Origin of the sequence: Peribacillus sp. NJ4, assembly GCF_030348345.1 — a bacterium.
Taxonomy (GTDB): domain Bacteria; phylum Bacillota; class Bacilli; order Bacillales; family DSM-1321; genus Peribacillus.
In genome coordinates, this window is the sequence record NZ_JAUCFQ010000001.1 from 2,905,901 (window position 1) to 2,962,939 (window position 57,039).

At 36.1% G+C, this 57,039-nt stretch carries 67 protein-coding genes, 1 other RNA gene and 3 pseudogenes (1 of these 71 running past the window's edge); 24 read left to right on the top strand and 47 right to left on the bottom strand.

Annotation, left to right across the window (positions count from 1 at the left end):
• The 4 genes and pseudogenes from QUF94_RS14430 to QUF94_RS14445 form a co-directional block, all read right to left on the bottom strand.
• Positions 1-194, bottom strand: the start of a protein-coding gene (locus QUF94_RS14430) for a Zn-dependent hydrolase (RefSeq protein WP_289316461.1). The gene continues 1,039 nt to the left of window position 1, outside the view; only the first 194 of its 1,233 coding nucleotides appear in the window; it begins with the start codon at positions 192-194; the stop codon falls past the left edge of the window.
• Between the two features lie 104 nt (positions 195-298).
• Positions 299-559 (bottom strand): annotated as a pseudogene (locus tag QUF94_RS14435) (amidohydrolase family protein); the annotation flags it as partial.
• A 2-nt stretch (positions 560-561) separates the two neighbouring features.
• A pseudogene (locus tag QUF94_RS29075) lies at positions 562-762 on the bottom strand (amidohydrolase); the annotation flags it as partial.
• A 331-nt stretch (positions 763-1,093) separates the two neighbouring features.
• Positions 1,094-1,978 carry a hypothetical protein gene (locus tag QUF94_RS14445; RefSeq protein ID WP_289316463.1) on the bottom strand — a complete coding sequence of 295 codons (885 nt, stop codon included), beginning with the start codon at positions 1,976-1,978 and terminating at the stop codon, positions 1,094-1,096.
• 215 nt (positions 1,979-2,193) lie between these two features.
• On the opposite strand from QUF94_RS14445, the gene QUF94_RS14450 reads away from it, so the two are divergent.
• The 3 genes from QUF94_RS14450 to QUF94_RS14460 all read left to right on the top strand — a co-directional run bounded on the left by QUF94_RS14450 (position 2,194) and on the right by QUF94_RS14460 (position 6,406).
• Complete coding sequence (locus QUF94_RS14450) at positions 2,194-2,925, top strand: hypothetical protein (RefSeq protein WP_289316464.1); 732 nt, start codon at positions 2,194-2,196, stop codon at positions 2,923-2,925.
• Positions 2,926-3,627: 702 nt separating this feature from the next.
• Positions 3,628-4,581, top strand: coding sequence for an arginase (gene rocF / locus QUF94_RS14455; protein ID WP_289316465.1), 954 nt, complete (start codon positions 3,628-3,630; stop codon positions 4,579-4,581).
• Between the two features lie 388 nt (positions 4,582-4,969).
• Entirely contained in the window at positions 4,970-6,406 is a 1,437-nt protein-coding gene (locus QUF94_RS14460) for an amino acid permease (protein WP_289316466.1), read from the top strand.
• A 412-nt stretch (positions 6,407-6,818) separates the two neighbouring features.
• On the opposite strand, the gene QUF94_RS14465 is transcribed toward QUF94_RS14460, so the two are convergent.
• Together QUF94_RS14465 and QUF94_RS14470 are read right to left on the bottom strand one after the other, a co-directional pair.
• The gene (locus tag QUF94_RS14465; protein ID WP_289316467.1) at positions 6,819-7,085 is read right to left on the bottom strand and encodes a hypothetical protein; all 267 of its coding nucleotides are present in this window, start codon (positions 7,083-7,085) and stop codon (positions 6,819-6,821) included.
• 224 nt (positions 7,086-7,309) lie between these two features.
• Complete coding sequence (locus QUF94_RS14470) at positions 7,310-7,444, bottom strand: hypothetical protein (RefSeq protein WP_289316468.1); 135 nt, start codon at positions 7,442-7,444, stop codon at positions 7,310-7,312.
• Between the two features lie 43 nt (positions 7,445-7,487).
• On the opposite strand from QUF94_RS14470, the gene QUF94_RS14475 reads away from it, so the two are divergent.
• Both QUF94_RS14475 and QUF94_RS14480 read left to right on the top strand, forming a co-directional pair.
• A complete protein-coding gene (locus QUF94_RS14475; RefSeq protein WP_289316469.1) occupies positions 7,488-8,819 on the top strand; it encodes an oligosaccharide flippase family protein in 1,332 nt (443 codons plus the stop codon).
• A 260-nt stretch (positions 8,820-9,079) separates the two neighbouring features.
• The gene (locus tag QUF94_RS14480; protein ID WP_289316470.1) at positions 9,080-9,271 is read left to right on the top strand and encodes a DUF3934 family protein; all 192 of its coding nucleotides are present in this window, start codon (positions 9,080-9,082) and stop codon (positions 9,269-9,271) included.
• Positions 9,272-9,475: 204 nt separating this feature from the next.
• On the opposite strand, the gene QUF94_RS14485 is transcribed toward QUF94_RS14480, so the two are convergent.
• The gene (locus tag QUF94_RS14485) at positions 9,476-9,841 is read right to left on the bottom strand and encodes a DUF948 domain-containing protein (RefSeq protein ID WP_289316471.1); all 366 of its coding nucleotides are present in this window, start codon (positions 9,839-9,841) and stop codon (positions 9,476-9,478) included.
• Positions 9,842-9,937: 96 nt separating this feature from the next.
• Entirely contained in the window at positions 9,938-10,324 is a 387-nt protein-coding gene (locus QUF94_RS14490; RefSeq protein WP_289316472.1) for a DUF948 domain-containing protein, read from the bottom strand.
• Between the two features lie 475 nt (positions 10,325-10,799).
• On the opposite strand from QUF94_RS14490, the gene QUF94_RS14495 reads away from it, so the two are divergent.
• Positions 10,800-11,114: a hypothetical protein gene (locus tag QUF94_RS14495; protein WP_289316473.1), complete on the top strand. Its 315-nt coding sequence runs from the start codon at positions 10,800-10,802 to the stop codon at positions 11,112-11,114.
• Positions 11,115-11,220: 106 nt separating this feature from the next.
• Here the strand turns inward: QUF94_RS14495 and QUF94_RS14500 are convergent, their stop codons facing one another.
• Positions 11,221-11,898, bottom strand: coding sequence for a hypothetical protein (locus tag QUF94_RS14500; protein WP_289316474.1), 678 nt, complete (start codon positions 11,896-11,898; stop codon positions 11,221-11,223).
• A 305-nt stretch (positions 11,899-12,203) separates the two neighbouring features.
• Here QUF94_RS14500 and QUF94_RS14505 point away from each other — a divergent pair, with 305 nt between their 5' ends.
• A complete protein-coding gene (locus QUF94_RS14505) occupies positions 12,204-12,410 on the top strand; it encodes a YqaE/Pmp3 family membrane protein (protein WP_289318383.1) in 207 nt (68 codons plus the stop codon).
• Positions 12,411-12,495: 85 nt separating this feature from the next.
• Here the strand turns inward: QUF94_RS14505 and QUF94_RS14510 are convergent, their stop codons facing one another.
• Complete coding sequence (locus QUF94_RS14510; RefSeq protein ID WP_289316475.1) at positions 12,496-15,066, bottom strand: helicase-related protein; 2,571 nt, start codon at positions 15,064-15,066, stop codon at positions 12,496-12,498.
• Positions 15,067-15,666: 600 nt separating this feature from the next.
• On the opposite strand from QUF94_RS14510, the gene QUF94_RS14515 reads away from it, so the two are divergent.
• On the top strand, positions 15,667-16,626 hold the full coding sequence (locus QUF94_RS14515) for a sensor domain-containing diguanylate cyclase (RefSeq protein WP_289316476.1): 960 nt from the start codon (positions 15,667-15,669) through the stop codon (positions 16,624-16,626).
• 284 nt (positions 16,627-16,910) lie between these two features.
• On the opposite strand, the gene QUF94_RS14520 is transcribed toward QUF94_RS14515, so the two are convergent.
• Both QUF94_RS14520 and QUF94_RS14525 read right to left on the bottom strand, forming a co-directional pair.
• The gene (locus QUF94_RS14520; RefSeq protein WP_289316477.1) at positions 16,911-17,090 is read right to left on the bottom strand and encodes a hypothetical protein; all 180 of its coding nucleotides are present in this window, start codon (positions 17,088-17,090) and stop codon (positions 16,911-16,913) included.
• Complete coding sequence (locus QUF94_RS14525; RefSeq protein ID WP_289316478.1) at positions 17,091-17,852, bottom strand: type II toxin-antitoxin system SpoIISA family toxin; 762 nt, start codon at positions 17,850-17,852, stop codon at positions 17,091-17,093.
• A gap of 285 nt (positions 17,853-18,137) precedes the next feature.
• Between QUF94_RS14525 and QUF94_RS14530 the strand changes: the two genes are divergently transcribed.
• Positions 18,138-19,226, top strand: coding sequence for an MBL fold metallo-hydrolase (locus QUF94_RS14530; RefSeq protein ID WP_289316479.1), 1,089 nt, complete (start codon positions 18,138-18,140; stop codon positions 19,224-19,226).
• A gap of 36 nt (positions 19,227-19,262) precedes the next feature.
• Here the strand turns inward: QUF94_RS14530 and QUF94_RS14535 are convergent, their stop codons facing one another.
• Positions 19,263-20,216, bottom strand: a complete 954-nt coding sequence (locus QUF94_RS14535) for a DMT family transporter (RefSeq protein ID WP_289316480.1) — start codon at positions 20,214-20,216, stop codon at positions 19,263-19,265.
• 251 nt (positions 20,217-20,467) lie between these two features.
• On the opposite strand from QUF94_RS14535, the gene QUF94_RS14540 reads away from it, so the two are divergent.
• Positions 20,468-20,794, top strand: a complete 327-nt coding sequence (locus QUF94_RS14540; RefSeq protein ID WP_289316481.1) for a YnfA family protein — start codon at positions 20,468-20,470, stop codon at positions 20,792-20,794.
• A gap of 348 nt (positions 20,795-21,142) precedes the next feature.
• On the opposite strand, the pseudogene QUF94_RS14545 reads toward QUF94_RS14540, so the two are convergent.
• The 4 genes and pseudogenes from QUF94_RS14545 to ssrS all read right to left on the bottom strand — a co-directional run.
• Positions 21,143-21,427: pseudogene (locus QUF94_RS14545) on the bottom strand (family 43 glycosylhydrolase); the annotation flags it as partial.
• A gap of 613 nt (positions 21,428-22,040) precedes the next feature.
• The gene (locus QUF94_RS14550; RefSeq protein ID WP_289316482.1) at positions 22,041-22,229 is read right to left on the bottom strand and encodes a hypothetical protein; all 189 of its coding nucleotides are present in this window, start codon (positions 22,227-22,229) and stop codon (positions 22,041-22,043) included.
• Positions 22,230-22,536: 307 nt separating this feature from the next.
• The gene (locus QUF94_RS14555; protein WP_289316483.1) at positions 22,537-23,904 is read right to left on the bottom strand and encodes an MFS transporter; all 1,368 of its coding nucleotides are present in this window, start codon (positions 23,902-23,904) and stop codon (positions 22,537-22,539) included.
• A gap of 319 nt (positions 23,905-24,223) precedes the next feature.
• A non-coding RNA gene (ssrS, locus tag QUF94_RS14560) (6S RNA) lies at positions 24,224-24,411 on the bottom strand.
• Between the two features lie 342 nt (positions 24,412-24,753).
• Between ssrS and QUF94_RS14565 the strand changes: the two genes are divergently transcribed.
• Complete coding sequence (locus QUF94_RS14565; protein WP_289316484.1) at positions 24,754-24,960, top strand: twin-arginine translocase TatA/TatE family subunit; 207 nt, start codon at positions 24,754-24,756, stop codon at positions 24,958-24,960.
• 342 nt (positions 24,961-25,302) lie between these two features.
• Here the strand turns inward: QUF94_RS14565 and QUF94_RS14570 are convergent, their stop codons facing one another.
• Entirely contained in the window at positions 25,303-26,601 is a 1,299-nt protein-coding gene (locus tag QUF94_RS14570; RefSeq protein ID WP_289316485.1) for a globin-coupled sensor protein, read from the bottom strand.
• A gap of 486 nt (positions 26,602-27,087) precedes the next feature.
• Positions 27,088-28,494, bottom strand: coding sequence for a branched-chain amino acid transporter BcaP (bcaP, locus tag QUF94_RS14575; RefSeq protein WP_289316486.1), 1,407 nt, complete (start codon positions 28,492-28,494; stop codon positions 27,088-27,090).
• Positions 28,495-29,039: 545 nt separating this feature from the next.
• On the opposite strand from bcaP, the gene QUF94_RS14580 reads away from it, so the two are divergent.
• On the top strand, positions 29,040-30,101 hold the full coding sequence (locus tag QUF94_RS14580; RefSeq protein WP_289316487.1) for a DUF3900 domain-containing protein: 1,062 nt from the start codon (positions 29,040-29,042) through the stop codon (positions 30,099-30,101).
• Positions 30,102-30,677: 576 nt separating this feature from the next.
• Here the strand turns inward: QUF94_RS14580 and QUF94_RS14585 are convergent.
• Together QUF94_RS14585 and QUF94_RS14590 are read right to left on the bottom strand one after the other, a co-directional pair.
• Complete coding sequence (locus QUF94_RS14585) at positions 30,678-30,845, bottom strand: hypothetical protein (protein ID WP_289316488.1); 168 nt, start codon at positions 30,843-30,845, stop codon at positions 30,678-30,680.
• Between the two features lie 670 nt (positions 30,846-31,515).
• The gene (locus QUF94_RS14590; RefSeq protein WP_289316489.1) at positions 31,516-31,779 is read right to left on the bottom strand and encodes a hypothetical protein; all 264 of its coding nucleotides are present in this window, start codon (positions 31,777-31,779) and stop codon (positions 31,516-31,518) included.
• Between the two features lie 255 nt (positions 31,780-32,034).
• Here QUF94_RS14590 and QUF94_RS14595 point away from each other — a divergent pair, with 255 nt between their 5' ends.
• Positions 32,035-32,262, top strand: coding sequence for a helix-turn-helix domain-containing protein (locus QUF94_RS14595; RefSeq protein ID WP_289316490.1), 228 nt, complete (start codon positions 32,035-32,037; stop codon positions 32,260-32,262).
• A gap of 215 nt (positions 32,263-32,477) precedes the next feature.
• Here the strand turns inward: QUF94_RS14595 and QUF94_RS14600 are convergent, their stop codons facing one another.
• Positions 32,478-32,687: a hypothetical protein gene (locus QUF94_RS14600; protein ID WP_252280902.1), complete on the bottom strand. Its 210-nt coding sequence runs from the start codon at positions 32,685-32,687 to the stop codon at positions 32,478-32,480.
• Positions 32,688-32,994: 307 nt separating this feature from the next.
• Positions 32,995-33,843 (bottom strand): pyridoxamine kinase, encoded by an 849-nt coding sequence (locus QUF94_RS14605; protein WP_289316491.1) that lies wholly within the window; start codon positions 33,841-33,843, stop codon positions 32,995-32,997.
• Between the two features lie 209 nt (positions 33,844-34,052).
• Here QUF94_RS14605 and QUF94_RS14610 point away from each other — a divergent pair, with 209 nt between their 5' ends.
• The gene (locus QUF94_RS14610; RefSeq protein WP_096340597.1) at positions 34,053-34,592 is read left to right on the top strand and encodes an ECF transporter S component; all 540 of its coding nucleotides are present in this window, start codon (positions 34,053-34,055) and stop codon (positions 34,590-34,592) included.
• Between the two features lie 139 nt (positions 34,593-34,731).
• Here the strand turns inward: QUF94_RS14610 and QUF94_RS14615 are convergent, their stop codons facing one another.
• From QUF94_RS14615 to QUF94_RS14635, 5 genes are all read right to left on the bottom strand, one after another.
• Positions 34,732-34,989: a hypothetical protein gene (locus tag QUF94_RS14615; RefSeq protein WP_095396088.1), complete on the bottom strand. Its 258-nt coding sequence runs from the start codon at positions 34,987-34,989 to the stop codon at positions 34,732-34,734.
• A 337-nt stretch (positions 34,990-35,326) separates the two neighbouring features.
• A complete protein-coding gene (locus QUF94_RS14620; RefSeq protein WP_286676225.1) occupies positions 35,327-35,449 on the bottom strand; it encodes a hypothetical protein in 123 nt (40 codons plus the stop codon).
• Between the two features lie 4 nt (positions 35,450-35,453).
• Positions 35,454-35,798, bottom strand: coding sequence for a YolD-like family protein (locus QUF94_RS14625; RefSeq protein WP_289316492.1), 345 nt, complete (start codon positions 35,796-35,798; stop codon positions 35,454-35,456).
• Between the two features lie 85 nt (positions 35,799-35,883).
• A complete protein-coding gene (locus QUF94_RS14630; protein ID WP_095396085.1) occupies positions 35,884-36,141 on the bottom strand; it encodes a hypothetical protein in 258 nt (85 codons plus the stop codon).
• Position 36,142: 1 nt separating this feature from the next.
• The gene (locus QUF94_RS14635) at positions 36,143-36,598 is read right to left on the bottom strand and encodes an endonuclease domain-containing protein (RefSeq protein ID WP_289316493.1); all 456 of its coding nucleotides are present in this window, start codon (positions 36,596-36,598) and stop codon (positions 36,143-36,145) included.
• Positions 36,599-36,898: 300 nt separating this feature from the next.
• Here QUF94_RS14635 and QUF94_RS14640 point away from each other — a divergent pair, with 300 nt between their 5' ends.
• The 7 genes from QUF94_RS14640 to QUF94_RS14670 all read left to right on the top strand — a co-directional run bounded on the left by QUF94_RS14640 (position 36,899) and on the right by QUF94_RS14670 (position 40,870).
• Positions 36,899-37,213, top strand: coding sequence for a hypothetical protein (locus tag QUF94_RS14640; protein WP_289316494.1), 315 nt, complete (start codon positions 36,899-36,901; stop codon positions 37,211-37,213).
• Positions 37,213-37,980, top strand: a complete 768-nt coding sequence (locus QUF94_RS14645; RefSeq protein WP_289316495.1) for an FtsK/SpoIIIE domain-containing protein — start codon at positions 37,213-37,215, stop codon at positions 37,978-37,980. Before QUF94_RS14640 ends, QUF94_RS14645 begins: the two co-directional genes overlap by 1 nt.
• Positions 37,980-38,369 carry a cell division protein FtsK gene (locus QUF94_RS14650; protein WP_289316496.1) on the top strand — a complete coding sequence of 130 codons (390 nt, stop codon included), beginning with the start codon at positions 37,980-37,982 and terminating at the stop codon, positions 38,367-38,369. The genes QUF94_RS14645 and QUF94_RS14650 overlap by 1 nt, the downstream gene beginning before the upstream one ends.
• Complete coding sequence (locus tag QUF94_RS14655; RefSeq protein WP_289316497.1) at positions 38,353-39,033, top strand: replication-relaxation family protein; 681 nt, start codon at positions 38,353-38,355, stop codon at positions 39,031-39,033. Before QUF94_RS14650 ends, QUF94_RS14655 begins: the two co-directional genes overlap by 17 nt.
• A 180-nt stretch (positions 39,034-39,213) precedes the next feature.
• Positions 39,214-39,456 (top strand): hypothetical protein, encoded by a 243-nt coding sequence (locus tag QUF94_RS14660; RefSeq protein ID WP_289316498.1) that lies wholly within the window; start codon positions 39,214-39,216, stop codon positions 39,454-39,456.
• Between the two features lie 693 nt (positions 39,457-40,149).
• The gene (locus tag QUF94_RS14665; RefSeq protein WP_289316499.1) at positions 40,150-40,635 is read left to right on the top strand and encodes a TIR domain-containing protein; all 486 of its coding nucleotides are present in this window, start codon (positions 40,150-40,152) and stop codon (positions 40,633-40,635) included.
• A gap of 31 nt (positions 40,636-40,666) precedes the next feature.
• The gene (locus QUF94_RS14670) at positions 40,667-40,870 is read left to right on the top strand and encodes a hypothetical protein (protein ID WP_289316500.1); all 204 of its coding nucleotides are present in this window, start codon (positions 40,667-40,669) and stop codon (positions 40,868-40,870) included.
• A 64-nt stretch (positions 40,871-40,934) separates the two neighbouring features.
• Here the strand turns inward: QUF94_RS14670 and QUF94_RS14675 are convergent, their stop codons facing one another.
• From QUF94_RS14675 to QUF94_RS14690, 4 genes are all read right to left on the bottom strand, one after another.
• A complete protein-coding gene (locus QUF94_RS14675) occupies positions 40,935-41,597 on the bottom strand; it encodes an N-acetylmuramoyl-L-alanine amidase (protein WP_289316501.1) in 663 nt (220 codons plus the stop codon).
• Positions 41,598-41,618: 21 nt separating this feature from the next.
• Entirely contained in the window at positions 41,619-41,846 is a 228-nt protein-coding gene (locus tag QUF94_RS14680; protein WP_289316502.1) for a BhlA/UviB family holin-like peptide, read from the bottom strand.
• Between the two features lie 105 nt (positions 41,847-41,951).
• Complete coding sequence (locus tag QUF94_RS14685; RefSeq protein ID WP_289316503.1) at positions 41,952-42,407, bottom strand: hypothetical protein; 456 nt, start codon at positions 42,405-42,407, stop codon at positions 41,952-41,954.
• A gap of 268 nt (positions 42,408-42,675) precedes the next feature.
• Positions 42,676-43,554, bottom strand: a complete 879-nt coding sequence (locus QUF94_RS14690) for a YitT family protein (protein ID WP_289318384.1) — start codon at positions 43,552-43,554, stop codon at positions 42,676-42,678.
• 191 nt (positions 43,555-43,745) lie between these two features.
• Here QUF94_RS14690 and QUF94_RS14695 point away from each other — a divergent pair, with 191 nt between their 5' ends.
• The gene (locus QUF94_RS14695) at positions 43,746-44,033 is read left to right on the top strand and encodes a hypothetical protein (RefSeq protein WP_289316504.1); all 288 of its coding nucleotides are present in this window, start codon (positions 43,746-43,748) and stop codon (positions 44,031-44,033) included.
• Positions 44,034-44,196: 163 nt separating this feature from the next.
• Here the strand turns inward: QUF94_RS14695 and QUF94_RS14700 are convergent, their stop codons facing one another.
• From QUF94_RS14700 to QUF94_RS14730, 8 genes are all read right to left on the bottom strand, one after another.
• Positions 44,197-45,072, bottom strand: a complete 876-nt coding sequence (locus tag QUF94_RS14700) for an HNH endonuclease (RefSeq protein WP_289316505.1) — start codon at positions 45,070-45,072, stop codon at positions 44,197-44,199.
• Between the two features lie 306 nt (positions 45,073-45,378).
• Entirely contained in the window at positions 45,379-45,879 is a 501-nt protein-coding gene (locus QUF94_RS14705; protein WP_289316506.1) for a terminase large subunit domain-containing protein, read from the bottom strand.
• Positions 45,876-46,367, bottom strand: a complete 492-nt coding sequence (locus QUF94_RS14710; RefSeq protein ID WP_289316507.1) for a phage terminase small subunit P27 family — start codon at positions 46,365-46,367, stop codon at positions 45,876-45,878. The genes QUF94_RS14705 and QUF94_RS14710 overlap by 4 nt, the downstream gene beginning before the upstream one ends.
• Before the next feature lie 104 nt (positions 46,368-46,471).
• Complete coding sequence (locus QUF94_RS28810; protein ID WP_353957784.1) at positions 46,472-46,720, bottom strand: HNH endonuclease signature motif containing protein; 249 nt, start codon at positions 46,718-46,720, stop codon at positions 46,472-46,474.
• 29 nt (positions 46,721-46,749) lie between these two features.
• Positions 46,750-46,926 carry a hypothetical protein gene (locus tag QUF94_RS14715; protein ID WP_289316508.1) on the bottom strand — a complete coding sequence of 59 codons (177 nt, stop codon included), beginning with the start codon at positions 46,924-46,926 and terminating at the stop codon, positions 46,750-46,752.
• A gap of 3 nt (positions 46,927-46,929) precedes the next feature.
• Entirely contained in the window at positions 46,930-47,061 is a 132-nt protein-coding gene (locus QUF94_RS14720; protein ID WP_289316509.1) for a hypothetical protein, read from the bottom strand.
• A gap of 68 nt (positions 47,062-47,129) precedes the next feature.
• A complete protein-coding gene (locus tag QUF94_RS14725) occupies positions 47,130-47,915 on the bottom strand; it encodes a hypothetical protein (protein ID WP_289316510.1) in 786 nt (261 codons plus the stop codon).
• Positions 47,916-48,057: 142 nt separating this feature from the next.
• A complete protein-coding gene (locus QUF94_RS14730) occupies positions 48,058-48,378 on the bottom strand; it encodes a hypothetical protein (RefSeq protein WP_289316511.1) in 321 nt (106 codons plus the stop codon).
• A gap of 149 nt (positions 48,379-48,527) precedes the next feature.
• Between QUF94_RS14730 and QUF94_RS14735 the strand changes: the two genes are divergently transcribed.
• The gene (locus QUF94_RS14735; protein WP_289316512.1) at positions 48,528-49,190 is read left to right on the top strand and encodes a hypothetical protein; all 663 of its coding nucleotides are present in this window, start codon (positions 48,528-48,530) and stop codon (positions 49,188-49,190) included.
• A 260-nt stretch (positions 49,191-49,450) separates the two neighbouring features.
• Here QUF94_RS14735 and QUF94_RS14740 read toward each other — a convergent pair whose 3' ends face one another.
• The 4 genes from QUF94_RS14740 to QUF94_RS14755 all read right to left on the bottom strand — a co-directional run bounded on the left by QUF94_RS14740 (position 49,451) and on the right by QUF94_RS14755 (position 52,439).
• Positions 49,451-49,723: a hypothetical protein gene (locus QUF94_RS14740; RefSeq protein WP_289316513.1), complete on the bottom strand. Its 273-nt coding sequence runs from the start codon at positions 49,721-49,723 to the stop codon at positions 49,451-49,453.
• 215 nt (positions 49,724-49,938) lie between these two features.
• Complete coding sequence (locus QUF94_RS14745; RefSeq protein ID WP_289316514.1) at positions 49,939-50,499, bottom strand: DUF6037 family protein; 561 nt, start codon at positions 50,497-50,499, stop codon at positions 49,939-49,941.
• A gap of 268 nt (positions 50,500-50,767) precedes the next feature.
• Positions 50,768-51,862, bottom strand: a complete 1,095-nt coding sequence (locus QUF94_RS14750; protein WP_289316515.1) for an HNH endonuclease — start codon at positions 51,860-51,862, stop codon at positions 50,768-50,770.
• 142 nt (positions 51,863-52,004) lie between these two features.
• Positions 52,005-52,439, bottom strand: a complete 435-nt coding sequence (locus QUF94_RS14755; RefSeq protein WP_289318385.1) for a YkvA family protein — start codon at positions 52,437-52,439, stop codon at positions 52,005-52,007.
• 168 nt (positions 52,440-52,607) lie between these two features.
• On the opposite strand from QUF94_RS14755, the gene QUF94_RS14760 reads away from it, so the two are divergent.
• On the top strand, positions 52,608-52,877 hold the full coding sequence (locus tag QUF94_RS14760; protein WP_289316516.1) for a hypothetical protein: 270 nt from the start codon (positions 52,608-52,610) through the stop codon (positions 52,875-52,877).
• 211 nt (positions 52,878-53,088) lie between these two features.
• Here the strand turns inward: QUF94_RS14760 and QUF94_RS14765 are convergent, their stop codons facing one another.
• The 3 genes from QUF94_RS14765 to QUF94_RS14775 all read right to left on the bottom strand — a co-directional run bounded on the left by QUF94_RS14765 (position 53,089) and on the right by QUF94_RS14775 (position 56,957).
• Positions 53,089-55,323, bottom strand: coding sequence for a transglycosylase domain-containing protein (locus tag QUF94_RS14765; protein WP_289316517.1), 2,235 nt, complete (start codon positions 55,321-55,323; stop codon positions 53,089-53,091).
• A gap of 80 nt (positions 55,324-55,403) precedes the next feature.
• Positions 55,404-55,640 (bottom strand): hypothetical protein, encoded by a 237-nt coding sequence (locus tag QUF94_RS14770; RefSeq protein ID WP_289316518.1) that lies wholly within the window; start codon positions 55,638-55,640, stop codon positions 55,404-55,406.
• 933 nt (positions 55,641-56,573) lie between these two features.
• A complete protein-coding gene (locus tag QUF94_RS14775; protein WP_289316519.1) occupies positions 56,574-56,957 on the bottom strand; it encodes a VOC family protein in 384 nt (127 codons plus the stop codon).
• Between the last annotated feature and the right edge of the window lie 82 nt (positions 56,958-57,039).

Consider the following 57,039-nt stretch of genomic DNA (forward strand, 5'->3'; position numbering starts at 1 on the left):
TTCCCCATATCATCAACCTTAATGGTCATCCCCAATTCTTTACAACAAGCGCAAAAGTAATCACGGACTAATCGATCTTCTTCGGAAAGGGATAACCGTGTGACTCCGTTGTTTTCTGTGCGTCCATAATCCGCGAATTTCTCGAGTGTACGACTCAGCCTCTCACCATTAATTAATAATTTTTGCTTTTTCATAGCGAAAATCCCCCTTTTAGATAACCTGCTAAAAATTCAACATTTGTTCGCTTAATCCAAAAAAATCATAGTGAAAGTCTTGGTTGTTTACTAGATACTCTAGATTATATTTCCACTAATGATTCCCTATGATAGAGAATCTCTCCATTCAGAATCGTTGATTCAACCTTTAAATCCTTAATATTTTGAGGATCAACCTTCAAAATACTATCATTCAATACTACTAGATCTGCCAGCTTCCCTTCCTCTATGCTGACTTTGACATCCTCATCGAAACTCGCAAACGCGCCATTCCAAGTGTATAGTTTAATGGCTTTCATTACGCTAATCGATTGAACCGTCCCTATTTTCGTACCAGACCTGCTTTATGAGAATCTATAAACCCAGGAAGTAATGACTTTCCCTGCAAATCAATCACATTTGTTTCTTCTCCGATAAAAACCTTGATTTCCTGATTCGTTCCGACTGCCGAGATTCTATTTCCTTTAATTGCCAAGGATTCTGCAACTGAATTTTTTTGATCAGCTGTTATGACCTCGCCGTTTATGAACACGATATCAGCTTTCAAACACTCACACCTTCCTTATTGTTTACCCTCATTACTCGTATCATTTCCTTTTCTTTTGCTGTCTCCCACTTTCACTTATTGGAATATTCCGTTTTTAATAGATTCATTATATCCACCCCAGATTATGAATTCATTAGACAAATAGTCAAAAGTTTTATCGTTTTTTTATACCTTTCATATGATTATGTCTATCCTCTTATGACTTTTAGTCCCCATTTACTCACGTTTTTTAGATTAGGAATGATAGAATTTAGGGGGAATTTCACCAATCAAAAAAAGGATAGGTGCAGCCGCTGATATGCTTACCTATCCTTTCCATTTTTCAATTATTTTACAACCCATTCAATCTCCCAATAATGCCAATCGTCAAATACTGTTTATTGGCATTAAATTCCCATAGCCAATATCGAAGGGATAATTCACTTTTATCCACTTCTTCAATAAAAGTTTTTATCCCAATCAATGCTGCCCCATAACCCACGTTTGAAGCTAAGGCAAAGATGGCATTCAGCCCTTCATTAATGGTATCCATATACTCGGGTTCCATTTTTAAGATATCAGTCCATGTAATATAGAATCCATTTTGCTTGATACATTTAGATATAGAGTGATTCAACGTACATACTATCTCATCCCTAAGATCTAAAAATCCATTCTTTATCTCTTCTGCGTCTCTTTTCTGATATTGTTTACCATAATCAGAAAGCAGTTCCTTAGTCCAATTATAAAAAAGTTGGGTATAAATGGCGGAGGTTGCCACGATATCAAAACCATTATGATAATCAGCAAAAATACTGTCAGAAAGCTGACTTAACCGATTCTCGGTATCCTTTATATACTGAATGATTCCCTCTGCCTTTTCACCACGCTTCAGCATGGAAGATAGGTGGTGATCAAACCCCATTTTGTCGAGGCCTGTTACATCGATTTCAACAAGTTGAATTTTTTCCCGAGTCCGTTCAGGCAAATTCTCAGTACCCTTTTCCATGCTTTCCATATCAATATCAAATAAATATATGGAGTTGCATTTAGTTGCCAGATACTCAATATCCAAATCATCGCAATTGCCTGCACCAACTATCGCCACTTTATCAACATTCTCTCTTTTCGAAAAGGCGGCATCGAATAACCCTGTAACTTTTAAACGATGCTGTTTCCACCTCATCTTTCTGAATTCTTCTCGATTATGATTGATTTCTCTTTGAAAGGTTTCCAAGTAAATCTCTCCCTTTAGGGTACTATCCATTTAATTATTGTAACAAAGTATCCCGATATTGTAGAGGGCAGGTCATTTTGATTTCGCAGTTGGATAAGGTTCGCTCCTTAAATTAAAGCCAGATTTCTAAATTTCAATAGTTAAATAAGCTAGGCAAATGTTAGACTAAATATGGGAAATATTGAAAGAAAGCAGAGATAACAGGAGGGTGTTCCTTGAGCAAAACAAAAAAGATTTTACTGACTTTACTAGGTGTTTTTTTAATTATCTTGACCGGTGTCGTGATACTTGTGTTTTCATTCACACAGAGCATGAAAGCAGATCTTGATGAAGAAAAGAAGGTTAAACATCAAGCTGAACGATACTTAGAGAAAAACTTTGAAGATGGAACGGAAATATATGATGTCCTATACGATAATATGGGTAACTGGGGCTATTTTGACTATGCAGCTAAAGTGAAACATAAAAAATATGGTACTCAATTTTTAGTTTTCTTTAATGAGGAAACAGGGGAAATGGAGGACACATTCATATCTGATAAATGGCAAGATGATGCTGAAAAAGAAATAAGGCCTTATATAGAAACTGAACTGGGGGACGTATTGATATCCAAGGATATGGGAGATATTGCTGAAAGTGATGATTGGGAAGAGATTCAAGAAGAAATAGGTGATTCGAATCAATTACTCTTGGTTTTTGATGAGAGGATCGGCAAAGAATTAAAGATTGATCCAAATAAAGCAGCTAGCTATAAAGATTACGAAGTTGCCCCAACCATTCGGATTACCCTTTCACGTAAAAAACAGGATGCAGATGAAGACCGATTTACTGAAATTATCACTGCCCTAAAAAAAGATGGGGTGCTTAAACATGGAAATATGATTGTAGAATATATCAGCACCAATGGTGTGCTTCTCGAAGATGAGGAATGGAGTAAATCATTTTAAAACCTTCAGATTGTTTTAAAAAAAGGTAAAGAGCAACATTCATAGCCTGCTGCTCTTTACCTTTTTTTGTTTCTGGAAACACCCCCTAAGTTTCAATATGGCTTTTTTCTATACCAAACTATCCTATTTTTTTGTCGCAAATATCTTTGATTTTCCAATCGTCTTTTTTTCATGCTATTGCCCACCAGACAAAAACCATACTGGAAATGTCCAAAATACATTGAATTTGCCGACAGTTTTGGGCTAAATGTGATAATGTTTCTCTTCCCGTGTAACCTCAGTTTGGCGAACAGCCCTCCGTTTTTCTGGTCAGAAAAAAATTTTTTTATATGAAAATAACAATCCTTCCATGTTTTATATAAGAAACTGCCCCATTTCCTGAATAAATGTATCTAGTAAATTATATTTCATACCTACTGAATCATCCTTGGCGAAAATTTCTGATTGGTAGCGCTATTACTTCCATTCCTGGGATAAAAATCTTTACAATTCCAGGTTTTATAAGTATTTATCGCAGTTTTCTTAATTCCCCTTATACCCTACATGGTAATATTCTATATTCATGAATCATCAAAAATAGGAATTTTTACCCAAGACTTTTACCCTTTTCCCAATCGTATAAATATTCAAAAAAATGTCGAGTTGAGTCATCTATCCTTTTACCCTTATACTAGGGAAGAAAAATCGAAGGAGGAATTATACATGAAGAAGGAAATTTCAATTATTGGTGTTCCAATGGACCTTGGTCAAACTAGAAGAGGAGTGGATATGGGGCCTAGTGCCATTAGATATGCAGGATTGAGTGAAAGACTTGAAAACATTGGCTATACTGTCCGTGATGAAGGTGATATTAAAGTAGAAATACAAGAAAGAGCACAAAGTGATAGCGACACAAATTTAAAGAATCTGCAGGATGTAGCAGAAGGTAATGAAAAATTGAGTCAAAAAGTGGATGAAGTCATCCAATCAAATCGGTTTCCTTTAGTATTAGGGGGAGATCACAGCATAGCTATCGGCACATTAGCTGGTTTAGCGAAGCATTCTGATAACTTAGGGGTAATTTGGTATGATGCACATGGCGACTTAAACACAGCTGAAACTTCCCCATCAGGAAATATACATGGTATGTCCCTAGCAGTAAGTTTGGGCCTTGGCCACCCTGCATTGACTAACATTGGCGGATATTCTCCAAAAATCAAACCAGAGAATGTTGTCATTATTGGTGCCCGTTCCTTAGACCAAGGTGAGAAAGAGTTAATCAAGGAAAAAGGAATTAAAGTTTTTACCATGCATGAGATTGATAGAATGGGTATGACAAGAGTGATGGAAGAATCGATTGCTTATCTAAAAGAACGTACGGATCTTGTACATTTATCACTTGATCTTGATGGTCTTGATCCAGATGATGCACCAGGGGTAGGAACGCCTGTAATGGGAGGCATTAGTTACCGTGAAAGTCATCTTGCCATGGAAATGCTGGCTGAAGCTAACATCATTACATCTGCAGAGTTTGTAGAGATAAACCCAATATTGGACGAGCATAATAAAACGGCTGAAGTTGCTGTCGCATTAATGGGCTCATTACTTGGGGAAAAATTACTTTATGGAGCGGAAGATCACCTTATCAATCCTGGTTTACTGGCTGAAGTAAAATAGTCGAACTCTATTGAGATGACAGTGATTGATAGAATTATAGAGAGAGTTCTTTACATGGATGCTCCATTGGAATAAGTCCATAATTCATCAGGGTGCTTCTCTCCCCATTGGCGGATGATCGACATGATTCAATTTACATCCCTAGTTTCCTGACGCTTGGCTTCCTTTTCTTTATTAAGCGACGCTATCGAAATTAATTCTGCATAGGTACCTATGTTTATTGACTCATGTTTATTGCAGAAGTAATCTCTTTTCCGGGGGAATTCGACAACACCTGAGATTCAAAACCGAAGCTTTTAGAATTGTGAATGAAAAAACACACAAATTCCCTAAAAACGTCCAAACATAAATGAAACCGTTTGCACCCATCAGGTAAAGGAGTTTTTCAATGAAAACAACAGAAAATCAACCAAATGAATTAAAACGGAGCATGAAAGCAAGACATTTATTTATGATTTCAATAGGGGGATGTATTGGTACGGGCTTTTTCATTGGATCAGGCTATACCATCCATGAAGCAGGGGCCATCGGTGCTATCCTCTCCTACATAGTCGGCGGCTTCATTATGTACTTAACGATGCTTTGTTTAGGTGAACTATCAGTTGCCATGCCTGTTTCCGGTTCGTTTCAGACATATGCGACAAAATTCATCGGTCCTGGAACCGGCTTTGCAATAGGATGGCTTTACTGGTTAGGTTGGGCCGTTACAGTTGCCTTGGAGTTTCTGGCAGCAGGACAGCTTATGCAAAGATGGTTTCCTGAGTCACCAGTATGGATGTGGTGTGCAATCTTTGCTTTTCTCATATTTTCACTAAACGCCTTATCAGCAAAGGCATTTGGAGAATCGGAGTTTGTTTTTTCAAGCATAAAAGTATTGGCCATCATTCTGTTCATCATAGTTGGCGGTGCTGCTATGTTTGGTCTTATTGATATGAAAGGTGGACAAGAAGCTCCATTTTTCTCCAACTTTTTCAGTGAAGGTCTTTTCCCTAATGGGATATCAGCCCTACTAATCACAATGATTACAGTGAACTTTTCATTCCAAGGAACGGAATTAATCGGAATTGCCGCTGGTGAAAGTGAAAACCCGGAAAAGGTCATACCTAAATCCATCAAACAAACCGTTTGGAGAACCCTTTTCTTCTTTGTTCTTTCTGTCTCTGTACTCTCAGCGATGATTCCAAGGGAAAAAGCTGGAATTGCTGAAAGTCCATTCGTTGTTGTACTAGATAGCATCGGAGTTCCGTATGCAGCTGACATCATGAACTTTATCATTCTTACAGCACTGTTGTCAGTGGCAAACTCCGGTCTTTATGCTGCGACACGTATGCTCTACTCGCTCTCCAGGGAAGGAATGGCAAGTCCGAAGCTCGGTTTGGTAAATAAGAGAGGGATTCCGCTTAATGCCTTGCTTATCACCCTGGCAATTGCCGGTTTGTCTTTACTTTCAAGTGTAGTAGCTGCAAAAACAGTGTTTGTCTTTCTTCTCTCCCTTGCAGGATTAGGGGCACAAATTGGCTGGATTGCCATATCGGCTTGTCTTCTTGCTTTTAGGAGATCATATACCCGCCAAGGAGGAAAGGTAGAAAATCTGAAATTCAAAGTACCGCTATACCCGTTCATTCCAATTCTTGCTTTAACAACAAACTGCATCGTCATGATCAGTCTGGCGTTTGTTCCTGAGCAGCGGATGGCCCTTTATTGCGGGGGAGCATTCTTCCTTGGTTGTTATGCGGTTTATCACTTTAAAGTGAAGAAAAACAAGAAAGCAGAAACTCCAACACAGGAAGTCCAATTAAATGCCGGTAAAAAAATGGTCATTTAATTTTATCCAGATTGCTGCGGAAAAGAGTAAAACGATGAAAAGCATTCGCTTTTCATCCTTCGATTCCGATAGAAAGTATGCAACACTACATTAAAGAAGAAATACCCTGGATGTTTTCACACCCAGGGTATTTTTTATACTTAACCACTATTAATCTCGGTATTTCAATTTTCCCAACCTAATCACCTGTGTAGCAATCGAATGATAGTCATCAATCATTCCTATCAGTTCCCCATTCTATACCCTTCTGCTCAAAAAAAATTATTATAACCCCGTCCATGATTAAAAGCATATAATAGGAAGTTACATTTCAGTTTTAACGCATGGATAATTCAGCTCGAATTAAGCTATAGAATGAATCTTATGACATTTAACAAGCATCACAAAAATAAAATCATCGATTAAGATGATTTTATTTTTGTGCATATTCTTTTAATCTAGGAAGGATTGGCTCTAAAATTTCCTTGGCTATGTAATCCGTATCCAATCCGATGAAGCGTTCACTTTCCAATTCGACCGATCTCGCCTTTTCCGGGTCATTACAAAAAATAAACGATATGATACCGTTCTCTTCGGTCATATCTACATACTTAAATGTAATGTCATGTTTCGTAAGACAACTTTCAAACGCAATGCACAATTCATCTATATTTGATTGACTAATAGATGTGAATTTCATATTGATCACCCCTCTGCTAAAGGATAGCAAAATAAAGCATGAATTACAAAGTGAAAATCAAAGCAGCAGCTAATGTTTCATGATCATGATTCATCTGACACAATTGCCAAAAGGGAACCTGACTTATCTTCTTTTTATCAGTGTAAAAACCTAAAATCAAGAAATGAATACAAACCATGACATGAATGATGTCTTCTGATGATGATCCCCATAAGAAATTTCATTCAACCAATCGATTTCATCCAATTTCCCATCCTTGTTTGATTTAATTTTCCATCTTCCATAATCAGTATATCCATAGCCATATCTGCATGATGTACCCCCGCAATATGGACTTCCTTATGAATATTCCATGGCATGTCTCATATCTTTATACAAACACCTTGTTAGGAGTGGGCCAACATGAAGTCTTTTTATAAGGGAACGCTCATTTTGATTGTCGCAGCGTTTTTTGGTGAATGTATCGAATTTTTAGTGAACATGATCCTAGCCAGGGAATTACAGGAAGAGGGCATGGGGCTTTATATGTCCATATTGCCAATTTTCTTTTTAATATATGTGATTGCCAGCCTTGAATTACATATTTCCATTTCAAAATTCGTCGCAGAAAATAAACAGACCATGCATTATAATCTTATCATTCATGCACTTAAAATGGCTGCTGTCGTCGTGTTGGTCATGTGTGTGGTCATGCCTTTCATACTTTCCTTCTCATCCATAATGGACAAATATCATCCCTATATTAAATGGCTGCTCATCACACTAATCCCAATCGTTGCATTTTCATCGATTGCAAGAGGTTATTTCATGGGTGTCCAGCAAATGGGGAAGATTGCTTTATCCAACTTTTTGAAAGATATCATTCAATTTGGTTTGCTTTTCCTCATCTTTAACTTATTTCATTTTAACCAGGAAAAGTCACTTTTGATGGCCTTTTTTGTTTTAATTGGCAGTGAGTTCCTCGTTTTTCTATACTTGATCAACCTTTTGATTCTTCAAATGCGAATCATGAAACGCGGTACGAACTCGCGAACGACCGGTAAACATGCACGGCAAAAGTTATTGGCGGTTTCGCTGCCCACCATGGGGTTAAGGATCTTTCATGCCATAACAAATGCCATTCAACCTTTTTTGATCCATACGGCCCTTCTCTCGGCAGGATTCGGTGCGGTCGTGGCAACAGAGCATTTTGGGATGCTCACTGGGGTTGCGATGACAATCGGCTTCTTTCCGGCCTTTATCGCGCATTCCTTAATGATCATGCTCATTCCGAATGTTTCGAATGCTTACAAGAAACAGGATAAGGAAAAATTGAGGGTTTTATTGCAAAAATCGATGTCTTTTACCGTATTGTATGGAGTTCCAGCCGTGATCTTCATTTATTTCTTTGCGGAACCTTTGACCTCCCTCTTTTTTTCTTCAACATCTGCCGCATACTATTTAAAATTATTATGTCCTTATTTCCTTTTTCACTTTTTTGTCATTCCAATGCAAGCCTACCTCATCGGCCTGGGCTTAGTGAAAGATGCCTTCATCCATACAGTTTGGTCCCATATCGTTGCATTTTTAATGATGTATATCCTTGGGTCTCAAGCTTCTCTTAATATGGGAGGCATCATTTTAGGAATGAATACGGGCGCTGTATTATTGACTTTCATGCACTACTTGACCATTTGCAAAAAAATTGGGATTAGCATTTTACTGACGAAATCGAGATCCATATCGATAAAGTGAAGCAAGGACCATGTTCATCCCCCTGATGCACAAAGTTACTTTATTTCACTTTCATTTTTATTTTGAGGAAACACAGCAAACCAATTATATACAAGTTCCATCCAGCAAATCCCTTGCTGTTGTTGGTTTGTAAGATTGGATTAAAAATTTTGAGCCTTTCCCTGTACATATCACCTTGGTTCCTGTATATTTCAACATACTTGGGTAATAATCAAGTAAAATGGTTTATACTAACCATACAATAGTAATGGAGTGATTTCATGAGTAAAGCTAAGGCTAAGAGTGGAACGGGTAAAGGTACGGGCACAGGTACGGGCAAGAAGGGCTGGAATCGTTGGAAAACGGGTGCCAACAAGAAAAAAAGCGCAAAACCATATGTAAGTAAAGGCGTCAAACATTCCAATGAATCAAAAACTTCAGGCCAACCTGCAGGTGACAAGTCCGAAAAATAATAACTTGTTCTGAATCCGAAAATTAATATTTGTTCCATATTCTCATACAGGGTGTTAAGGAATCTGTATGAGAGAGATGGGTCTAATAGATATAATATTCACGGGCGATATCCATATATGCTAAGAATGCGGCTATTATTATACATACCATCAAAAAAGACACTCCCAATCCCGGTAGTGTCTTTCACTTTTTTTATGTTCTTTTTATCTAAATTGGCTTTTGGGTTTGATAGCATTGATTTTTTTCGGGGTAAACTCTGTCCGGAAGCCGTTAGTGGCTTTTTTAACAGAGTCTGTAACTGAATGTATCGCTTCACCAACATCCTGAGCAGAATCCAATAAAGGTTCAACCGTTTTCATTTTAGTTTTTACATCGTCGGTGATTTCATTTGCGGTTTGCAACAGTTGTTTCGATTCTCCGGATAAATCGTGGATGGCATTTCTCACTTCAACCAATGTTTGATTGGCTTCTCCTATAGTGGCCATTCCTTTTTGAAGTGTACTGATCAAAAAAACGACCAACCAAATGAAGGCTAAAGCAATTGCAGCCACACTATATTGAATAATCATGTTAAAGCTCCCCCTTTAAATTTAAAAGTAGAAACGATTAATCCAAATATGTTAGTGGATCCCGGGGTGCATGTTTTTTTAAAATGACCAATAGCACTATTTGATTTTGATTTGTATGCCCTCAGCTTCTGTTTGAGTTGAAGGAGCTGTCGGAGTGGATAAATCATTTTTTTGGCGGCCATCCAAGCTGGCTTCTTTCATGGAATTGGTCACATTATGAATCATTTCCCCAACATCTTGGGCGGATTCTAGTAAAGGATCGACATTTTCCATCTTCCCTTTTACATCTGCTGTAACTTCATTCGCAGAGCGGATCAATTGTTTGGACTCCTGCGTCAATCCATGTACTGCGTTTCTAACCTCTTCCAGTGTCTTATTTGTTTCTTCGAGCGTCCCCATTCCTTTACGCAGCGTCTGGTTGACATTATATATCAAATACACGACAGCTCCGGAGACACTGGCCACACTTAATTTCATGAACATTTCATTTCTCCACTCCCTTCATTATGCATTGGTCCTTCCATTCATTCGCTAAAGTCCGTCCCTTGTCAGGTCACTTTTACAGAACCGACGAATAAGTAATTCTTTTTTCCTTCCATCATCCATCCTTCTATATCCTATAAGATGATTTATAGTAAGGATGAGACCGTATAGGGGGAGAATCATCAGTCTGTTTTCGTAAATGTCCGGATATTTGTTCTTATTTAGAACAGGCGTAGGAAGAGGTCCCTTTTTCCCCCATCATGCTTCACCCCTACTTACCCATTCTTTTTTTAATCTTTTAAAGGGTGACGATATACACATATATTCTAACGAGGTATATGTTGGAATTATAATTAATCATATTGATGTCCTCACTTACAAAAGTATTTAAAAAATGAAATTTTTTAAAATACCAAAATCATACATTGAAATCCGCCCTTTTTAGGCACACTACTATTAAAAACAGGAGGATCCCATGACACCTCGGAACGTTTCAGCTAAAAATGATTCAGAAGAGAAAGATACTCTTGCTTCACCTGATAAGGAAAGTGAACTAGGCAAACTCAACCGATTATTAGGTGCGGTCATGAGATATTTATCAGATGATGAGCAAGAAGAAATCGATATAGAATATCTTCTTGAAAACACAGAAGGGTTGCGGGATTGGTGGAGCCAATATAGGGAGCTTGATCGAAAAAGGGTCGAAGAAGAAATAAAAAATTCCCTGACAGATCTATCCCTTGAAGAACTTGAAACCATCCGTGAACAAATCCGCACAAAGGAAAAATAAAAAAATCCCTGCATGGGGATTAACTTCAGGGAATTCTTCTTTCATTTTATATACATTATTGAATATAAAGTTCATGCCGTTCATGAAGCACCAGGAACCTTCTGATTCAAATACCGTTCAATGAACTTAGTTTTAGTTGATCGATCATTGAATCCACTAATGCTTGCAATGGATTTAAAATTGCTCTTCCTGTCTGAAACTCATATCTCTTGGCTGCGTCAACCATTGATAGTTGAGCAACCGACAGCAGTTTATTTTCGTTATTAAAGTCATGCAGGAACTTCACGATTTCCTGGCTATATTTCTCACCCAATCCCTGCATAATGTATTCAAAGGTATTGTCGATGATGATAACTTGAAAATCCACACCCCCATATTTTTCAGAATGGGCATTTAAACGTTTGACTGTTCCTTCAACTGTAGCAGGGTTCGTGAATAATATGACTTGCGGCTGCTGCAATTGGCAAATCTGCTCAAAATACGGTTCATCGATTTTAATGATAGGCATGGGTAAGGATAGTTGTTCTTCGTTTAAAAAGGTGATGTAGTTCGTACAGGTTATCAGGATGGCATCCACTTTACAATTAGCAATCCATTCAACTTTTTCTTTAACCGTTTTTTGAGCATCCGAATACTTAAACTTTTTATCCGTTGCCACCCGGTGCATCATTCCTGGATCTACAAAATGAAGCCATTCAATATCAAATTTCGAGAATGCTTTTTCTATGTATTCTATATTTGTGTAGTGTGCATGCAAACAGCCTATCTTTTTTCTCATAAACATCCCGCTTCCACTTTTGGTTTTCTGATTATTCTAACATAAAAAACGGCGTTATTTTGCCCACTACCGGCCAAAACGATAATTTCTAATTCTTAGCCATCCCACTCCTGCTATAATTGGATGAAAAATATAACCTTTAAACAGAATGCCACTCGGTTGGGTATGAATCGGGACTTCAAGCATATATTTATCAAGGCGATACCAACGCAAGTATTAGTGTTTGAATATAAGGATCATCTAAATGAATATCATGTAAATAATCAAAAAGGAAATGGTCAGATGAAATTTTTAAATGGAGAGTGTTCATTATTCTATATTTAATCGCGATTATTTTCCCTCCCTTAGCCGTATTATTAGTGGGTAAACCTATTCAGGCTGTGCTTAACTTGATCCTCACACTATTTTTCTATGTTCCCGGTTTAATTCATGCCATCTTAGTGGTGCATGATAAACAAGCTGATAAACGAATGAAGCGGCAAGCAGCACTTATTGCTAAATCGAAACGAAATGACTAAGTGAATATATACAACCACTTTTAACCCAAATAACGTACACCAAAGGTGTACGTTATTTGGGTTATTTAACATCAGAAAGAATTCGTTACTTGAATCTGTGCGACTTCCTAGGCCCTTTATGGTAACATGCATCACATATCTGAAAACGTGAGTCATTCGGCAACCTTTTTCCACAGCGCTTGCATTTTTTTTGATAATTCAACATTTCATCTTTTAACTGATCATGAACGCCATCACTGATTTCTTCACGGATACGCTCCCAATAAACAGCTTCGGTCCTCTTGCCCATCCGATACAAGAATAATAAATGAAGCCCTATCGCTTTATAAGAAAGCTCCAATTCCTCCAGGTTTCTAGTCTTGATGATCGGTTCAGGAAGATCACTGCCCTCGGCAATCGCTTCGACCGTTTCCAGCCACTGCCTGATCAGACTTGGTTCCTTGGCTGAAAAAGGAATATGCAGGAAACCATATAAATCCATTAAGGAAAAACGCACTTCGATTTCAGTATCCCGTATCAGCTCGTAAAGCTCCCTTTCTTCCGATAGAGACGCCTTTTTCGTGCCTTTAGGAGGCTCGAACCTTTCCCACATTTCGAAAAATGTTCCCATGTTCCGGTAATATTTTTGAAAACGTTCAAATACAGCAGAGGTTGGGGCAATGGTGAAGGTTTGAACTGGTTCATCCATTTGTTCCAGCAACTTATTCATGATTTTAACCTCTGCTGTAAATGCTACCTTGCCAGTGTCGTAAATACCTTTTCTACCCGCCCGCCCTGCGATCTGTTTGATTTCTTGAGAAGTCAATCTTCTTCTTCGTGTCCCATCGAATTTTTCATTTTCAAGAAACACGATGCGGCGGATTGGCAAGTTCAATCCCATCCCAATCGCATCTGTGGCAACGACAACTGATGTTTCACCGCGATTGAATAACTCTATTTGCCGTTTTCTATTTTCTGGAGGCATACTGCCGTATATCATGCTGACATTATGCCCACTCTCTTTTAGACGGGACGCGGTTTCCAGTACCTGCCTTCTCGAAAAACAAATGAGGGCATCCCCTTTTTTGGTATACTTCAATCCAAATTCCCTTTGTTCTACCTCAAGCGGTATTTCCCGTCTGTATTCGTGGAGTTCTAAATCTGCCTCATTCAGAAGGTTTAGAAGCATCATTTTGATATTCTTGCTTCCGATGATATGGACCTCTTTCGCATTTGCTTGCGTGATTGCCCGAAACCACGAAAAGCCTCGATCTTTATCGGCTATCATTTGGGCTTCATCTATAACGATTACTTCATGGTAGTCCTTTTCATGAAACATTTCAACGGTGCTCGAGACATGATTGGCACCCGCAACTGCCTTTTCTTCTTCACCGGTTTTTAATGAGCAAGGAACACCATCCGCATTTAATTTATCAAACACTTCGAGGGCCAGCAGTCTTAGGGGAGCTAGATACAAACCGCTCTCCGCTTCCTTCATTTTTTGTAGGGCCTTATGAGTCTTCCCGGTATTAGTCTCTCCGATATGCAAAACATACCTAACCTTTTTCCCTAATGATGGAGTATAGGCCTTACCTATGATGTCATCAATCATCCTTTGCTCTTCAGCCCGCTTTTTTGCTTCCTCTGCCAATACTTCAGCTTTTCTTCTTTCTCTGTTCGCCTCGTCCTTTTCAAATATTTCTTCGTGCAATGTTTCATCAAAAGGTATACCTTCGAGGTTCAGTAAATCAGAAAGGTATTCTTCCTGAAGTTCATCAAAACAGGCCTGTGACAAATCAGTCAATTCATCCCGTAGTATACCTTGAAGGGCTTCAACCTTCAGTCTCTCACCATATGACTCCAAAAAATCATGATGCAGTGCTACAGGTAAATGGATCAAGTATTTTTTTGTTGCTAATTTTATAATGAAATCCGAAACTAACCTTTCATACCGGTAAAAATAATTTTCATATTCATAATGTTTTTTTCCCCAATCGAGTAACGTGTGAATATCCCCTGTCAGCTCTTCCAAAAAGTCGGTGACCATTAGGTATTCGTTAGGTTGAAATCCCCCTTCTTCAACCAATTGTTCTTCAAGCAAGTATGGATCGACATATTGGAATTTAGGCTTATTATTAAGATCCGCTGCCAAAATTCCCGCAATATGATACCTGACATGTAAATATAAAAGAAGTGAGTTTTTTTCAAAAAATGTATTGGCCTCTTCTTGTAGCCTTACGCGTATCTTCCAACGCTGCTTAGCTATCCGCTGTTCTTCTTGTCGTTTAAAGAAGTTTTCCCTCGCATTTTTATATCTCTTCTCCCAATCATCTGGATTTTCAGCAAAGGATTTTTTAATCCACGACAAGGCATCAAATGGGCGATACTTCTTTAATTCATTCCGGAACATGCTATTGATCAGCTTATGATCTGAGCCTTCCGTAACAAATCCCCTTTCGCTAAGAAACACCTTTTTTTCCTTTCTCGGCACATCGTTTGATGCTTTATTTAACCAAACATTAATCCAAATTTGCTCAATAAAAGACATCCTGTCAGATAAATATGTTGCATATGAAGGCATTGACTCTTGATTCTCCAAATAAAAATCCATATCCTGGATTATTTTTTCCTTTGTATTCTCTATAGCAATAGGATATATACTTTCTAATTTTCCCATAATAATCCCCTTTTGAATTATCCGTTATGTACTTATTCTTACCTATTATCCTCTCCAAAACATTGTTTTAAATGAGCGAGATACATTCGTTTTATCTATATAATCCATGTGTTTCGTTAATCATGATAAAGAGCAGAAATGCCAAGCTGCATGACCTCCGGACGCGCTCGGGTTAATTCCAAGTATGTACGTTTAAGGTACTCTTACCATTTCACGTACAGTATAATAGATATTAGATAGACTGATTATCGACTTTAAGAAAGTGAAGTCTATCCCGCATTCAGAAAAAATCCACGATTTAGCTATGGTCATCAGACGAATGAAAATTAATGATATTAAAAGAAAGCCGATTTTAAGGTAAAGGGCAATTTTTAACTGACTGACATTCATACTGAACCAAGAAAAATGGAAAACAGCCCATTACACGATCGGCTACTTCTCGATTACAAAGTAAAACGAATCCCACCTCTTAATTGAGTTTAGTGGAAATCCGGACGACTGTCACGGTATTCAGATTCCGCTTTCGTGTCTTTCTAGTTCAATATGAGAAATAACTTCCGGAAACCTAAAAAGACTATAGATAAAAGAGGAGCCTTTAAAATGATTCAGCAAGATATCAATTATTATAAAAATTTGGACTCAATCGCTAAAGAAGTGTTAACACTATTAGCTCAAAGCATTGATGTGAATACATTCTTCCTTTCGATATTGAATCCCATACAGAGTTTTATAATCAAATCCTTCAATAGAAATGCAAAGTTAATTTGTGAAGGTGACATCATTCCTTATAATATGGTTTATTGCAAATTAGTTGTTGAGAATGGCTTGGAACCACTCGTTATCCCGAATTTAAAGGAACATGATTTGACTAGTGGACACCCTGCGACGAGGTTTATTGGGAACGGTTGTTTTATGGGGGCCCCCCTTATAAATGAGGGTGAAATCATTGGTACATTATGTGCATTCGACATTAAACCCTATGATTTTAAAGAGTATGATCTGATACTCATTAAGTCTTTGGCAGCTTTGATTAGTCAAACCATCATTCTTGAAAATGGAATTATCAGGGATCCTTTGACAGGTCTTTATAATAGGCACTTCATCTATAATTATTTTGATTATCAAAAGGATAAACAAAACGATGAAATGGCCATTCTTTACATCGATCTTGACCATTTTAAATTTTTCAATGATTCCTTTGGTCATGATGCTGGTGACGAGGTTATTAAACAGGCAGCTGGATGTCTTTTGCAAACCGTACCCGGTGACAGTCATGTGGCTAGAATCGGTGGAGATGAATTCATTGTATTATTACATCCATCTCATTGTGAGAATTTAATGAAAAGCACACAGCAAAGCGCTGAATTATTATTGAACCATTTATCCACCATGCCCATTCAAATTAATGGAAATGATCATTTTGTATCGGCTAGCATAGGGATAAGCTTTTATCCTCATAATGGTACGGAAATGGAGTCACTTTTGACAAAAGCGGATCGTACGATGTATAAGGCTAAAGAATCTGGTCGTAAGAATATTCAGTACTACCACCCGCTATGATTTTCCGAAAATTCAAAAAAACCAGTTCTCCTTAAGAGACTGGCTTTCTTTCACCTTAAAAAAATCCAACGTTTAGCTTTCAACCTTTGCAAAAGCTTGAGCAGATCAGCATTTCCCTTATGTATCCGTTTCTCGGATGGTGAAGCGGAGGGGGCCGGGATGTTGACTCTCTCGGGTTTTTTGTTCATATTCTGAAAGACCCTTCCTATTCTTTAATTTTGAATAGTATATGCGGGTTTTCCATTAAATATCATCAGGCAAAGGAAAAACCCCTGCCCCGTTTCTTATAAAACATTTTTTAACCGGCTGAAGCGATCAGCTTTTTCTTTTTGTTTCAGGATAATGCGTTCGTTCTGTTTCATCACCTTTTTAGTATGGGGACTTAATCCTACATCGGGTATTTTCACCTGTGGTTTGATTACGGCAACTGACACTTCGCTGCCAGCTTTATCATAAATGCTCATTTATCCTTCACCACCTGGGTTATGTTTTATGACCATATCGAACATCATGATTAATAATGCTATTAATAAACAATCGACTTCTGAAACGAAGCTTTCTGATTTCACGTCAAGGATATAGGGTTCCATCAAAATGCTTACAGGCTGCAGAGCCATTTTCTCTTCATCATTATAATACGTATCTTCTCTTTCCAATGTAGCACGAATGGTACTGCCATTCAAGTTCGGATGCCCATTTATCACCAATTGCTTGTCCTGTTCCGTTTTGAAAGGAAGAATTTTCACGTCCATCCCTTCCTTTGCTGCATAAGCTTGAAGGAGAATGCTCAAATAAGCCAAGTATTCCTTATTCGTTTGATAATACTCAGGAATCCCTTCTTTCTTTAGGAGATGAAACATATTCTTGACCTTTTCCCTATTATCCGTTAAAAGTTTGTCACTTTCCGCAACAGCTCTTGTTGCATAGGACAGTTCGTTATCGCCAATTTTGGATATATACATGCTCAAGAACACAAACATATCAATCAGGATAAATACGATAGCCATAATCAAAAAATTTTTCCACTCATTAAATATACTCATCGGATAGAAATTCCAATAAATCAATGCTCCCAGTATAAAAATGACATACCAGGTTTTTCGAATCGCTTCAATCCTTTTCGTTACCTTGTCTTTATATTTCCAAGAAAGAATGACATAAGCCAATAAAGCAAAAAATACTACCCATACAAAGACTCTGAAAAACATTAACAATCGATTTATCACCCTACCCTTCATCCTGCTGCTACATTTCTTATTCCGTACTCTATATTATTCATTATATATACCTCTATTCCCTGCCTAGGGCGTGCGAAACTTAACCACTGTCGATGAGTTTTCACTTGACTCCCAAAGTGAGTTTCGAGTTAATGAATCATCGGTTCACATCTATAGACCTGAAGGGTAAATCCATATCATTTCCATTGAGGGACATCGCATTAAATAACCTTATATATTCTGTGATATGATAAGTTAACGAAAAGGTCTGATTAATACGGGAGGAACATATTCATGCTGAAAATTATTAAGATCATCATTTCTTTTTTTATATTATTGTTAATTTTCCTTAACCTCTATCCTCCGCTAGGGAGGCGGACAAACAAAGAAAAAGTGAGAAGATTCACTACAAAAGAGAATTTTGCCAAGGGTAAATTCCTCAATCAGATTCCTGCTGGTCAAGCGATGAGCCTTAAACATACTGGTTCCATTTTAAGGGATTACATAAAAGGCAATCCAAAAAGGAGGCCCGACCATCCAATCGTAATAGGAGCAAAAGAACCTGCATCATCTGTGAATTCCAATAAAATCACCTGGTTTGGTCATTCTGCATTCATGTTGGAGTTGGATGGTAAAACCATTTTAGTGGATCCAATGTTTGGAAAAGCCCCCACTCCCTTTCCTTGGTTTGGAAACAAGCGCTTTAGCGGGGAGTTGCCTATCGATTTGGATTTGCTGCCTCCTATCGATGCCGTCTTACTCTCACATGACCACTACGATCATTTGGATTATTTCTCAATAAAGAAGTTAAAAGATAAGGTCGGTCAGTTCATTGTTCCACTCGGTGTCGGTGGACATCTTGAAAGGTGGGGCGTGAAAAAAGAACTGATTCAGGAACATAATTGGTGGGATGAAGTTTCATTCAAAGAGTTGCAATTTGTTTGTACGCCTGCAAGGCATTTTTCTGGAAGAAGTTTAAGCGATGGCAATACGACACTTTGGTGTTCTTGGGTAATTAATGGCAAACAAGAAAAGGTATTTTTTAGCGGCGACAGTGGATATGGTGGCCACTTTAAAGAAATCGGCGAAAAATACGGTCCTTTTGATTTAACTTTAATGGAATGCGGCCAATATGATGAGCGTTGGTCAACCATCCATATGATGCCTGAAGAAACTGTTCAAGCACACATCGATGTAGAAGGAAAACTGATGATCCCCATTCATTGGGCAGGTTTCACATTGTCTTTTCATGACTGGACAGACCCGATAGAACGGGTAACAAAAGCGGCCAATGATCATGCCGTACAGGTCTGCACACCTCAACTAGGCGAGCCAGTAATGATTGGGACAGCAGATTTCCCTCAAACAAAATGGTGGAAATAAAAATGGTCCTTCCCGAATGGGATGGACCATTTTTATTCATTTCGCACTTTGTCCCCCTTTATATTCAAGATTCACTTTTATCGAATGCTCTTTCTTCCCGCCAAAATAATTCGTGCCTATTACACCTAAAATGATTAGTATCGACCCCAATATATCGTAGATCGTAATCTTTTCATCAAGAATGAGAGCTCCTGCAGCAATCGTGACAACTGTGGAAAGATTTGCAAATACGCTCATTTGGGACGCTTTGATCTTTGATAAAATCGTATTGGATAATAACGAAGTGACCAATGAAGCCAATATTCCCAGATACAAAATGGAACTGATGAATTCCATACTCGACCATGGTGTAAAAAATCCCGGCATCGTTCCTTGTTTTAGATGGGTGAAAAGTGCGGCCACGTTAAAAATGACAAATCCTGTTCCCATCATGAAAAAGGACATTTCACCAGGTGTAAAATCCTTGGCAAGTGAACGGGTCATCGTTGTATAACATGCGGTTACAATACAGGATAGCAAGATCAACACCATCCCAAGCATGTCAGAAAAATTGATCGTACTCCCTTTCACCACGAAAATAAAAATGACCCCAATTACAGACAAGATAATCGAAAGCTTTTGATATAAAGATGTTTTCTCCTTCAGGAAATATCCAGCTATCATCAATGTTAGAATTGGAGTGACTGCAGATAGAATTCCAGCATCTGTGGATTGTGAATACTTAAGTCCGAAAGTTTGAAAGGCAAAGAAAAGAGTTGGGAATAACAAGGATAGCGGGACCAGATTTTTAACCGACTCCCAGGAATAGTTCACTTTAATGACTTTAACGGCGACAAGGAATAAAATGATGACGAAAGAAACGGTGAATCGGAACGCCAAAGTATCAAGCGGATTCGATTCTGCAATGGCCATTTTGGTGAATAAGAAAGATAGGCCGACAATACTTGCATGAAAGATGGCTAACATGTATGCAAAAGTTCGGGATTTCATGGATGCAACTCCTTAACTAGATTACTATATTTCCTTTTTAGGTATAGTACCCTTTGCATCTGTATTGCAACCCAAGTTAGAGTTAAAAGATAAAGTTGGCATAAATTCCTCCTTTGAATTAAAATGCTGCAGTTAACGTTCATGCGGTTTTCACTTTTTTTCAAAAGATATAGATTAAGAACACCGTTAAGTATGATCATGTACAGTTTCAAATATGGTAAAATTTCAACGAGGAAGCGAGGTATACATATATGTTAGTTACTACAGTAATATTCCTTATGGCAGGACTGGCGGAAATTGGTGGTGGCTACCTTATTTGGCTTTGGTTAAGGGAGGGTAAATCCATTTATCTTGGTTTAGCCGGAGGTTTCGGGTTGGTATTATACGGTATCATTGCAACTTTCCAAACGTTCCCTACTTTTGGACGTGTATATGCTGCATATGGCGGGGTTTTCATTGTTTTATCGGTTTTATGGGGTTGGGGCATTGATAAGAAAACTCCTGATTTATATGATTGGATTGGAGCAGTAATCTGTTTAGCTGGGGTTTCAATCATGTTATGGGGACCTAGACAGTAAAAAAATTAAAGGGCCTTATGCCCTTTAATCAGACTGTATACAAACTCAAAGAAAAGCGAGTTAGCCTGCAGTTTTTTTAATTTAAAAAACGTTCCAGCTTTTCAGAACCCCGTTCCCTTTCCGCCTCCTGTCTGCCAAGCGTCTGGGTGTCTCTGCTAGCCGGTTTTTCTTGCAGGAGTGTCGTAAATGCTTCAATCCTGTGCCGTATAAAACAGAAAAAAATCAGGGGAGTATAACCAAGTCTTGTTTTAAAATCATGAAATGGAATGAGACCATCCTGAACCTATTTTTGAATATTCAGACTACAGACCACGAACTCTCCTAATTCCGGCAACATCACCTTACATGCTAGTATGTTGACCACCCTTGGGAATCCCAGTTTAAATTGTTGATTAACAGATTGGGTGTACCATTTGCTAAAGCATCATAGGCATGTCTGACTATAATATCATTATTTAGAATGTCCGAATGTCCAGGGCCCCTCCATCTGTCGTTCCCTGCATCAAAAATGGTCCCTCCGCCATACATCATATTCATTCCATTTTTATCATAGTACGGACCAGTTATGCTTGTCGATCTGCCAACAGCCATTTTATACGTGCTGTTGACTCCCTGGCAACAATTATCAAAGGTTTCCCATTATTGACAAGTTTGCTGTCACTCGGGACATACAATTTTCCCCCTCCGAATTCCGATGGTCATACTATTAAACTAAGGATTGCACCCTTTTTGATACGCCAAAAAAGACCTCTTATCAAAAGAGGGCTCAGTTTGTAGACAAAAGGGGTTCAGAACTTGAGGTGATGAGGATGCTTTTTAAACATGATTCCTTGATACGCTCGTGTTTCCTTTCGAACCAGCAGCTATCATTAAGAGGCTATAGAAAATCTTTTCGAACAGGTCTGTATCTTTCAAGCGTCGCTTAAAATGACTGTAGGAGAAAGCGGTCCTGAAAACGCATCTTCATCAAGTGATGTACCCAAAACAACTGATTCAAAGCAACATGTTCAACTCCTCCGCAGGTAGGGTTTCTATCTAAAAGTTGATTGGAGAGAAAGGTGCGAGACTCCTGCGGGCACAAGCCAAGGAGGTACCCGGACCGCCAGCGAAAAGCGAGTGCCTTGCGTTCCAATCAACGTTCAAATTGTACAAGCCATAAAAAAAACTGTAGTCAAACTCGGTTTTCATCGAGTTTGACTACAGTCTGAGCCCTCTTATCATAAGAGGGCTTTTACCTAAAATAGGATCAAGCTTCCAAGGCTTCTTTACGCTTTCTTTCCTTTGATTCAGTTATTAGATCATAACCAAGATAAAGGATGATGGCTCCGCCTAATAATTTTATATATAACGGAACGTCCGCTACAAAGAAATAAATCATAGAAAATAATGTCCCTATAATGCATAACCAAAAAATAATATGTTTTAAAAATTTCAAAGTAATGACTCCTCTCAAAAGATGAGGTAATTTCTAGTTCGCTCCACTTTAAGGAGGAATTAATTATCCGTACCATCATTCTAACATTTATTCTTTATATAATGGAGTGAATCGTATTGCGAAATTATGAACATTTATGGGTTATCCAAATTTATATCCTTACAATCGATTTCTTCTAGCGCAGGACAAATGCCAGGACTTGTCAATTTGCATAATTTTGATAGGAACCATGACTCCGCTAACAGAAGGTAATTATACATAAAATGACAGCTAGGTATCCCTTCACTGGCATTTCATGCATTTGATTTTACATGATATTCAATTTATTGGACTCTACCGCCATTTCTTCAGTTTCTTCCTTATGATCATTTTTGTAATAAGCCATTTTCACTGGAACGAATGATAAAGCTACCGCGGCAATAAGACCCGGAATGGCGAAGGCAATGAAATTCAATTGGATGGGTAGCGAGATGGATAATAAGAATCCGCCAAGTATGGGGCCAAGCATACCGCCGATCCTTCCGATTCCAGATGCCACTCCTAGTGCAGTCGATCTAATATTTGGTGGATAGTACTGAGAAACATAGGCTTGTACTAGGTTTTGGGCACCGATGGTACAGGCCCCTGCAATCGCTACCAATGTATAAATCACGAAGGAACTTCCACCCATTCCCAAAAGCGTCAAACTGACTGCCCCAAGCGCATACATCGGCACAAGCATTTTCTTGGATCCATAACGATCACAAAGTTTAGCGATGATAAGCGTGCCTATGATAGCTCCCCCTTGAAGAACGATCAAGAAACCTAAGCTTGAATTCAGCGCATACCCTGCCTCGATCATTAGCTTTGGAAGCCATGTATTCAATCCATAGACCATCAATAGGCACATGAAAAAGGCGATCCAGAACATCAACGTGCTCAGGGCACGGGAATCCTTAAACAATCCAACAATCGGCATATTTGTATCCGTTTTTTTCACATCTACAATCTCGTCCTTGATGTCGAATTCACTCTCTGGACTGACCCTGGATAATATCCTGATTAACTCCTCTTTTCTGTTAACTCTAATCAGATGCGTCGAAGCCTCTGGTAAACGTTTCATCATGAAGGGTAAAAATAACAATGGTATTCCTCCAAACCAGAATATTGATTCCCAACCTAATGTCGGCATAACCAGGATACCCAGTATCGGTGCAAGCATCCCTCCGAATGAATAACCGCACAAAACAATCGAAACGACCATGCTCCGCATCCTTTTCGGTGCATAATCCGTCAATAAGGCAATGACGTTCGGCATGATGCCCCCAAGACCTAATCCCGCTAAAAATCGGAAAGTCGAAAACATTGTAGGAGTATTCGCAAATCCACATAAAAGCGTAAACAAACTAAATAAAATCAGTGTAATCGCTATTACGTTTTTTCTGCCAATCCGATCTGCTAATGTACCAAAGAAGATGGCCCCGAACAACATTCCAAATAGACCGTAGCTGCCCATAGCCCCAGCTTCCACGGAAGTAAGGTTCCACTCCTCCGTCAATAGCGGGACGACCGTTCCGTAAACGACAAGGTCATAGCCGTCAAAAAGGATAATGATAAAACACCATGCCAGCAATCCAAAATGAAAGCGGTTGAACTTACTGTTGCTAATTACCTCGGTCGTATTAATTCTTGCCATAAAATTTTCTCCTCTCCTGGTGACTACAATAATTCTCTCAAAATGACAGCGCTTACGTAATCCTTTAAAAAAAATATCGATACACCCATATTTTATACAAATAGTGAACTGAGTTATCTAATTATTATTATAATGGCTAATTATCTGATATTTCAATAAAAACTTTCATAATAATTAAAGCTTTAAAATGATCCAAGACAATACAAGGGATATATGTTTTCTGAAATGTCCTTAAATGCAACTAGCTATAACGTATCTGGACATACGTATAAACAACAAAAAACCAGTCCCTTAACGGAACTGGTTTCTAATTTAAAAAAGGTAAGCCGCCATTGCCGTATTCAAGTAAGAAAGTTTTAAACCACCACTCCTCAAAGTGGGTGTTTGCAGAAACAATCCTGTTGTCCAAGTCAGTGACGAGGCATAACATTCCTGTTTCGATGTAAAACTCCCTATTACAGCTTAAAGGTTAAAACTTAATTATCATTACGAACAACGCAGCTTGTATAATTATAATACCTAAATATCATCAATCTTGCAAGTTTAATAATCCCAAGCACCCAAAAAATTATCATGTTACATGATAATTCGATCGAAATTAGTTACATGATCAAACGGCAGAACCAAAGCGACATGTACTTACTCCCCCCTTTATTGGGTTTCCTAAGCTGGGTAAGATATATTTTTAGAAATATTGTGCAAGATAAAATTAGGACAGAATAGCAAGTGTTTATCTTACGGATGTCTAGTTTCGGATGTTGAACCTGACAATAAATACTAAATAACCTTTGCAAATACTTGACAGGAGTCTATAATATTAACTAACAGATTTGATTGGAGTGACTAGTTATGCTTTCAAATATTGGTTTTCCCGGCTTAATTTTAATCCTTCTTTTAGCTTTAGTTGTTTTTGGACCGAATAAGCTTCCTCAAATCGGACGGGCCGTCGGCACCTCGCTTAGGGAGTTTAAGGATGCAACCAAGGGAATAACGGAAGAAATACAAGAGGAATTCAAGGAAGACGTACAAGCTGCAAGGAAAGAATCGATAAAATGAAAAATGAAAAAGACGCCTGCACGCAGCAGGCGTCTTTGATGCGTTTGAGGCGCAGAACCGTCAGGCCACATCCCGACGTTTAGCTAAAAGCTTGTTCTTCGACTTACACAAATTAGCTCATCGCTTTATTAATATAACATTAATTCTATTTTATTTCAAGAGATTTATTAAACGGCCTCCCTTGGAATTGAATGTTGATCCATATTCTATAAACGTTTGTTCTTATCCTATAAACCGCTTTGAGGTTTTTATTAATATATTCTATCGAGTTGTTTATTAAAATACAAAAAATCACATAATCCCCCTTTAAGCCCGTTCTTCAAAACAAATCCTTGAACTTCATTACAAGTTCATCGTCATTTGGGTCAATTGATCCGATGAAACGGCAACTTGATTGAACGCTTCATTAATTTCATCGAATATATCATTCAGTTCTGTCATTTCCTTGGTGATTTTAATATTTTGCTCTTTTACTGAAAGCATGGCCTTTGCTATATCGGTAAAAAATATGCCCGTTTCTTTTCCTTGCTTCGTGCCTTTAGTAATCTCCCCGCTAACCATGGAAATTGAAGTATTCATTACATTGGTAAAATGAGCAATGCCACTAACCAGCTTCACTACTTCCGAAACTGATTGCTTGGTATTTTCCGAAAGCTTCCTTACTTCACCGGCAACAACCGCAAATCCCTTGCCATTATCACCCGCTCTTGCCGCTTCAATCGCTGCGTTCAATGCCAACAAATTCGTTTGTTCGGCAATAGAAGTGATAATCGTGACAATTCGTTCAATTTCCTTTGATGTATTGGATAGCTGTTCCATATCTTTTGAGATGATCGTCATTTGATCCTGTGTTTTTATCAACCTTTTCTCTAACCCATGTAACATTTCTACACCTTCATTCGATTTCCCCTCTGCATGTATCGCAATCTCTGACCCCTTTTGAGTGAAATCATGGATTTCGATTACCTTATTTGCCATTAATTGCGTTGCTGAACTTGTCTCTTCACTGATTGCTGCCAATTCTTCGGCATTTTGATTGACCTGTAGTTTAATCATTTCTTTTTCTTCAAGGCTTTGTTGACGAATCTTCTCATTTTCAAGTTCATATGCCTCTAAAACTATTTGCTGCTCTAAATTAAAAATTTTAGTGACTGCCAGAATGTTATCCTGATATTGCTCTATATTCTTTATATTGGCCATCACATGAATGATTATTGATTGCAGTAAATCTTGAAAAGCACTCATATACCATTTTGGCTGCAGTCCAATTCGCACATGTACCTGTGCGATAACATAACGCTGTTTAATGTAAGCATCATCAATGGTACCGCTAAACATTTCGAACATATGACGATGCAGTGTCTTTTTCAACCTATCGATAGAACTATTGGCCGAAATGATTTTCAATAAAGAGGATTCATTTTCTAGACTTTTATAAAAATTTTCAACAATTTGGGTCAGATGTTCTTTCACTTCTTCTTGTAAAGAACGAATGATGCATAAATCCCCGATCGTCAAATGAATCATCTCCACTTGTGTCAATACGCTCGGATACTCCCTGATATTGATACCGACTTGTTCCTTAAATTGCAAATAGTCTATTGAATCTATCTTTTGTTTATTTCGCCATAAACTTTTCATGATGAATCGCCCTCCAATTTTTTCTACCCATATATACTATTTCGACATAAAGCCTGTTAATCTTTAACTAATTTGATAATTTCCCCTCTAAACAAGCTAATATCACACAAGACTTATGAACTATATGGACCAAAACAAAAAAACACTCCAGAGAGTGTCTCAGCCTGTAGACAAATTAGAGAAGAGCCAGTTTACCTACAATTTTTTCTTTAAAAAAAGTTCCAGTTGATTTCAGAAATTCGCTCCCTTTCCGTCGACTGTCAGCCAAGACTCCTCGCCGCAAGGGTCTGTGGGGTCTCGCCTAGCCAGTTATTCGGCAGGAGTGTCGCAAATTTCTTCAATCTAGAGGGTCTAATCCGAATAAACAAGTAAAAAAACATGAAGGATAATCAAGTTTTCATTTAAAATCATGGTTCGGGGTGAGAGCATTCCGAACCTCCTTTTGTCGTCTGACTGAGACACTACAGAGAGTTTCTTTTTCAATGATTATTTTTCCTGCTGGTTAAGGTTGGAATGTTTACGGGAATAAGTGAAGTAAATAACGACTCCGATAGCCATCCAAATCAAGAACCTTATCCATGTATGACTTCCCAATTGAATCATCAAGAATACGCAAAAAACGATTGCTAAGCCCGGAACGAGCGGTACAGCCGGACAATAAAAAGCACGTTTCATATCCGGTCTTGTTTTCCGTAAAACGATGACCGCTACGGAAATCATCGTAAACGCAGTCAATGTTCCAATGTTGACCAACTCAGCCAATTCACCAAGCGGTATGAATGCTCCCAGTAAGGCCGCTATCAAACCAAACATCCATGAAGCAGCATATGGTGTTTTATATTTCTTATGAAGTCTTGATAAGGATTTAGGCATCAGCCCATCACGTGACATCGCAAACATTATCCTGGTTTGGCCATATAACATCACCAAAATAACCGTTGTCATTCCTAGGAACGCACCTAGATCAATGATCCCTGCAACCCAATTTTGTCCTGCGCTTTGCAAGACCAAAGAAATCGGGTGATCGAGAGCCGTGCTGAATTGTGCATACGGTACCACACCTGTCATTATTAAACTCACGACCATGTATAGCACAACACAAATGACAAGTGAACCGAGTATTCCACGTGGTAAATTCTTTCCTGGATTTCTTGTTTCTTCAGCAGCAGAAGCAACCGCATCAAAGCCGATGAAGGCAAAGAACATTAATGCGGCAGTTGAAAATACCCCATCGATTCCAAATGGCATGAATGGCTGCCAGTTTTCCGGTTTCACATAATAAATAGAAGAAACGATGAACAGCAAGACTACCAACACTTTTATGACGACCATTATGTTATTGATCCTAGTCGTTTGTTTCGTGCCTCTGGAGATCAATAAAGTAATCGCCATTACTATCAAAAAGGCTGGCAAATTCATATAAGTAGTGACACCATCAACCGAACCCGGTGCTGCCGTGAATTTCTCTGGAAAGTTAATCCCGAATCCACTTAAAAATGATTGGAAATAGCCTGACCAGCCGGCCGATACGGCACTAACGGCCAATAAGTATTCAAGGATTAAATCCCAGCCGATTATCCAAGCGGCAAATTCACCTAGAGTTGCATAAGCATACGTATAAGTCGAACCGGAAACCGGTACGGAAGCTGCAAATTCTGCATATGAGAGTGCAGCGAATAAACAGGCAAGACCTGCAATGACGAACGATAATGAAAGTGCAGGACCAGCATTTACAGCACCAGTACCTGTTAATACAAATATGCCTGTACCAATGATCGCTCCAATTCCAAGCATCGTTAAATCCCAAGCGCCTAGTTCCCTTTTCAATCCCTTACCGCTGGAACTTGCGTTTATCAATAAGTCCTCAATGGACTTCTTTCTAAAAATACTCATGCTATCTCCTCCATAAATTTTAAAAACTATTCTGAAAATTGCAGACGAATAAATTAACTTGCTATTTATATCGGAGAAATTTCGACAAATTCCTACAATGCCTGAATTATCTGACTTTCAAATTATACGTATTAACACTTCCATCGTCAATGGATTATTATTGTAAAATTCTGTTTTTGATCCTTCTGCAGAATGCAAGTATTAGCATTAAACAGAATTATCCTTCATTATCCATACATTCAGTTGTCACCTTTGTAGTTCATCCTGTTTTTTAGATCACCGTTCATTATCTTAGTATCATCAATAGCAAAATGTTGGAGTGTTCCCTGTAATCCTGTATTTTAGTCTTATTGAGTTTTAACATTATTTATCCTAGATGGATTTAACATTCATTTTTCCATATGTATTATTATGAAATAATACACCAATATTATTCTGATCATTCACGCACCAATAGTTTGACGGAATCAAAGTACATCTCTATACTTATTAAGTCTTAAAAAAAGTACGGGAATCATGCTTAATAATTGAAGAAGGTGACATTCATGGATTTTACGATTACCTATCTGTCTTTTTATTTAATCCAAGTCGATGGAAAAGGCGATCAGGCTGATAAGCGTTTTAAACATTTTCAAACTCTTGATACCCAGGAATATGAAGAAAGTCCTTTAAAGGATTTTTTGGATGGGGAATTGATGAAGATTTCCAAACGAAAAGTGGACCGTCATCCAAAAACTGAACAAATACCGACGAAAATCGGTTCTTTTATTGTCGAAGAAGGACATGCACTGGATTCCAACCCTAATTACAATGTATTTAACCGTGTTCGATATGCTAAAACGAAAGAAGAATTCCAAGAGGAAAATGAACAATTCACGCGGTCATATATTGATACTAGTGCCGTCCGCGGCGGTGTCTTCATAATCGCATCGGCTAAATTATCGAAATATCTCGATGAACCATTCGTTTTCTTATTAAAATGTGATTTCGAGCCAAAGGTTGCTTCCATTTCGGATGAACGGACCCTGATCAGACACGTTGAAATGGCCATCACCACCAAAAATATGAAATCCATTCAATATCCCTACATGCCCGAAGAAGGTATGGTCGAAGAAGGCGAACTGAAAATCCACCAGGCTTCACATGCTCGCTACTTCGAGGACTTCTTGAAATTCGTCGAATATGGAGAATCGATGCCTGAAATCATGAAGAACCAGGTCATCCACATGGTCCATGAGCATGTATCCGCTCAATTCGAAGAAAACAGTGACGAACTGCAGAAATTCGAACAGGACCTGGAAATCTGGGAAACCAGCGATAAAAGGGAAATCCAAGAACGCCTTGAAACCCACCAAGTCGTCGAAGCCACAGCCCAGATTGTCGAGCATACACCTGAGGCCGAACTGCGCATGAAGCTAGGCAGTACATCCATCAAAGGACTTCTAGCCGATTTCGGCGACAGCATCCATTTAGGGAAGATTAATGGGAAGTATGTATTGATGATAGAATCCAATACAATAGAATTCGATAAAGGTGTTTCGCCGATTGAATTTCATAGGCCGGATGATTTACAAGTACTAATTGAAAAAATCATAAATAAAAGTTAAGAAATAGTCCGAGTCACACAAAAATTTGATGTTTTGTGACTCGGAACGTGACTCTAGTGTCACAAAATACCTGTGTTATATCCCGATTATGGCGGTCTTTGTGACTGCCTTTTTTATTTTTCTTCTATTATTAAAAGGTATCTCGTTTGACGGGGCAGCCCCCCGAATCAGCACTTTCTTTGTATTCAAATTGACTTGCACCTAATAACCCTACAATGGATGCTACTACTGCAATAATAAGTAACTTTTTTATGTTTACACCTACCCAAAAAAAGTATTTTAGACATTTTTGTTAATCATTAAATACTCTTTCGAGAACATAAAAAAGACACTCAATAAAAAAGTGTCTTGTCTTTTTAAAAGGTTTTCACTTTGTAAGCAGTTTAATTGAAAAAGGAAATTGTTAAACGGATAGGAAAAAGGTAAAAAAAGGGAATAAAAATTGGAGCCTTTAGCAAAATACGATTAATCTAATCACTTGATTCCCGATCACTCAATAACCCGGGCACACACTCGGATTAGGCGGCCATCCGCACCAGGCTTTTAGAACGTGTGGCGGTGGTGTAGTCGCGAATCTTAGAACAAAGTGATACCCATTCTGGTGCCTTCCGTGACTCCCCATGTATACTCGATCTCCACCAGGACGAATAGTATATATGGTTCCAGGGCATCTTCCCTTACTAGTAAATCCGTTATAAAACAAACCATCACAACCCGTACAAAATTCCCAATAAGGTTGTTCATTTGAGTAAAGCTGAGGGGCATCGTGCTTTAGAACAAAATGATATGCTTGTTCGTGGCGCTCATGTTTACCGCCTTTGGGGCAGTTCCCCCCTTTATATCCGTTAAAAAACATCACATGACACTTTACGCAGAACTCCCATTGAGTTTGAACATATTGGTTACCAGGGATACTATGATATAGCAGGTAATTGTATCCCATTCCTGTTTGTGGTTGTTTGTGGTCACCTCCGGCAGGGCACTTTCCTTTATATTCGTATCCGTTATAAAACAACCCGTAACATTTTTCACAAAAAGCCCAGTCACCTTGATCAGCCAAAATTGCTCTCCCCCTTAACAAGTTGATTAGACATCGTACACCAATATATGTTTTCATTTTATGTTTTGTATATCACTTTATTCCGTTAGTTCTATTCGTTACCCTGGTATCCATATGTTGATACGTAGCACTAGAGACCTGCTGGTCGTCTATTTCAACATAAATCGGACGTGCCCCGAGTTCTTAAATCGCTGCAACTAGTGAAGGATTGGTGAAGGTCCCTACTTTCCGGTAACCAACGTCAATCTCATCAATAAGGTTAGCGCTGCGTTTCTGTAAAAATACATAGCATGTAAGAATGCTCCGGTAGCAAAGATTGGTTATTAGAGAGTATTGTTTTCATAATTCGACCCTTCAGATAATTACCCGGTATTCACAAATGTAGTCAAATGGAGACTCTTCAGGAAATTGTTCTTCGTGCCATTTAACAACACCTTCAGCAGTTTCAATGTTGTATGTAAAGTACTCACCTGAAGCTGTTAAGTAATCATGCAGATTTTCTATTGAAGCAAGTTGATATTGGAATCCTGCTTGCATTTCTTCTTCAAAAACGATCCATTGTGCGGCATTATCGATTGATACGAATACTTTTGTAGCTTCGATTGTTTGATTTGTCATTTTAAACATCCCCTTAAAATTCGATTTTTGTCAGGTTCACATTAAACCTGACACTGACTTATGTAGAGGACTCGAAGTTTAAGTCCCAGTCCTGTTGTCTCCTACACTGACCACATTTCGTAGTCGTTAACTAAAGTATAAATCGACTACGTTTATTTGTCAACAACATTCCGTAGTTTATATTACTACTTTCTGTAGTCAATCTTTTTCTATGTGATATAATTGATTTATGTAGAATGAAAAGGTGGGTTATTCATGGGGATCAGAGTTAAGTCCAATTTAAAAAAGATTCTTGATGAACGAAATATATCTATAAGACAGTTAGCTTTCATGACTGATTTGAAATTTGAGACTTTAAGAAGACTATATAATGACGATACAAAACAGTACCAAAGGGATACAATTGGAAGGATTTGCGAAGTTTTAGACATAAATATTCACGATATATTGATATTAATTAAAGAAGAAAACCACCAATCTTAAATGACTGGTGGTTTTTTGTATAATATGGAAATTTATTGTAAATGATATTATTATCACTAGCTTTTCTTTTTCATTATTCTCCCCTTAACTGAGCTAAGGTTTATTCCTTAGCTTTTTTTGTTTTTATTTCCTGTTCATTTGTGTAATATTTGGGTTATTAAGAAATACTACCGTTCCTTCTGGGATAACTTTTTTTGGTGGCTTCTTATTTTCTTTCATTTTGATTTCTCATCCAGAAAAGGTTTATCGTCAAGTTTACCTTTTTTTAATAAATCAAAATATAACTTAGTGAATGCTTTACCCATTAATTCCATATTAGGCTTATTTTCGAATGTAATTTTACAGGGTGGTCTATCTTCTTTATTTGTTTTTGCTCTCCAGGGAATTTTTGCATTTTTTAATTCTAAGCAACCTAATTGACGCATTTTCTTTATTATTTCTGATCTATCCTTATCAGGAAATAGAGCTTCTAATTCCTCGATTGTAGATAATATTGTTTTTTCTTCAAGTAATTTTTCTTCATCTTTGTAAAGGTCTATGGAAGTTAAATATTTTCAAACTTTAACGAACATAAATACTGGCTGTTGTGAGGTAAATAGAAAGTTTCCTTATTATTTAAGTGGTTTTTTACAATACTCGGCAAAATATAAGTACTATTTGATTTATACAAAAAGCTCGGTTAGTCAAAAAGCCGAGCTTTTGTTACTCTATTTTTTCCATTTTTTAAAGCATTCATAATAACATTCGTAAATATTTTTCGAAGTTAACTCCTTCTACTTTAGGAATTTGCTCCAAGGAGGAATCATTGATAGCCTCTGTCAGGAATGCCACTGCGAGCTGTACGGATTTTTCTAGGTTCTCTCCACGCATCATGCTTCCCATAATCACAGATGCAAATAAATCACCAGTACCTGAATAGCTTTCACCGTTATACTGCGTCGCACTATAAAAGGTTCTACTTCCGTCCAAATACATATTTCCGATAAACTGCTTCTCTGAATCTGCTGACTGTGGATTCATTCCAGTGATGATAACCTGAGCTCCCGTTTCTTGCTGCAACATATTCCCTGCTTCTTCTATCGCTTTAATATAGTCCTCTTCGTTTGAATAGCTATGCAGCTTTTCATAAGACAATCCGGTTAATAAACAGCACTCTGTAACATTTGGTGTAATGACATCTGCACGCTTCACCAGTTCTCTCATAAGTACCAGTAATTCATCGGTAAAAAGTTTATAGACTTCTCCTATATCCCCCATTACTGGATCAACAAGTAAAATGGTTTCTTTTGTATAAAATTTATCTAAAAAATGGAAAATATTATTAATTTGCTCTTCACCAGTAACGAAGCCGGTATAGATTCCATCAAAGGTTACATTAAGCTTGCTCCATTCTTCTATGAAGTATTTCATTTTGGATGTAAAATCTTCACAAAAAAAACTTGGATATCCGGTTTGCGCAGTCAATATGGCCGTTGGTAAAGGGCATGCCTGCACGCCCATGACCGAAAGAACCGGAATTGCAGCTGTTAATGAACATTTTCCAAAAGATGATAAATCCTGTAGTACAGCAACTTTTTTCATAATAACCTCCATATGGCCTATCCACTTTAAACTTTATTTATCTTATCATAAATCAGCTAAAAACAGTCATCTCCTCTCTCTTTTCAATACGTATAATATCTGTATTTTTTATCAACTGACCTCATAGTTTTTTAATAAATTGACACTTTTATAGACACCAGTCTTTTGCTAAAATCATAGGAAAATTCTAGTTAGGAAGGTTTACAGATATGCAAAATACACAAAGTTATTCAAGGTCAAGTCAAAAAACTATGGATTTAATTATTACCGCAATGTTGATTGCACTTGTGTTCCTATCTACTTTCTTTTTGAATATTAAACTGCCAATTGCCGCAAATGGAGGGTTAGTTCATCTAGGAACAGCTATGCTTTTTATTGCATCTATTTTATTTGGTCCTAAAAAAGCAGCTCTTGCTGGTGCGATAGGAATGGGGTTATTTGATATAGTTGGAGGGTGGACATTGTGGGCACCTATCACCATTGTGGCGCGTGGTTTGCAAGGATATATAGTTGGTAAAATCGCTTGGTCAAAGGGTCGCAACGGTACTAGCATTGCTTTCAATGTAATAGCAACAATCGTTTCCATTCCATTTATGATAGCTGTTTATTATATTGGTGAAGGGATTCTATACGGTAATTGGATTGCACCTTTAGCTTCGATACCTGGAGATCTCGTTCAAAATATATTAGGAATTATCGTTGCCGTTCCAGTTTGTGTGGCTTTGAAAAAGGTTCCTTATTTTAAGTAAATTCGCTATAAAGGTAAACGTCAAGTAGTCCCCAAATACTACATGGATGGTGTATTTCGGGACTATGTTTTGTTTGCTTCCCTTTTTATCGGTACTCTGCATGCAGAGGGTAAACTAGATGACCACGACAAGACTTTATCTATTTCTTTTTTTCATTCTTAAGTCTTTTAACGTGAGCTCTCATTTTATCTAATTCCTTTTGTTTCCCTTCTTCATCATTTGCCAATGCAGAAAATAAAGCTATCGTGCCTAATTTGTCGAATTCTACATCTCCAGATCCACCTTTAGTAAAACTAAAGTATAGTTCCGTAAACGCCTTAGCCATTAATTCGTAGTTAGGTTCATTTACAAAATAGCCATTTCCTCGCAGTTCTTTTCTTGGTTTACTCTTTTTCACATTAGAATAGTCCTTTCAATTAAACTATTTATTCTTTTCCTTATACAAAAACAGCCTACTTTCTTCTTTGGCTATACACTCGAGAAGCTTCTTTCTGAAATATTCATTGATATCGATATTCTCCGTTGAGACAACTTCTACATCAGTCATATCAACATCATTAAGATTTATTTTCTTTGACTTTTTATCCAACCAATTATCACTCTCCCGTCCTATATAATAATCTCCAAACAAACTATCTTCTATTCACATTTCACTAAATTCTCTATGAAAATAGTAACGAGTAAAATTATAGAAAATAAAAACTCACCAATCGTTATAGACTGGTGAGTTTTATTCATTTTGTATATTTAGCTAAGATTAACTTCACTTCTTTTTTCAAGTATTCATCTACTGTAAATTCATTTAGGAATGTTCTACTCTTAATCCACAGTTTTCTTTTTGGTTTTGCTTTAGCCATTTTTTCACTCCATTACTTCTACCGCTACAAGGTCTTCAAACTTCACCTTAATAATATGTCCCTTCTCATTTTCCAGCTCCAAATATATCGCCTTTGTGAATGGATCTAACCTATGTATCATCCCAACATACTCCCAATCAAAACCATCTTCCCAAACAGTAAACTTTACAGGTGAAGCAAACTCCATTGCGGTATGTATCTTGTTCTCAAACTCCTCTAACTGGTACTCATCTAATATTGGCTTTACTTGACGGTAATAATCCTTATTTACGTCATTTAATAATTTAACGTATTCAGGCAACATCAAAGCAGGTTGCCATTTAAGCTTTCCACGATCTTTTATAGACATAAGAACATCTCCATTCATTCTATAAATACATTATAGAACATTTGTTCTTACTTTAGTCAAAAAAATGAAGTGAAAAATTTCCCTTTTAAAGATAACGTAGGTATTTTTCCTGTAACAGTGTTTTAATTAACTTCTCCATATCCAAGCTACCTTCTTCCGTTGCTATTCCAATTCCTTCTATATATGTGAATTCTTCAGTATCAATAATCTTCCGAGTAACTATTTTACCCTTTTCATTAAAGTCTTTATAATATGCAATTTCATCATAATCACTTATCTTTGCTTTAACTAACTCACCGTTTTTGTTGACGTATTCAATTGTTTCTACTTTACTTTTTGTCATATTAATCCTCCGAATGGCATCCACTTGAGCATTTCTTTTGGATTTCAGATTCAATTCGAGTTATCACCTTGCTCATATTACCATTGATGGCACTTCCACTAAATCGCAGCGTTTTCCATCCAATTGATCTTAAGTATGCATCTCGCTTCCTGTCGTGTGCTTTAGCTTTTTTGCTTGAGTGAAATTCTTTACCATCACATTCAATGGCTAATCGATATTCTGGAAATGCCACATCAATTCTATATCTTCTTATTGGATACTGTGTAGTTGGTTTATAATCCCTCATCCATAAAGCTTTTAATACCCTCTTCTCAATTGGACTTTGACATTTATCTAATTCCACAAAGTATGGGGGGATGTAATGATCCACTTTAACTCCTTTACTTCTTCGCATGTCCAAACCTAGAAAGACAAACCCTGTTATGACAAGTCCAAAAAATACGACATATTCTACCATTGTAAATAAATTTCCCCTTTCTCGTAGGTACAAGCACTAGATACGAACTTTCTACATATCATTTACAAAGTAATTAATAATCCTTTACTGATTATTTGAAAGAAATCTACGAATTAATAGCTAATCAATTACTTATTTTCTAATTATTATTGTTACCAATGTAATACAAGTTTAAACCATTGGTATGACTGCGTTATGAAGATTTGTTAGGAGGGAACGAAGTGAGTGAGTAAGGGGGAGCGCGAGGGGGGAATATTTAATTTAGAATTATCCGAATATTAATATGGGGGTATGAATGAGATGAGTAAAGTGCATACTGTTAAGTTCTATTCATTCGAAGACTGTTGTTTCAAAAATAAGAAAAAGAAGGAAATAAGAAAGGTTAGTCCGAATATTAACATGTACTCAGTTAGCCCATTCGTAATGCTTGATCCTGTTATTTGTATAATGGGTGTTGGGTTACTGTCCATTGCACTATTGGAAAAGTTTTTCGAACATCAAGGAAATTATGATGTAGCAGAAGCTCTTCATACAGGTTTTAACATTGCAATACCTTGCATAGCATTCGGTTTCATTTGGAAGCTTCTGATAGATGTTAGTGGGGTGTTCTTATGATGGATAAGTGGAGAGCAAAGATAAAGCTTCGTGGTGCATTAATGAGGGCATTTAAACTTGGTGGTATTCATAAACAAACCACAACGCAATCAAAGATATATACACGATATCCTAAGATACATGAAGTCCACATTGATGAGGAAAATGAAGCTGTCAGATTCACTTTTACATTACCCGATGGTGCTAATCCTGATTTAGTTTTGAAACAAGAATGGGTATTCAAACAGTGCTTTGGTAATAACATTGAAATAGATGGTAAGGTGAAGAAGTTTATCTTGCGGTGCTATTCAAAGGACATGAAAAAAGATATTCCATACGAGTTTAAAAAGATTCAACCTCATTTGAAGGATAAAAATATACCTATTATGTGTGGCGTAGATAGGTCAGGAAAGATGAATGTAAAGGATATGGCAAAAGAACATCATATGTTGCTCACAGGAACAACTGGAAGTGGTAAGAGTTCTTTAATTAGGGGAATATTGACCTCATTGATTCTGCATAAGTCACCAGATGAAATACAGTTCTTACTTGGTGATTTAAAGTTTTCAGAATTCGGCATATACAAACGACTACCTCATGTAATGGGTGTATTTATGGATGCTAAGTCACTCCTCCCTCCTCTTCAAATAATTGAAAATGAAATGTTTCGAAGAGGTAAATTGCTTGATAAGATGGACGTAGAAAGCATTTATGAGTTAAAGGATAGACCACCAACATTATCGTGTGTATTGATGAGGTTATATTGCTCAAGGATAAACCCAAAATAATGAAAATAATTGAAAGTATATCCTGTATAGGTCGTTCTAATGGTGTTTATCTATTGTTGTCAATGCAACGTGGTGATGCTAAATCATTGGGTGGACAATTGAAGAATAACCTTACCTTTAGAATATCAGGTAAACAGTCAGATGAAACGAATGCAAAAATAAGTGGTTTGAAGCAATCAGTTGATTTAGATACTGCGGGTAGGATGATACTTTCAACTCAAGGTAAAGAAAGAGTAATTCAAGTACCTTATATGGATAAGAAGAAAGCTAAAGGGTTACTAGATCCATTAAAAGTGAAACAAGAAAAACCAGAGCTTGAAGATGTCGCAGATCGAAAGGTAAATGAATTTTCATTAGATGAGGTGTTCGATAGTGAACCAAAGGGATAAAGCCATTATTAATGACTTGAGACAATTCAGAATGATGTCAAGAAACCAAATTGTTGAATTACACTTTAAACATCTTAAGAATCCTATAAATTCATGTAATAGCGTTTTAAAGCGTTTAACAAGGGATAACTTTATCAAATGCAGTACTCTTCACTCTCCATACGTTTACTTCACCGTTGACTGTAATATTAAACCAGACTCAACTAAAATCCCCCACTTCCTTGAACTTGTAGATACTGTTATTGAAATGAAAGCACACAGAGAAACTAAAAACCTCATGATTGAGCCTAAATATGGTGACAAAGGAACAATTGAACCCGATATTTTTGCTATTTGGTTTAACCCAATATTTATTGAAGTTCAGCGTAATGTGTATACAAAAGAAGTCATGCAAAAGAAAATTGATCTTTATGAAGAATATTATGATACAGGAGATTGGAAAGATGAACCTTGGCAAAAACCAGATAAAAAGGTCTTCCCATCTATCCTAATTATTACCCCTACTCGATATGCAGTTAAAAGTACAAATCTTGAAATTTATCAATCCCCTTCCATATCTGATTTCATTGAAAGCAGGTCAGGTGAATCGACATTACAAATCAAACCTAAACCTGTTAAAAATGTAATTCAATCGAATGGTGGATCATTGAAGCTAAAAAAATAAAATCCATTCACAAACATATCCATAAATGTTAAACTTTAAATGTAATGCTGGGTTATTATACCTATATCTTGAGGAGAGTAAATTGAAAGTAAAGATAGGTTTCAATACCATTGAATATGGTATTTTTTTTTGAATGAAATAATCATTTTAAATGACCTTGAATAAGGCAGGGGGGATAGTATGGGGCATTTTAGTAAAGGAGATAAATGGTATCCGATTACAGGTTATGATCAAAAGTGTGAAATTAGTAACCTTGGTCATGTTAGGGAATTAAGAGGAGACAGATATTTTGATATAACACATGTTCAAAACGCCGGTACTAGATATGTGTATTTAACCAAAGGTGGTAAGAGAATGAGAAAAAATATTCTCCCATTAATGAAAAGGTTTATAAAGGATAACACAAGTTGTTCTAAAAGTTAGGTGAATAAAATTGTATACCAAAAGACGTAAAGAGACGAGTTTCGATAACGGGATCATTTACCCAGTTGTAGAAATGACCATAAATATTCTTTTTTACTTAAATATTATCGAATGGTTAAAAAAGATATCAGATTATTTTACTATACTCTATTTCAAGAATAAGACTTCAAGGGTTAGGGGCATAAAAATCAGGAGAAACAAAAATATAGTTATAGATTTATTCATTGTAGCTAAGTTTTACTTCCTTTTAATAATTTTATTTAATCAGAATGATACGGTGTGGATTCAGATAATTGTTTGGTATTTATTATTATCAAATGTGTACACATATTTTTATTACCACCTTTGGTGTGACGATGCATTACTTGAAAGAAATCAAACAATCCACAGAGTTAGACGAAGGTTCATAAACTTATTTGTTTCTGTGTTGTTTATGATGTTGTGTTATGTATATTTATACTCAATTATGATTCCTAAACATTTTTCTTTAGAAAACCCTGAATCTAATAATATAATGATAAGCTTTATTTATGCAATTGCTCAATCATTTGCCGTAGATTATGAGGGTATGAAGTCAATTACGAACATTGGTGCCACTATAGAGATCACACAAGTCTTAAACATGTTTATTTTTATTTCAATATTATTAGCAAAATCATTACCTAAAGCAAATCGAGAATAGGAGTAATTTATATGGCATATCGAAATAAAGTATATGTATGTGTTGAATATGATAGTGATAACAGATATTATAATACATTAAAAATGTGGGATAAAAACGATAAGTTTGATTTTAAATTCCATAATGCACATGACCTGAATACAATCATGCAATTTAGTAATGAAGAAACTATTAAAAAAAGATTAAGAGAACGATTGCTAAATACAAAATTGATGATAGCTTTAATTGGAGAAAGGACTAAATATCATCATAAATATGTTGGCTGGGAGATAAAACAAGCCCAAAAACTCGATATACCGATCGTTGTAGTAAATATCAATAAAAGAAACAGAATGGATAGCGATTTATGCCCAGCGTCACTAAAAGGACAAAATGCCCTTCATATCCCATTTATGAAGGAAGCTTTTTTACTTGCTATGGAAAATTGGTATGATTTTTATCATAAGACAGCTAAATATTCTGGTGGTAATGATTATTATTGGGAACAGTTTGATTAAAAATCTTAGTTTTAACAAGGGTGGATTAAAAATGAGACTATACGTTGGTTATTATGAGTTTCCTAAAATTAATGGAAAAATAATTCCCAAAGGTACTAAGTATTATTTAACTGTAGATGTTGAAGACACTGTCGATGAAAATAAATTATTAGAGAAAGTTTATGAAGCGATTTCTTCAGGGACGAATGTTACAAGAGACAGATTGAAAGTAATGAATTGGGAAGAGTTAAAATAAACTTAGTTATAATATAAGAGAATACTAAAGGAAGCCCCTCTCGATTATGAGAAGGGCTATAATTCTATCCTTTTACAATATTCACTGAATATCCTTGTTTCATTAACTCTGCTGCTAATTTAGTTGCATTTTTTTCATCTGAAAAAGCACCAACTTGTACCTTATGGAGAACACTTTTCTTTTGAAATGGTCTAGCTTCTTCTTTCAACTTTTTATCCGATAACGTTTCAGCTATTGCTTTACAACAATCATCAAAGCTCTTATTATATGCATCTGCATTGGTTTTAGTATCTACAAAGCATACCTCAATAAGAATAGCTGGTTTAGCTGTTCCCTTTAGGAATCCAAGATCTGTTCTTTTCTTAGCCCCTCGATCTTTAATTCCAAGTGCTTCAGCTATAGCTTTAGATACTTTTGCAGCTAATGCTTTATTTCCGTCGCCATAATAAAGAATCTCTGTACCCCCAATTTCATTTGTTCCTGCATTAAAATGTACAGATACATCTATATCCCGACTTTTGCTATTGTGATATTTAACTATCGTATTGATATTATCCCGTTGAGTTTTTGATGTATCATCATGAAATGTATGTACTTTACAACCTAGTTCTTTTAGATACTTTGCAACCTTAGGCACTACCTTCCTAGCTTCATTAACCTCATCTAGATACCCACTTGCACCACGTACTACTTTAGCGTGACCACTTGAAATAACGAATTCATTCATTTGTTTATACCTCCCTAGTAATTAATTTTTATTATCTTGAACAATGATTTGTTTAATTTCATTTACGTCTTGAGCGAGTGTTGAGAATGCCTGAGCTTGTGCTTCAATTACATCTTGATTTTTTTCAATTACTGCTTGATAATTTGCTTCTCGTTCTTTATTAGTTTTCATTGTTGAGTACAACATCCATACAAATAAGGCTGCGAATCCACCTTCTTTTAAAAACAGGCTTAATATATCTGCTTCCATACTATCCACCCCTTTTTTTATTGCATAATAAAAAGCCGCCCTTTTGAGACGACTTGGATTTATTGAACTAAATATTTATTTATCAGCTAATCAATTGCTCTATTGTTATTTTTTCAAAATCTTTTCTATAGACTTTGCTAATTTTTCTGGTTGATTCCGAATTAATTCTTCCTCTTTACGTTTCTTTCTATCTATTTCGTCTTCTTCTTTCCTTTTTCTTTTCTCATGAATTTGATTATAAAAATCTTTTATTTCTTCCAAAGCAAATGTATAATAATGACCATGTTTTTGGTATGATGCTGTAATTAATTGAGCTTGAATTTTAACTCTAACGCTATGTCCATTGTCGATCATTTCAAAATCATTTTGCAGCTTCTTGATATTTTCTTTAGTCGGATTATTCATCCAATAGTAAATGCTATAAATTTCACCCCATACAACTTCAAATGTCGATTTACTATCATAGTGATCAGCTTCGACTTCCAACAACTCATCTGACCTTACCCCTTCATAAATTTGAACACCATTTAGGAAATCTTTAATTCTACTTTTGATAGACATGAAATCACCTTTGTTTTTTTTGAAAGTATATGTTTTTTGAAACAAAATATTACTATCCATTATAATATTCCGGTTTCATTCAAATCCATTCAATAATCATGTTTATTTAATTGTCTTTATTCATAATAAAAAGCCCTTCTTAACTTAAAAAGGGCATGGTTTTTGTTACTTATTCAATTTTGATTACCGTACAGTTTGCTCCAGTGTGACATAAACAAAAGCCAACATTTTGATGCTGGCTTTTGTTTATAAGTAATTATTTTATAAATTAATGAATATCTCTCTTTTTGAACCGTCCACCACGTACTTCCGCAATATTTGCAATTGCCAAGAAAGAAGAAGGGTCAATCTCTTCAACAATTGTAGTTAACTTAGATTCTTCAAGTCTGGTAATTATACAAAAAATAACCTTCTTGTCCTCCCCTGAAAAGGCACCTTCACCATGTAAGTATGTCACACCTCGTCCTAAGCGACTATTGATTGCATCACCTATCTCTCTTGCTTCATCGCTAATTATCCACACCGACTTTGTTTCTTCCATTCCAGTAATAACAATGTCAATGGCTTTAGCAGCTATTACATAAGCTAAGATTGAATACATAGCTCTATCCCAAGTGTAAACGAACCCGGCAGAACCAAGTATAAATAGATTGATGAACATAACAATTTCGCCAACAGAAAAAGGCACTTTTTTACTTATAACAATCGAAAGTATTTCTGTACCATCAAGCGCCCCACCGTTACGAATTACTATTCCTACACCGACACCTAAGAAAATACCGCCAAATATTGTAGCAAGGAGGATGTCCTCAGTGAAGGGTGGAATAGGATGAAAATATGTTGCAAAAATAGAGAGCATTATAATCCCGTATATAGTAGATATAGCAAAAGTTTTTCCAAACTGTTTATATCCCAGATATACAAATGGTAAATTCAATAGAAAAAGAAAGATTCCTAGTTTTATCCCAGTAATGTGAGAAAGCATAATTGAAATACCTGTAATGCCACCATCAATTACATTGTTGGGAATTAAAAAGATTTCCAATCCCGTGGCCATGAGCAAAGCACCTATTGTAATAAGAATGGTCCGTTGGATAATTATCAAACTAGATAACTTTCTATGCTGCTTTTTTAGTGCTTCCGTCAGAAATATCACACCTTTTATTCATTTATTTCTATTATATCCTAATATCAAATTAGGAAAAATAAATTTAAATAATAGAAGTCCTAACCTACCGCACAGTTTCTTCCGATGAAATAAATAAAAAAAGTGAAACCTTCTGAAAATAAGCCTTTTTTTGTATTAAAATTAACTTATATCAGAAAGGGTGGGTTTGTATGAAATTAATAGCATTAAGTCACAAAAAATTTAAAAGTCATGAATTCTATTTTATAACAGATGGACCTCAACTGGATGGTTCGTATTCTGTCAGTTTTAAATCCCCACATTCTCCTGAAAAATATTTAGCAACTTGTCATAGTTTAAAGGATTGTAGAATTGAAATCTCTAACTTTGTTATTAACAATCTAGACGGTAATGAAAATACAATCTTTAATCAGCTGTGTAAAAAACCTCACCGTAAGAAAGACATACCTGATCAATGGAAAGTTTCACAATTTCTATAAGGAGGAACATCTTTCGCATTGGAAATCAAGGCATAAGAAAAGACAGGTCATTTCTGCCTGTCTCTATATGTCACCATATAGTTCGGAGCACATCTTCAACCGTTCTTGGTTGCTCGGCATACCATAGTTGTTACCTTCCCATGGCGAGTGTTATTGGCATAGCTTAAAGCTTTAGCCTTCCTCTGCTCTCTACGGATTCCGAACCGTTTCCGGTAGGGCTTTCCTCGGTATTATGTTCAATAAACTCCTTTATTTTTACCAACCGTTCTATTGAAAAGTGTTCATACCCAAAATACCAATCCTCAAAATCCTTGTTGTTCTTTTGATTATTGCAGATGCTACAAGCAGGAATAATATTATCCCTAGTCGTTCCTCCCCCAGAGGATAGAGGAATAACATGTTCTTGCTGTAACTTATCATTTGATCCGCAATAAGAACACCTGAAATCAAAATGTTCAAGTGTATTATCCCAATCTTCCTGCGAGAAGTCATAAGGTAAACTTAAAAGTCTAGCCCTCCTAACAGAAGTGGCTATACGATTATCGATTTTCACCTTTTCTTTGTTTCGTTTCTTCCATTCCCTAAGATACCTGCGATAATTTTCTTTATTAGCTTTTTTATATTCTTCTTTTTGAGCCTTTAATTTTTCGAAATTGTTTTCACGATATTCCTTGCCTTTAATTGCCACATGTTCTTTATTATTTTCATACCATTCCCTATTACGATCCTTCAAGCAAGACTTACATTTTGTTCTCCTTTTCCAGAAATCCGTTAAAGGCTTTAGCTCCTTACAGGATGTACAAATCTTATTTTCTCCATCAAAACCGGGTTTATATTGAGCTTTCTCCCGACAAGTTGATTTACAAAAGCGTGAAGTTTTTTCCCTATATCTTGGGACGGAATAATCAATCTTACAATATTCGCAGGTTTTTATTATTTTTTTTGATTGATTCATACTAGAACAATTTATAGAACAAAACTTTGATTTGGATTTTTCCGCAGGATATTCCTTACTACATTGGGCACAAACTTTCTTCATTCTTCCACCCCTTCTACGGCTTGCATAAACAAATTATTCCATAGATATTAGCATTAACAATCATATACATGTTAATGAGTTGATTTATTGAACACTTTCACCAATTTTACCGAGTTTATTTATCTGTATATCCCTATACAGCGAGGCTAAAGGTTAACCTCTCTAATAGATCCTAAAGTATCCTTGGCGGAAATCCATAGGTTTCTAACAAAGTGGTAGCCTCGACAATTTCAGGGATCTCAAAAGGGGTTTGAGCCGCGAATTTATTTGCCCATGCCAACATCTTGGTTGCTTTTTCACTTGATTTTAAAACAGTTGCCAAGGTATTTTGATAGGTTTCCATATCAGCATTAGCACCATGGTGTTTTTCGCTAGGGCACTAAATGTAGAGCAATAAATTTGTGCGTGTTGATAATCTGTGAAGTTTCCATAGTATGTACCAAGTACACCATTCATAAGGCTCTTACCGTTCTGACGACCTACTTGGACATAACTTGAACGAAACCTTCTGAATCCTGATTCACGATGCTCCCAACCATTCAAATTTGAGAAAATAAATACCTGATACGGTGCTAATACCAGTGGAAATTGTTCGCTTCCTTCTGCAATTGTTAACGTTTCGGCATAATCCAGCAGTTCATTTGCTCTTTCTTCATTGAAAATGTAAGGGAAATCTTCACTATATAAATTCAACTGTGACCTTTTTAAGTCATCCATGAAGCGTTGACATGATAATTTTACGAGTCTTCCTGTTACTTCTTTGCCACTTAATACGTCTTCTGCATACTGTATTGCCCTTTGTGTCATTTCTTGCCACCTCTAAACTTGTCAAACTTACTTTCCCTTTTAGCTTCTGGAGCTTTAGGAACAATAATTTTGCATCGTGAGGAGATAGTCATACCTAAATCTTGTGCTGCTGAACGTGCTTGCTTGTACCAACGTTCGATACTTTTAGATAACCTATCGTAATGTTCATTAGTGACATACTGACCATCTTCTAAAATAACAGGCTTCATTTTCTTTAATAATTTGTAACATTTTAACCATTCATCTTGTGCTATTAAGTACCTCGCTACTGCATCCACATCTAAATTTGACATGATTTCTACTCGTAACAATTCATCTGTTAGCTCAATGAATTCCTTTTTTAACTTTGCAGATAGATTAGTAGGCGGTGTAATCTTGTCAGTGTTATTCTTGATTTCCTGCTCTAATCTGCGTTCTATTTCTTCTTTTGACATGTGGGATTTCCCATTATGAACAATTAAATTAGTCGGTTGTCTTTGACCTGCCATTATCTACTCACCTACCTTTCTGTTAAATTTGGATCAGGGTCAAAAATATTTCTCGTGAGGGGACTTTTGTGCGTAAGGGTGGCTCGGGGGTGTTTTTTCTTTTTCTAAATAGTTTTTGAACCCTCCCCTACCCCTATTCCGACTAATCTCCTCAGATATTCTTGTAGTTTTTCCTTCTCAACTTTACTCTTCTCATACGTTACATGTGTTTGTAGATGACATCTCTGACATAGACTAATCAAGTTACTTGGATTGTAAATAAATTCCTTATGGACATCCTCATTAACAGGTATGATATGATGTACAGTATGCATTGACTTAATTCTTGTGTTGTCATAACATACTCGACACATGTACAAGTCTCTTACCTTCACTCTGTGCCTTACATCATGCCATGCCTTAGTGTTATATACATTAGCTGACTGCTTGTTCCTTCCTGTCTTGTCATAGTCCCTGTGTCTTGCCTTACTCTTGTCCTTACACTCATCACACATTGGCCATTGCCTTGCTCTATTACCTCACCACACTTACTGCATAGCTTAAGTAGTTGCATACTCATCATTCATTTTCTCCCTTTGTTCTTTATCCAACCAACGCCAAATACTACAACAAGTATAATCGGCCATAACCACCAATAATGAATGAACTTCTCGCCCTCAGACATATGGATCATGTCATAGATAAATTGCTTCATTTCCCTCAATCCCTTTCTTTGCAAAATAAAAAGCACCCAATGAATGGATGCTAGTTCTCAGTCTCAATCTAATTCTTTTCAGTATCCTTAATAAAAAACTCTATAAATTCCCTTCCGAATTTCGTGATCGAGTACTTATCATTCTTAGATATTTTCTTAAATCGAGCAATTTTTTTCCCTTTGCCTTTATCAATTAAAGTCAAATGGTCTTGAATTGTTAATACATTCTTATATAAATCATCAATCTCTTTATCTCTTTGAGTACTAAATAGACCAACTCGAACCAACTTCTCACGTACTGCATTATATTGATCTATATCAATATTATTTTCCTCGAGTATATCTTGATAAGTTTTACCTAACTGTCCAAAATTTGTATATATTAAGTAATAAAAATTCAAAACTGATATATCCACTAACCTTAAATTATTTAAGGTGTCATAATAAAAAAGGACAAAATCCTCATTTATTTCTTTATGTTCAGCAATACCTAATAATCCATTTACTAAATATTTAATCTTGTCCACTTGCTGTTCTTCCGCAACATACTCAGTAACTAAGTCAGTGTATTTCTGGAATTGAACCCTTTGATATTTGTCCATCTTTTCAAGTTTTTCCTTAAAGTAATCATCAATTTTTTTCATTTCTTCAATCATACACATTATGTTTCTTTCAACTTTTCTTTGTTTAATAGAAAATACAGCCGAACTTACTCCTGGAAGGAATGTCCCTAATAGAGTATCCCCCAAAAATTCACCCACTACAGAAACAGCACCTTCCGCACTCACATCAAAAACCTCACCTAACTTCCTCTTAATGCGACTTTCTGGGTTATTTTCAACTTCATTTCTCACTATAAATCCCCCCCTTTAGTTGAGTATTAACCAAAGTGTAAGATTTATAAAGAAAAACACATGTTATTATGAATATTTCTCCAATAAAAAAACACTCTCAAATAAATGAAAGTGTCTTAATGAATCATAATTTTAATAATTTTTATTTAAATTCTTTTAATTTAAATAAACTGTTTTCAGCTTTTTCTATATCCTTATCTAAATTCAAAGGTAAAAAATGATCTTCAGGGTTTAATAAGGCAAAACTCAATCCATTAATAGCATTGTCTACAACTTTTAAGTTATAACACTTCGAATCACATAATTGATGATGGATGTATTTGTATTCTTTCGCATTGATGAGCTCTAATGCTTCTCTAGGGGCGATATCCAGTGGAGTAATCAATTTGAACTCTACTTCATCCCTCTGTCTAATTGTAGGACAATTGCAATAAAGACATCTATAAGCTTTTTCTATCGCCAATAAACACACCTCCTTCTGCCTACAACTTTGGACATAAAGGATTCATAATCCTGCATAATATTTCCTACGCACCCTGTATAAATGGTTTACTTTCCTTACTTTGTTATTTAAAATCAAAGATGGTTAAATAAGAAGAGAGGAAGATTTTATTGAGACAAATTTTTAATTTTATTCAGTCATTAGCCGAATCTAGGTTGGAACTTTTACAACAATATTCTGAGGAAGTTGAAGACCTGATGGACGATAAATTAAAAGATTTTATTGAATATACCGATAATCTGACTAAAGATTTTTCTCCTGAAATTCTGGAAGAGTTTTGGGACTTTCATTTAGACGATTATCACCAAATAAAAACTGATTATCCGAGTGTCTTAAGATATTCAATTATAGTCTCAGCATATTCAACTTTAGAACAAACTCTCATGAATGTTCATAATCAACATTCAAAGAATAGAGCGGGTTATAAAAAATACAAAAAGAATCGCAGCGACATTTCAGCTATTTTAGAATACATTAAAAGAGATATGGGTATTAAAATCCCAAATAATTTTATGGAACTTTCTTTTATAAATAAGTTAACTAAGATTAGAAATAATATTGTTCACTGTAATGGACGAATTTATGATGATATAAATAAAGATCGATTAAATAAAATAATTAAGGAAACCCCCTTTATTAGCGATCATTCACATGAGATAATGCTAGAAAAAGAGTTTATTGAAATAATGCTAACTAATATTATTAACTTCTTAAAAATACTTTTTAATGCAATTGAGCTTAAGAATAGACAATTGGAAAAGACCTCAAATTAAAATGAGGTCTTATTTAACTATATTTATTGTTATTTTTAAAGTTCCAATTACTGTGCCATTTACCATCTTCACAAATGAATTTTAAAAAAACTAATTAAAGACTCTTCAAGCCTAATAATTATAGGTTATTATGTAAATATTTTATGATTCTTAAACATAAAAAAAGCACTCGACCATTTAGGTTAAGTGCTTTTTCAATTCATGACGTTATTAAACCAATAATATAAAAAAACACCCGAATTACTCGGATGCTTAGTTAATCAATTTTTTATATTCACTGACTCTTTAATAGCTTTTAAAACTCCGAGGATAGCTAAACATTTCTCATAGCCATCCTTAGTTAAATCTTTTGCATTTTCTTTTACTTTTTCAATCAGAAAAAGGCTATCTGAATATTCATCCATGTAAATTACGCATTTCGAACCCCAAATTTCCAGGCCTTCACCCTTAAGAATTTTACTAACTCCCCAACTATCCAATTCCGAACTATCTCTTAAGGATTCTCCTTCTTCAATCAAATTATCTAGCTTCATGTCTACCACTCCTCATCCAAATATTTACTTACTTTAACCATATTCGATAGGAGTGACAAAAGTCCTGCTTATGTATTCAATTAATTCTCTTTTCTCCATCAGAAAAAATTGTTTGAAATTTAAACATTCTTTTAAACATCCTCCATTTCTGCGAATTAAGTTTTTATATTGGCCTATAATTAGAGCATTATTATCTTTAGTTAACTATAACCATATTAATTAGGGAATTGCGGAACGTTAAATTTGTATTTTTCTTTATCAGACCATCTGCTGGATATATTTTTCTTCTTACATATCTGATATGCTTCTTTGCCAATTAATGTTTTTGTTTTCTCTAAATTTGATGACTGGGCATTCGATTTAATCCCATCATGATTAATCCACCCGACAAAATACATTCCGTCTGTTTTTTCTGGGTATTCAAAGAATGGGGCTGTTTCATACGGCAATATCACGCTGCTACTACGAACTGTATTAGGGATTTTACCATTGAAAGTTTCAAAGAAGCCTTTAATACTAAACTTTTCTTTACTTGATTTAAGCCCTAACAATTCTTTTAATTTAAAATAATCCTTTGGTTCAAGTATAGGATTTATTACATATCCCACTTCAACATTTAGCTTAATGAAAAAGTCAGTCCCTTTTATCGCTAGTACTAGCCAATATGGATTTTCGTCTATGAAAAATAGACACTTAAACTCAGCTTTATTAAATCTAAAATCAAATTTTGTTCTTTTTATCTTCTGCTCTCTCATGCTTTGATGAAGATTTTTCAACCCGCTTAACTTTATGACAAAGACCTCCCCTATTGTATATATTATCTAATACGCAAGCGCTTTAAATAGGTTTCAGAATATGTCTAAATTTCTTAATTTATCTTGTTTATAATTTCAGATTACAGCAATATCTCTTTTACTTACTACTAGTACGGCATTTCTAACAATTACACCTAGCTCATCCATTTTGATGGACTGACTCATTGATTATGTATTCTACCGAGATTTTCTATGCAATACATTCCATGTATTAAATACTGGAATTTTCTTATTTAACTCCCTTATTACTATATCCCAAAATATTGTATTGGATGGTCTGCCAACACTTCAAATCAAACTCAGCTTGCATTAGCTTATAAAATTCAATCTTACGACCTTCCCACATTTTAAAAGCTTCTTTAATAAATAGAACTTCATCTGATGTAAGGTTTTTAGATTTACCTTTAGCCATATGATCAACTTTCTCGTGATTCATTTTTTTTGTACAAAGGTGTAAGTTTGAAAATCTGTTATTCGCTTTATTACGATCGCGATGGTCAATCTCAAGATTCTTACTCAACCAAAAACTCGGTTCAGACTCAATTGCTGCAGACATAATTACACTATGTACTGATACAACTTTAAATACATCTTTACAAGCATTCATATCAACTGCATGTGCTCCACGAACATCCCGAATTTCAATGTTACAAAGGACACTATTCTGACCACGAGCAAGACCTATTGCATTGAAGTGATTGTTATGATTAACAAGGTTTCCATCTAACACTCCACCCTCAATAGTGATATTTCCATTTCCGTTATACCCTGTGAAGCTATCACCGGGCTTATCATTTACAAACCAACCTGCAGGATGATCACGTATTAGTGTTACACCTTTATCCATAACGATTTTCGTGTTTGTAGATAAAAACAACCTGTTGGTAAGTCGATAAGTCCCTTTAGGAATATGACAATAAACAGCCCCTCTAGTTATAGCGATATCTAAGATTGACTGTATGATAGCTGTTGCATCTTGCTCTACCTCACCAGTTGCACCCCTCATTTGTGGCGTGTACATAGGAAAGTAAACGTCCCCTGCTCCTGACACTTTCTTATCAAAATCACTTAGACGGTCTTTCAATGTTGGGAAATTAGCCCTTGCTTCTATTGTTTCAACTACTGTTTGATTTGTATTAGCTTCACTAATTACTGCATTTTGCGCCGATAGTAATGCGTTCTGCTCATGTTCGGATGCACTTCTTTCTGCTGTTTCAGCATCATAAACAATCTTATTCAGAGTTTGAAAATCATTTGAACTTTCAGTTGTTCCCTCGTCAAATAAACCTTTGATTTGACCAGCAACCTTCCATTTATTTTGCAACTACAGGACGTTTTATAGATCAGAAGACTTCAGGTGGTAAGTTTAAAGGTAAAGAAAAATAGAAAATGAATATTGCTTTTTTTTATCTCATTCTTACAAACACAATAAAGCACTCAGCCATTTAGGTTAAGTGCTTTTTTGATTATTTATCTTTATCTTCATCTTTATCTTGCTTATCACTATCAGTTTTATTATTCAATTTTTCATCCACTGAATCTGTATCAGAAAGTGCACTTTCACCAAACCAAATCCTAATTCGGTCTTTTGCATTTAACTTAACTTCCTCATCAATAAATATTGAGACTGTGACCAAAGCTCCAAATAACCCTGATAAATCGTCTGTATATCCACCAGGCAATAAGTCCGGAATTAAATCAATTGGAAGTATTAAATAACCCAAGGCTCCAATAATTACTGACTTGGACCAAACGGGAGTTGCTGGCTTTTGAAGTGTGTAAAACAATAGTAAAGCTGCATAAACAACTTTAACCCCTGCTTTTTTGCCGAATTTTTTAATCTTTTTCCAAAATGAATCTTCAGAAAAATCACCTGCGTATTTAGTTGTATCTATTATAATCTCCTCCTATTCATTATCAATATTTTACCATAATAACAGGAAGATTACCCTGTTGTCATCCAACCTTCTGCAATTCATCAAATCTTTACATGATTAATATATTCTATTTGGTTTTCTATTATATAATTCTATTATAATTTAATAATTCATCATATGGAGGGTACAATCATGGAAATAAATGAAAGACAACCATTTGAGTCTATTTTATCTCCTCGTCAACTTACTGAGCTAAAAATCTTATCTGCTAAAACAAACATAGCTATCCATGAATTATTAGCAATGTCATCAGTAGTCTCTCTAATAGAGAAACTGGACAATACTACCAAACTGAATGATGAGCTTAATAATAAAGAAATGATATTAATAAATAAAGTTTTTATTAATAAGAATAAAGAAGTATTAACTAAAATACAAAAAAGCACTGACCATTTAGGTTAAGTGCTTTTTCAATTTATAAGTTTTTTACACTAATTAGGCGTGCGATATAAAAATCATTTGAATTTTTCATTTGCATCGATTGGGAACATATCTTCATATCCATTCTCTGATCTTTAGCTAACGCACCCTATAGTTTAAGTAGAAACCTTTACATTCTCTTATGTGTATCATAAAAAAGGATGGAACCAATGCGATCCCATCCTAAAAATCTTTATTGATTGTGTTTCTTTTCCTCTTGTTGTTTATGCTTCTCTTCCTTTTGTTTGTATTTCTTTTCCTCTTGTTGTTTATGCTTCTCTTCCTTTTGTTTGTATTTCTTTTCCTCTTGTTGTTTATGTTTCTCTTCCTCTTGTTTATGTTTTTTATCCTCTTTATTTCCATCAATATCAAATGGTTTATCTTTATTATTTTTTGTAACTGGTGGAGCTTCTTCAGGATTTGCACCTTTAATGAACAGTTCATTATTCACCTGGTATACATCACTAGGCTGCTGGAAGCTACTTTGGTCTGTTCCAAACGCTTCCAGCATGACCTTAAACATTTGGTGCGAGATTTTAGTTGTATTTCCATCCATATAATTACCTGGACCATTTTTAGTATATCCAGTCCAAACCGCCATAGTGTATTGCGGTGTATAACCAGCGAACCAACTATCATTTACCGAACCAGATGGATATCCATATTGTACTCTGGTTTTACTGTCAAAATTGGTTGTGCCAGTTTTTCCAGCCACATCTAGTCCAAGGACATTTGCTGTTTTTCCTGTACCAGATTTTACGACTGTCCGTAACATATCCGTCACCAAATAAGCTGTGTAATCATGCATAACGCGTTTTGGCTTTGGAGTTAAATTAACAACTCTGCCACCAGGATAGACAACTTTACGAACAAAATGTGGTGTATTGTATTCACCGTTATTTCCAAAAGCACTATATGCCCCTGCCAACTCTAATGGATTAACCGTATTACTTCCAATCGCATATGATTCGTACACCTTATTATTATTAAAAGTAATACCCAGATTTTCTGCAAAGTTTTGTGCTTTATCCATCCCTACATCTTGAAGGGTAAGAAGTGCTGGAATATTATATGACCATTGAAGTGCTGTTCTAATCGACATCTTTCCGTGATATTGATGATCCCAGTTAGAAATAGACTGACCATTTGAGTAGGTTATCTCATGATCATTAATTTGGTGTGCTGTAGACCATTTTGAATTTTCAATAGCCGGACCATAATCAAAGACTGGCTTGAAAGTAGATCCTGGTTGACGTTTAATATCAACTGCAAAGTTGTTGCCTCGGAAGGAAGCTTTATATTGGTTTCGACCGCTTCCAATAGCTCGAACTTCTCCTGTTTTTGTATCTAAAAATACGAAGGCTCCTTGAAAATTGTCATTTGGATAAGAAATAATCGTATCGGTGTTCATTATTTTGTCCGCAAAGGTCTGAGCTTTTGGATCTAGCGTCGTATAAATAGATAATCCATCCGAACTGATATCTACATTTTTCAGCTTTCTTTCAACTTCTTTTACAACAGCGTCCAAAAACGCCTCGTACGGCATTCCTTGTTGTTTCTTTTTTGGAACAAGTCCTGCTGTAACTGGAACCTTCTTTGCATCCTCCAATTGCTTTTTCGTAATATACCCTTGTTTATACATAGCTTCTAAAACAATATTACGACGATTTGTTGCAGCTTTCACATGTTCGGGTTCAGTGGGATCGTAATAACTTGGACTCTGTGGGAGCCCCGCCAACATAGCGGCCTCCGGAAGCGTTAATTTATTTAGATGATCGGCATCGATTCCGTAGTAATTTTTGGCGGCAGCTGCTACACCATATGCCCCGTCTCCAAGGTAGATCTTATTTAAATACATCATTAAGATTTGATGTTTAGAATACTTTTGCTCAAGCTGATAGGCCAAGCTCCATTCCTGTACCTTTCGCTTTATTGTTTTCTGAGGTGACAAAAAGGAGTTTTTAATGACCTGCTGTGTAATCGTACTTCCGCCTTGAGATCCGAAATCCCCTTTTAGGTTCTTGAAGATTGCTCTCGCAGTTCCTTTTATATCAATGCCATTGTGTTCATAAAAATGTGCATCCTCCGTGGCAATGAAAGCATGTTCCAACATTATTGGAACTTGAGAATACTTAATTTTTGTCCGCTTTTCTTTACCATATTCGTAAAGGAAATTCCCGTTTTTATCGTATAATTTGGTAGAAAGCGGATCAACTAGTTTTGAAGCATCTATTTTAGGTGCATCATTAATCATTGCTGCAACCGTAACTGCCCCTATTCCAATTGAAACAACACCTAACAGTAAACACCAAAGTAAAACTTTTTTCAAGAAAGACCTTCTTTTAGGGGATCTTCTACCTTTTTTTTGATCTTGTTTTGTTTTTTCCACTTGTTTTCGTTCCTGACGAGAACGATACGTTTCTGACATTAATCTTCTCTCCCATATTCAAGTTACTCAACAAAATTGAAGAAAACTATGCAAATAACCTTTTATTTACTCACTAGTCATTAATGATTAGTATGGTATTTAAAACAATGCATTTCATTCAAAACCTGTATATAACGTATTAAGGAAGAATTTATCCTATACTCTCCTTGGTCGGTTTTCGCAATAAAGTAATTACTTCGTACTATCTTATCTAATACATCTTTTAGAACGTCTTCCTTCTTTACATCTGGCCCTTTTATTATTTTTTCTCGTTTAATATCATTATCCAAGGTATAACAAACAATAAATTCCTTCAAATTAAATCCCCCTTTCGAGAACAACTTCTGATTGTCTTAAGTAGGGAAACACGTCTACTTATTTGAAGCGAATAGTCTTAAAATTTATATACTGAATAAGAATGCAATTATCGACCAGCTTTGTCTTTCAAAGACGTTATACATGAAGCAAATACCCATGTTGATAAAATGATGGATAGCATTCCTACTATTTTTGAAAAATACCTTTGTGTACCATCTATAAATATTTCATGAATACCATAGATACAGCCTAAAAAGATATATATCAAAGCATGTATAGAAAATTTCATTTTTTTAAGTCCATTACACAGTCCATTTATATTAATTCGGATTGAACCTTAGTATTATGGGGGCAAAATATTTAATCCTCGATTCCCCCCTCTATATAAAGACCAAATCTGCACTTTAGTCAATAAAAAAGCCACCAATTATGGCAGCTGGATCTTCGACTTTTGTTCCCGTTTAAGCACATTCTCTTTTTCTATATATTATGTTCGTTTTACGTAATAACCTGGATAACTTACCTATATAGACCATAGTGACAATAATGTTATTTAATTTTAAAACCTTAAACAAGCATAACCCCGTACTAAATTAGGACGGGGTTAAAATGTAAGACGCTTCTATGCACTTAAAAATATAACAATAAAGTCGTTTAAATCTAAGGGTTCTACCCTAATCGCGCCCGTTTGCTGAAGATCGTTAATAAAGGAAAGCACCCGTTAGAGTTTAAGTGAACTAATTTACAAGGTTACATTTCTATTCGAGAATGACAACTATGTTATTTAATTTTATACCTTAAACATGTATAACCCCGTTCTAAAATTAGGACAGGGTTAACATAAAGTTGTTTAATTTTTGATAAAAAAGACTTCACCGAACTTAAATATTACCAAAAAAGGCGTTTAGAAACTAGGTTATTTCGTCATAAAGTTACTTCTGCAATATCTGAATAAGGTTTCCACATGTATCGTCGAAGACAGCTATTGTTAATTCGCCCATTTTTGTCGGTTCCATGGTAAACTTCACGCCTTTTTCGCTTAATCGTTTGTACTCTACGTGAATATCTGCAACGCCAAACATGGTTACTGGGATGCCTTCAGCAAATAACTTCTCTTGATACTCCTTTGCGGCAGGATGCTCATTCGGTTCGAGTAAAAGCTCGGTACCGTCATGATCATCGGGAGAAACAAGCGTAATCCACCTAAATTTCCCCATGGGAACGTCATGCTTTTTTACAAATCCCAGCTTTTCTGAATAAAATTCCAATGCCTTGTCTTGATCTTGAACGAAGATACTGGTAACAATGATTTTCATACTGTTTTTGTCTCCTTTGATATTTGCGATGTATGGTACTATGCTAACAATCTGGCTCCAAGCAGAAAAAACCATACATTCG

Coding starts and splice junctions, on each gene's coding strand:
- rocF (WP_289316465.1), top strand. CDS start 3,628: ATGAAGAAGGAAATTTCAATTATTGGTGTTCCAATGGACCTTGGTCAA.
- QUF94_RS14460 (WP_289316466.1), top strand. CDS start 4,970: ATGAAAACAACAGAAAATCAACCAAATGAATTAAAACGGAGCATGAAA.
- QUF94_RS14465 (WP_289316467.1), bottom strand. CDS start 7,085: ATGAAATTCACATCTATTAGTCAATCAAATATAGATGAATTGTGCATT.
- QUF94_RS14470 (WP_289316468.1), bottom strand. CDS start 7,444: ATGCCATGGAATATTCATAAGGAAGTCCATATTGCGGGGGTACATCAT.
- QUF94_RS14475 (WP_289316469.1), top strand. CDS start 7,488: ATGAAGTCTTTTTATAAGGGAACGCTCATTTTGATTGTCGCAGCGTTT.
- QUF94_RS14480 (WP_289316470.1), top strand. CDS start 9,080: ATGAGTAAAGCTAAGGCTAAGAGTGGAACGGGTAAAGGTACGGGCACA.
- QUF94_RS14485 (WP_289316471.1), bottom strand. CDS start 9,841: ATGATTATTCAATATAGTGTGGCTGCAATTGCTTTAGCCTTCATTTGG.
- QUF94_RS14490 (WP_289316472.1), bottom strand. CDS start 10,324: ATGTTCATGAAATTAAGTGTGGCCAGTGTCTCCGGAGCTGTCGTGTAT.
- QUF94_RS14495 (WP_289316473.1), top strand. CDS start 10,800: ATGACACCTCGGAACGTTTCAGCTAAAAATGATTCAGAAGAGAAAGAT.
- QUF94_RS14500 (WP_289316474.1), bottom strand. CDS start 11,898: ATGTTTATGAGAAAAAAGATAGGCTGTTTGCATGCACACTACACAAAT.
- QUF94_RS14510 (WP_289316475.1), bottom strand. CDS start 15,066: ATGGGAAAATTAGAAAGTATATATCCTATTGCTATAGAGAATACAAAG.
- QUF94_RS14515 (WP_289316476.1), top strand. CDS start 15,667: ATGATTCAGCAAGATATCAATTATTATAAAAATTTGGACTCAATCGCT.
- QUF94_RS14520 (WP_289316477.1), bottom strand. CDS start 17,090: ATGAGCATTTATGATAAAGCTGGCAGCGAAGTGTCAGTTGCCGTAATC.
- QUF94_RS14530 (WP_289316479.1), top strand. CDS start 18,138: ATGCTGAAAATTATTAAGATCATCATTTCTTTTTTTATATTATTGTTA.
- QUF94_RS14535 (WP_289316480.1), bottom strand. CDS start 20,216: ATGAAATCCCGAACTTTTGCATACATGTTAGCCATCTTTCATGCAAGT.
- QUF94_RS14540 (WP_289316481.1), top strand. CDS start 20,468: ATGTTAGTTACTACAGTAATATTCCTTATGGCAGGACTGGCGGAAATT.
- QUF94_RS14555 (WP_289316483.1), bottom strand. CDS start 23,904: ATGGCAAGAATTAATACGACCGAGGTAATTAGCAACAGTAAGTTCAAC.
- QUF94_RS14565 (WP_289316484.1), top strand. CDS start 24,754: ATGCTTTCAAATATTGGTTTTCCCGGCTTAATTTTAATCCTTCTTTTA.
- QUF94_RS14570 (WP_289316485.1), bottom strand. CDS start 26,601: ATGAAAAGTTTATGGCGAAATAAACAAAAGATAGATTCAATAGACTAT.
- bcaP (WP_289316486.1), bottom strand. CDS start 28,494: ATGAGTATTTTTAGAAAGAAGTCCATTGAGGACTTATTGATAAACGCA.
- QUF94_RS14580 (WP_289316487.1), top strand. CDS start 29,040: ATGGATTTTACGATTACCTATCTGTCTTTTTATTTAATCCAAGTCGAT.
- QUF94_RS14585 (WP_289316488.1), bottom strand. CDS start 30,845: ATGAACAACCTTATTGGGAATTTTGTACGGGTTGTGATGGTTTGTTTT.
- QUF94_RS14590 (WP_289316489.1), bottom strand. CDS start 31,779: ATGACAAATCAAACAATCGAAGCTACAAAAGTATTCGTATCAATCGAT.
- QUF94_RS14595 (WP_289316490.1), top strand. CDS start 32,035: ATGGGGATCAGAGTTAAGTCCAATTTAAAAAAGATTCTTGATGAACGA.
- QUF94_RS14600 (WP_252280902.1), bottom strand. CDS start 32,687: ATGCGTCAATTAGGTTGCTTAGAATTAAAAAATGCAAAAATTCCCTGG.
- QUF94_RS14605 (WP_289316491.1), bottom strand. CDS start 33,843: ATGAAAAAAGTTGCTGTACTACAGGATTTATCATCTTTTGGAAAATGT.
- QUF94_RS14610 (WP_096340597.1), top strand. CDS start 34,053: ATGCAAAATACACAAAGTTATTCAAGGTCAAGTCAAAAAACTATGGAT.
- QUF94_RS14620 (WP_286676225.1), bottom strand. CDS start 35,449: ATGGCTAAAGCAAAACCAAAAAGAAAACTGTGGATTAAGAGTAGAACA.
- QUF94_RS14625 (WP_289316492.1), bottom strand. CDS start 35,798: ATGTCTATAAAAGATCGTGGAAAGCTTAAATGGCAACCTGCTTTGATG.
- QUF94_RS14630 (WP_095396085.1), bottom strand. CDS start 36,141: ATGACAAAAAGTAAAGTAGAAACAATTGAATACGTCAACAAAAACGGT.
- QUF94_RS14635 (WP_289316493.1), bottom strand. CDS start 36,598: ATGGTAGAATATGTCGTATTTTTTGGACTTGTCATAACAGGGTTTGTC.
- QUF94_RS14640 (WP_289316494.1), top strand. CDS start 36,899: ATGAGTAAAGTGCATACTGTTAAGTTCTATTCATTCGAAGACTGTTGT.
- QUF94_RS14645 (WP_289316495.1), top strand. CDS start 37,213: ATGGATAAGTGGAGAGCAAAGATAAAGCTTCGTGGTGCATTAATGAGG.
- QUF94_RS14650 (WP_289316496.1), top strand. CDS start 37,980: ATGAAAATAATTGAAAGTATATCCTGTATAGGTCGTTCTAATGGTGTT.
- QUF94_RS14660 (WP_289316498.1), top strand. CDS start 39,214: ATGGGGCATTTTAGTAAAGGAGATAAATGGTATCCGATTACAGGTTAT.
- QUF94_RS14665 (WP_289316499.1), top strand. CDS start 40,150: ATGGCATATCGAAATAAAGTATATGTATGTGTTGAATATGATAGTGAT.
- QUF94_RS14670 (WP_289316500.1), top strand. CDS start 40,667: ATGAGACTATACGTTGGTTATTATGAGTTTCCTAAAATTAATGGAAAA.
- QUF94_RS14675 (WP_289316501.1), bottom strand. CDS start 41,597: ATGAATGAATTCGTTATTTCAAGTGGTCACGCTAAAGTAGTACGTGGT.
- QUF94_RS14680 (WP_289316502.1), bottom strand. CDS start 41,846: ATGGAAGCAGATATATTAAGCCTGTTTTTAAAAGAAGGTGGATTCGCA.
- QUF94_RS14685 (WP_289316503.1), bottom strand. CDS start 42,407: ATGTCTATCAAAAGTAGAATTAAAGATTTCCTAAATGGTGTTCAAATT.
- QUF94_RS14695 (WP_289316504.1), top strand. CDS start 43,746: ATGAAATTAATAGCATTAAGTCACAAAAAATTTAAAAGTCATGAATTC.
- QUF94_RS14700 (WP_289316505.1), bottom strand. CDS start 45,072: ATGAAGAAAGTTTGTGCCCAATGTAGTAAGGAATATCCTGCGGAAAAA.
- QUF94_RS14705 (WP_289316506.1), bottom strand. CDS start 45,879: ATGACACAAAGGGCAATACAGTATGCAGAAGACGTATTAAGTGGCAAA.
- QUF94_RS14710 (WP_289316507.1), bottom strand. CDS start 46,367: ATGGCAGGTCAAAGACAACCGACTAATTTAATTGTTCATAATGGGAAA.
- QUF94_RS28810 (WP_353957784.1), bottom strand. CDS start 46,720: ATGTGTCGAGTATGTTATGACAACACAAGAATTAAGTCAATGCATACT.
- QUF94_RS14715 (WP_289316508.1), bottom strand. CDS start 46,926: ATGAGTATGCAACTACTTAAGCTATGCAGTAAGTGTGGTGAGGTAATA.
- QUF94_RS14720 (WP_289316509.1), bottom strand. CDS start 47,061: ATGAAGCAATTTATCTATGACATGATCCATATGTCTGAGGGCGAGAAG.
- QUF94_RS14740 (WP_289316513.1), bottom strand. CDS start 49,723: ATGAAGCTAGATAATTTGATTGAAGAAGGAGAATCCTTAAGAGATAGT.
- QUF94_RS14760 (WP_289316516.1), top strand. CDS start 52,608: ATGGAAATAAATGAAAGACAACCATTTGAGTCTATTTTATCTCCTCGT.
- QUF94_RS14765 (WP_289316517.1), bottom strand. CDS start 55,323: ATGTCAGAAACGTATCGTTCTCGTCAGGAACGAAAACAAGTGGAAAAA.
- QUF94_RS14775 (WP_289316519.1), bottom strand. CDS start 56,957: ATGAAAATCATTGTTACCAGTATCTTCGTTCAAGATCAAGACAAGGCA.